Here is a 57,671-nt window from a genome sequence, read left to right as displayed (position 1 = left end):
TTCGTTGCCCTGGGAGAAGGTCTCGTAGAGCAGCACGCCGCCGGGTGCCACGCTCTCCACGATGGTAAGTAGCAGCGGGCGCCAGAGGTAGTTGGTGACCACCACGCCGTCGAAGCGCCGGCCGGGCAGGGGCCAGGGGCCGTTCTCGATGTCGGCCTGGATCGCTTCGCCCATCGGGGCTACTGATTCAATAGCTGCTTGCGCTTGATCCACGCCGGTTACAGGGTGATTTCGCTCTGAAAACCAGCGCATGTGGCGTCCCGCGCCGCAGGCCACGTCGAGCACCGTGCCGCCTTCGGGCACGAGGTGCGACCAGCGCTGGATCCAGTCGGACGCGGTCAGAAGCAGCTCCAGAGCTGATCGGCCAGCGACAGCATGAAATCCGGCTGCGCGTACATGCCGAAGACGGCCAGCAGCACCAGAAGCGCCACCGCGCCTGCCAGCCATTTCCGGTGTGTGCGGGGCATGGCGTCAGGCCGCCTGCGGGGCGGCGCGGGGGATGGCGCTCTCGCGCACGGGCAGATTCACCAGGCCCGCGAAGATGCCCAGCGCGATGGCCAGGTACCAGACGATGTCGTAGCTGCCCGTGCGGTCGTACAGGTAGCCGCCGAGCCACACGCCCAGGAAGCTGCCGATCTGGTGGCTGAAGAACACGAAGCCGCTGAGCATCGACAGGTGCTGCACGCCGAAGATCTGCGCCACCGTGGCGTTCGTGGGCGGCACGGTGGACAGCCACAGCGCGCCCATCACGGCCGAGAACACGTAGACCGACAACGGCGACAGCGGCACCAGCAGGAAGATGGTGATGACCACGGCGCGCGCGAAATAGATGAAGGCCAGGATGTGGCGCTTGGGCATGCGCTGGCCCAGCGTGCCCGCCGCATAGGTGCCGAACACGTTGAACAGGCCGATCAGCGCCAGCGCGTAGCTCGCCACCTGCACCGACAGGCCGTGGTCGCGCAGGTAGCTGGGCATGTGCACACCGATGAACACCACCTGGAAGCCGCAGACGAAGTAGCCCGCCGTGAGCAGCAGGAAGCTGCGGTAGCGCAGCGCCTCGGCGAACGCCTGGCGCACGGTCTGCGTACGTTTCACGGGCGCGCTGCCGTGGAAGCCCGGCTCGCGCAGCCCCCAGGCCAGCGGCACGATGAGCAGCACCATGGCCGAGAGCGCCAGCAGCGCCGTCTTCCAGCCCAGGTGCAGGATGAGCTGGCCTTCCAGCGGCATCATCAGGAACTGCCCGAACGAGCCTGCCGCCGCCGCCACGCCCATGGCCCACGAGCGCTTGTCGGCCGGCACCTGCCGCCCCAGCACGCCGTAGATGATGGCGTAGGTCGTGCCCGCCTGCGCCGCGCCCATCAGCACGCCGGTGGTCAGCGTGAAGAGGAGCGGCGTGGGCGACAGGGCCATGCCCGCCAGCCCCAGCGCGTAGAGCACCGCCCCGCCGATGAGCACGCGGAAGGCCCCGAACTTGTCTGCCACCATGCCGCCGAAGATGCCGAACAGGCCCCAGGCCAGGTTCTGCACGGCGATCGCCAGCGCGAAGGTCTGGCGCGTCCAGTCCATCTCCTGCGTGATGGGCTGCAGCCACAGGCCGAAACCATGGCGGATGCCCATGGAGAGGGTGACGATGGCGCCACCGCACAGCAGCACCTGCGCCAGCGGGAGTTTTCGGGTTTCGTTGTGCATCCGGCGAATGTAGCGAAAAGCCGCGGCGTCCGCTTGCGAGGGGCGGTTGAACTGGTTTTATATCCAGCCCTACAATCCGCCGCCTATGGCAGTCAAACCCGCATCCCCGAGCGACTATTCCGAAGGCTCGATCCGCGTTCTCAAAGGGCTGGAGCCGGTCAAGCAGCGGCCCGGCATGTACACCCGCACCGACAACCCGCTGCACATCCTGCAGGAGGTGATCGACAACGCCGCCGACGAGGCGCTGGCCGGCCACTGCAAGCGCATCAAGGTCACGCTGCACGCCGACGCCTCGGTCAGCGTGGAGGACGACGGCCGGGGCATCCCCTTCGGCCTGCATCCTGACGAGGGCGCACCCGTTATCGAGCTGGTGTTCACCCGCCTGCACGCGGGCGGCAAGTTCGACAAGGGCAAGGGCGGCGCCTACAGCTTCTCGGGCGGCCTGCACGGCGTGGGCGTCTCCGTCACCAACGCCCTCGCCACGCGGCTGGAGGCCACCACGCACCGCGAGGGCCAGGCCGCGCGCATCGTTTTCTCGGGCGGCGACGTGACCGAGCCGCTGGCCGCGCGCGCCCTGCAGCAGGGCGAGCGCAAACAGGGCACCACCGTGCGCGTGTGGCCCGACGCGAAATATTTCGAATCCGCCAGCCTGCCGATGGGCGAGCTGATGCACCTGCTGCGCAGCAAGGCCGTGCTGATGCCCGGCGTCACCGTGCAGCTCATCGATGAGAAGAAGAAGGACACGCAGACCTGGCAGTACAAGGGCGGCCTGCGAGACTACCTGGGCCAGACGCTCACCGTCGATCCGGTGATCCCGCTGTTCGAGGGCGAGGGCTTCGCCGACCGCCACAGCGAGAGCTTCGCCGAAGGCGAGGGCGCCGCATGGTGCGTAGCCTTCACCGAAGACGGCGCGCCCGTGCGCGAGAGCTACGTCAACCTCATCCCCACCAGCGCGGGCGGCACGCACGACGCGGGCCTGCGCGATGGCCTGTTCAACGCGGTCAAGAGCTTCATCGAGCTGCATTCGCTGCTGCCCAAGGGCGTCAAGCTCATGCCCGAGGACGTGTTCGCGCGCGCTTCCTACGTGCTCAGCGCCAAGGTGCTCGACCCGCAGTTCCAGGGCCAGATCAAGGAGCGCCTGAACTCGCGCGACGCCGTGCGCCTGGTCAGCGGCTTCGTGCGCCCCGCGCTCGAACTCTGGCTCAACCAGCACGTGGAATACGGCAAGAAGCTGGCAGAGCTCGCCATCAAGGCCGCGCAGACCCGCCAGCGCGCGGGCCAGAAGGTCGAGAAGAAGAAGGGCTCCGGCGTGGCCGTGCTGCCCGGCAAGCTCACCGACTGCGAAAGCCGCGACCTGGCCTACAACGAGGTGTTCCTGGTCGAGGGCGACTCCGCCGGCGGCAGCGCCAAGATGGGCCGCGACAAGGAGAACCAGGCCGTGCTGCCGCTGCGCGGCAAGGTGCTCAACACCTGGGAGGTGGATCGTGATCGCCTGTTCGCCAACACCGAAGTGCACGACATCTCGGTGGCCATCGGCGTCGATCCGCACGGCCCTCATGATTCGCCCGACCTGAGCGGACTGCGCTACGGCAAGGTCTGCATCCTGTCCGACGCCGACGTGGACGGCTCCCACATCCAGGTGCTGCTGCTCACGCTGTTCTTCCGCCACTTCCCCAAGCTGATCGACGCGGGCCACATCTACGTCGCCCGCCCTCCGCTGTTCCGCGTGGACGTGCCCGCGCGCGGCAAGAAGCCCGCCGCCAAGATGTACGCGCTGGACGAGGGCGAACTCGAAGCCATCCTCGACAAATGTGCCAAGGACGGCGTGCCGCGCGAGAAATGCCAGATCAGCCGCTTCAAGGGCCTGGGCGAGATGAACGCCGAGCAGCTCTGGGAAACCACGCTCAATCCCGACACACGCCGCCTGCTGCCCATCCAGCTGGGCGCGTTCGATTTCGGCGCCACCGAGAACCTCATCACCAAGCTGATGGGCAAGGGCGAGGCCGCCTCGCGCCGCGAGCTGATGGAGCTGCACGGCGACGCAGTCGAAGTCGATATCTAAGTCTTTTTGGCCTCCAGCGCTTTCCTATCAAGCGCTGGTAGCTCCTGATTCAATAGCATGAGCGATCAACCCACACTCGATCTTTCCGCGCCGCAGGACGACGGCGACCGCCTGGAACTCGCGGGCTACGCCCAGCGCGCCTATCTCGAATACGCCCTCAGCGTGGTCAAGGGCCGCGCGCTGCCCGACGTGTGCGACGGGCTCAAGCCCGTGCAGCGGCGCATCCTCTATGCGATGGATCGCATGGGGCTGGGCTTCAACGGCAACACTGCCGCCAAGCCCGTCAAGAGCGCCCGCGTGGTCGGCGATGTGCTGGGCCGCTTCCACCCGCACGGCGACCAGTCGGCCTACGACGCGCTGGTGCGGCTCGCGCAGGACTTCAACCAGCGCTACCCGCTGATCGACGGCCAGGGCAACTTCGGCTCGCGCGATGGCGACGGCGCTGCTGCCATGCGCTACACCGAGGCGCGGCTGGCCAAGATCACCGGCCTGCTGCTCGACGAGATCGACATGGGCACGGTCGACTTCATGCCCAACTACGACGGCAGCACGCAGGAGCCGCGCCAGTTGCCCGCGCGCCTGCCGTTCGCGCTGCTCAACGGCGCGAGCGGCATCGCCGTGGGCCTGGCGACGGAAATCCCGAGCCACAACCTGCGCGAGGTGGCCGATGCCTGCGTGGCGCTGGTCAAGAAGCCGCAGTTGGCCGACGAGGAACTGTTCGCGCTGATCCCCGGCCCGGACTATCCCGGCGGCGGGCAGATCATCAGCGCGGCGAGCGACATCCAGGATGCCTACCGCACCGGGCGCGGCAGCCTCAAGGTGCGTGCGCGCTGGAAGATCGAGGAACTCGCGCGCGGCCAGTGGCAGATGGTGGTGACGGAGCTGCCGCCCGGCGTCTCCACCGCCAGGGTGCTCGAAGAGATCGAGGAGATCACCAATCCCAAGATCAAGGCCGGCAAGAAGACTCTGAGCCAGGAGCAGACCCAGCTCAAGGCGGCGCTGCTTGCGCTGCTCGACGGCGTGCGCGATGAGTCGAGCAAGGACGCGCCGGTGCGCATCGTCATCGAGCCCAAGACCGGCAAGGTGCCGCAGCAGGATCTCATCACCACGCTGCTGGCCCACACCAGCCTGGAGACCTCGGTGCCCATCAACCTCACGATGGTGGGGCTGGACGGCAAGCCCGTGCAGAAGTCGCTGCGGCAGATGCTGGAGGAGTGGATCGCGTTCCGCCAGACCACCATCGCGCGGCGCTCGCAGCACCGCTTGAACAAGGTGCTGGAGCGCATCCACATCCTCGAAGGGCGGCAGATCGTGCTGCTCAACATCGACGAGGTGATCGCCATCATCCGCGCGAGCGACGAGCCCAAGGCGGCGCTGATCGCGCGTTTCAATCTCTCCGACCGGCAGGCCGAGGACATCCTCGAAATCCGCCTGCGCCAGCTCGCGCGGCTGGAGGCCATCAAGATCGAACAGGAACTCAAGGAGCTGCGCGAGGAGCAGGGCAAGCTGGAGGACATCCTGGCCAACCCCGCCTCGCTGCGCCGCCTGATGGTCAAGGAGATCGAGGCGGATGCCAAGCAGTTCCAGGATGCGCGCCGCACGCTGATCCAGGCCGAGAAGAAGGCCGTGGCCGAGGTGAAGGTGCTCGACGAGCCGGTCACCGTGGTCGTCTCCGAAAAAGGCTGGGTGCGCGCACGCCAGGGCCACGGGCACGAGGCCGGCAGCTTCGCCTTCAAGGCGGGCGACGGGCTCTACGGTACCTTCGAGTGCCGCACGATCGATACGCTCATCGTCTTCGGCAGCAACGGGCGCGTGTACTCGGTGGCCGTCGCCAGCCTGCCGGGAGGGCGCGGCGACGGGCAACCCATCACCACGCTGATCGAGCTGGAGGCGGGCACGCAGCCGGTGCACTACTTCGCCGGGCCGGGCAATGCGGCGCTGCTGCTGGCGGGCTCGGGCGGATACGGGTTCCTGTCCACCGTGGAACACATGACGGCGCGCAACCGGGGCGGCAAGGCCTTCGTCGCTTTAAGCGAGGGCGAGCGGCTGTGCCGGCCGTCGCACGCCGCGTTCACCAGTGGAAGCCAGGCCATCGTGCCCGCCACGCACGTGTGCTGCGCGTCCGCGGGCGGGCGCATCCTCACGTTCGAGATCGGCGAGCTCAAGCTCATGGAAAAGGGCGGGCGCGGCCTCATGCTGATCGACCTGGAGCCCAAGGACACCCTGGCGGGCGCGGCGGCCTATACGCGCAGCGTGCGCTTCGCGGGCGTGGGCCGTGGCGGCAAGCCGCGCGAGGAGCAGCTCGAAATCCGCAGCCTCAACAACGCGCGCGCCGTGCGCGGGCGCAAGGGCAAGGCGGCCGACCTGGGCTTCAAGCCCACCGAGGTGCTGCGCGTGGAATAGGCTATCGCTCTGCTTGTTGCGTTTGGTAGCATGCATGCAACGCTGCACCGCAGGGGCGCGGTGCGTTGCACACAAAACCCCACCCGACAAGGAGCGAGCCTGCCATGAAAAGCCTGCGTATTTCCCACAAGCTGTGGCTGTCCGTGGCGTGCGTCGTAGTGGCGCTCATCGCGATCATCACCGCGTCGGGCTACCGCTCGGCCCAAACCCAGGCCGAGGCCGACGCGCTCACCAAGGAGATGACGCTGCGCGTGCAGACGGCCACGCGCTGGGCCGGCCTCACCGAGACGAATGCGGCCCGCACCCTGGCCTTGTCGCTGAGCAATGAAAGCGCGGTGGCGCAGGCCTTCAAGGAGCAGATCCCGGCCACCTCGGCCCAGATCTCCGAGTTGCAGAAGCGCCTGGAAGGGCTGGACCTGTCGCCGGCCGACCGCGCCCAGATGCAGCGCATCGCCGAGGCGCGCAAGGCCATGATCGACCTGCGTGGGCAGGCCGCCAAGCTCAAGGAGGGCGGCAGCCAGGAGGAGGCGGTGCGCCTCGTGCAGCAGTCCTACATCCCTGCCGTGGCCACCTACCTTGGCACGCTGCGCGACTTCGTGCAGATGCAGGAGCGCGCCGCGGAGGAGCAGCTGGCCGAGATGGCCGCATCGCGCATGCTCACGGTGAAGCTGGCGGCGGGCGCTGTGGCGGTGCTGCTGCTGGGCATCGTGGCGGGGGCCTACCTGCTCATCGGCAGCATCCAGCGTCCTCTGGCCGAGGCCAACGCCATGGCGGCGCGCATCGCGGGCGGCGACCTGCGCAGCGACGGCGCCGAGGCCACGCGCGGCGACGAATTCGGCGAGCTGCTGCGCTCGCTGGCCAGCATGCGCCAGGCCCTGGCGCGCATGGTGCAGGAGGTGCGCCAGAGCACCGACAGCATCACCGTGGCCAGCGCCGAGATCGCCACCGGCAACCAGGACCTGTCGGCGCGCACCGAGCAGACTTCCAGCAACCTGCAGGAGACCGCCGCCGCCATGGAGGAGTTCACCAGCACCATCCAGCAGAGCGCGGGCAGCGCCAGCACGGCGAGCCAGCTGGCGGGCAGCGCCTCCGAGGTGGCACGCCGCGGCGGCACGGTGGTGACCGAGGTGGTTTCCACCATGGACGACATCCAGCAGAGCAGCCGCAAGATCGCCGACATCATCGGTGTGATCGACGGCATTGCCTTCCAGACCAACATCCTGGCGCTGAACGCCGCCGTGGAAGCCGCGCGCGCGGGCGAGCAAGGCCGGGGCTTCGCGGTGGTGGCTGGCGAGGTGCGCAGCCTGGCGCAGCGCAGCGCCGACGCGGCCAAGGAGATCAAGGGGCTGATCGGCACGTCGGTCGAGCGCGTGGAAAGCGGCTCGCGCTTGGTGCACGACGCGGGCGCCACCATGGCCGAGATCGTGCAGTCGGTGCAGCGCGTGGTGGACATGATCGGCGAGATCACCGCCGCGTCCGCCGAGCAGAGCGCAGGCATCTCGCAGGTGAACCAGGCCGTGGGCCAACTCGACCAGATGACGCAGCAGAACGCCGCCCTGGTGGAGCAAAGCGCCGCCGCCGCGCAAAGCCTGCGCGAGCAGGCCGATCACCTGGCGCACGTGGTGTCGGCCTTCCGCACCGACGGGTCGGCGGCCCTGCCGGCGCGCACACCAGCGCCAGCAGCACGGCCCGTGGCTGCGCCCCCGGCCAAGCCCGTTGCCGCCGCACCGCGCGTGGCAGCGGCTGGCGCGGCGCGCGCCGCAACTCCCAAGGCCCTGGCGGCGCCGGCAACCCCGGCAGGCGATGGCGACTGGGAGTCCTTCTAACACCGCGCCTTGAAACGGGCTCGCCTCCTAGGCGAGGGCCGCCGTGCAAGGGCCGCCTCGCCGCACGGGCGGCGTCCCCCTCCCGGAGCGCGCAGCGCGCAGAGAGAGGGAGCGGCGCAGCCGCTCAGGGGGTGTCACTCCAGCTCCGCGATCAGCTCGATCTCCACGCATGCGCCCAGCGGGATCTGCGCCACGCCGAAGGCGCTGCGCGCGTGCTTGCCCTTGTCGCCGAACACCTGGCCGAACAGCTCGCTGGCGCCGTTGGTCACCAGGTGCTGCTCTGTGTAGTCGCCGGTGGAATTGACCAGGCTCATCACCTTCACGATGCGCTTGACGCGGTTCAGGTTGCCGTCCGTCGCGGCGTGCAGCGTGCCCAGCAGGTCGATGGCCACGGCGCGCGCCGCGGCCTGGCCTTCCTCGGTGGTGATGTTCTTGCCGAACTGCGCGGCCCAGGGCTTGCCGTCCTTGCGCGCGATGTGGCCGCTCAGGAATACCAGCTTGCCAGACTGCACGTAGGGCACGTAGGCTGCGGCGGGCACGGCCACGGGAGGCAGGGTGATGTCGAGTTCTTTCAGCTTGTCGTAAACGCTCATGGAGATTCCCTTGAAAACGGACGGCGGGCGCTATGGGGCCCAGGCAGGCGGCCGGCGCGCGGCGGGCGGCGCCGGTGCCCGCGAGTTTCACATAGATGCGCCGGGCCTTCGTCATGGATGACCGCTGTGCGCGTCCGGCCTGGCGCCTGCCAGCGTGGCTGTGCGGCGGCCTGTTGGGCACGGCGCTGCAGTTGCAGCAGCCTGCGCTTTGGCACTGGCAGGCCTACGCGGCGGGGCTGGCCCTGGCGCTGCTGGCATCCGGCGCTCTGGCGTGCGCACCCGCGCGCGCCAGCCGGCGCGCGGCGCGCGCACGCACCGCCTGCGTCGTCCTCGCGGGCGCCCTGCTGATGGGCAGCGTTTGCGGCCTGCGCGCCGGGGCGTTCCTGGCCGGGGCGCTCGACCCTGCGTGGGAAGGGCGCGACGTGCGCGTGACGGGCGTGGTCGCCGCCATGCCGCAGCCGCGCGAGACCGGGCTGCGCCTGCGGCTGGCCGTGGAAGCCGCGCAGGACGTGCAGCAGGGTGGCGCGCCCGTGCGTCTGCCTGAGCTGATCGACCTCACGTGGTACGCCGGCAGCCTGGACGGTGATGCCCAGGCCCCGCCGCCGCCCGTGCGCGCGGGCGAGCGCTGGCGCCTGGTCGTGCGCCTGAAGGCGCCGCACGGCGCGCGCAACCCTCACGGCTTCGACTACGAACTGTGGCTGTGGGAGCAGGGCGTGCAGGCCACGGGCTATGTGCGCACGGGTGCGCGCCTGGACGCGCTGCACGGCCCGCCCGAGCGCCTGGCGGCCACCTGGCATCACCCCGTCGAGCAATGGCGCCAGCAGGTGCGCGATGCCATCGTGCGCCACCTCGCGGCGCCGGCGGACGATGCCGCGCGCCGGCGCGCGGCGGGCGTGGTCGCCGCGCTGGTCACGGGGGACCAGCGTGCCATCGAGCGTGCCGACTGGGACGTGTTCCGCGCCACCGGCGTGGCCCACCTGATGAGTATCTCCGGCTTTATGGTGCGTTCAGGGTGTTACTAGTGGTTTTTGGTAAGCGTCCGGGCAAGCTGCGGTTGACAGCCTAGACCTAGTCAGCGTGTAGCGTCTGAAGCTAATCATGAGGCGCGTAAGGTGCTATGTCTCTGAGGACTCATCCTTCTCCAAGCCATCTCCTTCGGCGACAGCTTGGTCTGCTTCTGGAAGATGCTGCAACACGTGGAGATGAACCCTCATGAACTGATGCGCGACACGGCGCGACTGCGGCATAGTCTCGAGTGGATACTCTTGCGGCGTATCAAGCTCAGGCCCGTAGCGCTGTCGCAAATTCGCTGCAATGTACTCGCCGGGCAGGAGGTGTGTCACGGAGTTGTACTGTTCTCGTCGGAAGTCTGCTGGCCTGGGAAGGCCGCTTTCCATTCCCCAGGCCTCCCCCACATAAGAGGCGAGGAGTGAGTCGATCTCTTCAGGATGCGCGTCGAATGTTGTAACGAGCTGCTCGCGCACATGTTCTTGCGAGGTTCCATGCGCCCAAGCCCAGTAGAGATGTGGGGCATCCTTTGGATGCGAGCTGTACAAGGGTGCTTCTGTATTGGCTTCTTCGATGCGCGCTGTGAGAATTTCCCTGAGTGGTGCTTCCCCTTCATCGGCAAGGACTCGCCGCTCAGGCGGTGTGTCTTCATAGTTCCGAATCCAACGAATGCATTCCATCGCAAACCCAACTGGCGTCGCCATTCGGATCGCACGCTCTGCCTCGGCTTGCCTATCCTCTGGCGATGGAATTTGACGCAGGAGACCCGCGATCAGCATACCCGCCTTGGCGCGCGTGTCAGCTATGACCATCATTCCTCGCTCACGAGGAAGCAAGTCGCCATTCGCAGCAAAGGTCGCTATGAGTGCCTTCGCTTGTTCGACCGTTATGGTGTCTTCGCGCTGGCGTAGTCGCGCAACCACCCTCGGAAGCCCCTGACGAGCCGCAAACGCTTCGAGAAGAGCCCGCCTTTCCGCAGGTGACGCCTGTGCCGCGCCCTCACATAGCGCCGCTACATGAGAGTCAGGCACATCACCGACTGGCACGCTGTAGGTGAAGTAGCGTTTGAAATACTGCGTAGAACAAACCTTTTGCTCTCTTGCCCAGATCGAGTCCCACTCACCACCGTACTCCATGCCCCCGATACGCGGGAACAGTGGTTCGAGTAGTCGGGACCTAGCGACTGCGCGCTCTTCATCCGAGAGCGTGGGCGTCGCTTGCTGGATGAGAGAGTCGATGCGGCTAACGGCATCCTGCAGTTGATTGCGCCGTGCTTCACGCTCGCCATGGAGAAAAAGAACTGAATTGTCTCGTATCGCTGCGTAGAGTTCGGGATAGATGACGCGAATCCCCTCAATCAGCATCAGTTCGGACGGGTTAACTTCGCCTCGAAGTATTGGCAATGCAAAGAGGAGAGCGTTGGACAAGAGCTTGGCCCGACGCGGAGTTTCAATGCGAGGCAAGAGCGCGTCATCGAAATGCCGTACAAACGCATCAACTTGTGGCTGGGTGAGCGTGATGCCGGCGTGATTTACAGCGTTGTCTACCCCCTCTAACGCAAGATGGCGGAGGCTGTTTTCATCAACTGGCGGCAAATGAAGTGGCACCTGGACAATCTTCTCTAGAAAGGCGCGTCCAGCGGCGGAGCCTCCAGCGCCATATCGTTCACCCAGCGCTGCCGAGACGACTGCATCGTCGAATGCTAGAACGTATGCGGTATGCCGGAAGCTGGCAGACAACTTGACCAGCTTAAAGACAGCGTGTGTTTCATCACGATCCAATCTGTCAATGTCATCGATCAGAATGATGAGGCGCTTCTGCGCCTCATCAAGCATGCCCTCAATGCGGGAGCGAAGTTCATCGAGACCTACATTTGACATCGCGTCACCCAGCCCCTTTGCTGCTTCGCCCGGGCTAACTTGAACGACACCACCAATCGAGAGTGATGCCAGAGAAAGCACGCTGCCATACTTCTGAAGCAGACTTCCCGCTTTCTCTTTCATGTTGGGAAGTGACCGTCCCATCGCATCCGCTAGGGTAGCGAAGAACCCTCGCAGGAGTAAGTCTTCAGTTTGAAAGTGCCAAGGATTGAAGCGCACGACGATGATTGCGTCATGGGTCGTCAGCTCTTCCTGCATCATCTCAAGGACGGATGTCTTGCCGTCTCCCCAAGGTCCGTACAGGCCTATAACAATGCTGGAAGGGTCGGAACGAGTGGCGAGCGTCTCCGCTATGCGCGTTGCGAACGGAGCGCGATTAAACCTATCTTCGCTTTTACTTGCGATCGGCTTGTCGGCAATATATTGATCCTTGGCATTGTCCCCGCCTGCCGGGGGCGGGTCGGCGACTGGCGGAGCGGCAAGTAGAGCTTCCACCCTTGACTGTTGCGCTGCCTTCTTCTTGAAGAATCTGAACATTTCACTCTCCTCCGCTACATTAATTATCGGAGAGTGTCGTAGATAGCCCAGTAGAGAGTTGGGGACGTTTTCCAATTCACAGAACTTTGGTGTTGCACCAATCACCCGATGCGCCACATCCTGGGAGAAATGGGCTCTCAGGTCATCGACCGGAAGCCGCAGACGCCATGTGCTGGTGATCACCACCTCGCAGTCGGGCGCCCTGCTGCGTATCCTGGTCCACTTGAACACTCGGTCTGGCTACATGACTACTTAATCCATTGATCACGAATGGCGGCGGAGCTGGTTCAGTCTTGCCGAATAGCAAAAGGGCTCTCGCTTTTTAGGCTATTCCCAGGGCAGCGAGGAAGGGTCGGCATCAGTATGAGACCGGGTGGAGGACGTTGTACTGAACGTCGCGCCCCTTGTCTGGAGGATCTCACGCCGATGCCACGAGTGGAAGCGCCAAGTGCTGGGATTGGGAGATGAGGCAGGAGAGGCGTACGCCGCAGTACACGACGCGGGGGGAAGATGTGTCTATCGCGGGAGCCTGAGATTCCAATCGATACAAGCCCAACCGCTATCATTGCCGAGCAAACAGGATCGCCGCCAAGCTGAAAGCCATCCATAGTGGAATGAGCATTCTGCTGAGGCGGATGATATGCGCCTCCCACTGAGCGGCGATGTATTTTCTGCGTCCCCGACCCGACCTGCTTACGCGACGGCCTAACTTTCCGAGTCCGCTTTGCTGCACCTAAAGCATCCAGAAATCTATGCTCAGGTCTCCCAGATCCCGTCAGGGCTCCTAGCATTCCAAACCAGCGACGCGTCCATCCTGGCGATCAAGGCTTCCGCAAGGGCTCTGCTGGTCTGTAAGAGCAGCGGCGGGCTAAAGCTCTATTTCGCGCCGGTCGTGTGCGGGGGCTTTCGACCTACTGCCTGCTCACGGCGTTCCCGGATGGCACAAACTCGCCGCTCCTTCTATGGACGCCGTTGTACGAGAACCCAGAGGCCAGAACGCTCCTTGCCGTGCTGAGCGCTCCGCGCATCGAGCTGTTTCTGCTTGACGAGAAGAACCGGCCATGGCTTTCGTACATCGCTGTAGCCCCTGACCGAGCGAAGCTTGCGAGGTTCTCGCAGAAGCTGCAGCTGGCACCTGGGGACATGGCACGGACTACGAGTCATGACGTGATCGACCAAGCGAGCGCCTGGTTCTTTCGCGGGGGTGAGCGCGAGGACAGGCGGGCCTTCACCCTGAGCTTCATTGAGGTGCTCATACGAGAGGACCTAGTGATGCTTCATGCTGGCATCCGCGAGTCCTTTTATGGCGAGGAAGCACGCCACGCTGAACTCGGCTACACCAACCCCGGTGATCGTCAGGAGCCTGATCTGGCGGAAGAACTGGCGGAGAAGTTCGGGGGAGGGAAGGTATTTCTGAACCCGCTGAAGCTGCCCAACATGGAGGAGTTGTGCGACACATTGGTCGTTGGTGACATCGCGAACTTTTACTTCCAGTTCAAGTCGAGTCCGAATACGGACGCAACAGCGAAGAGGGACATAGGTCGCCTTAGAACCACCATCGTGCACCACGTTGCCAAGGCGGTGGAGCAGACCGGCAAGTGCATCGACTATGTTGGAGACCCTGGCCCGTTCACGATTGCACTCAAGGCTGACCGCAAGTTTCGGGCGTCAGTGCGCCAGCACGGTAAAAATGCCATTTTCGTGATCGTGACCCATGAAGCTATTCGGGACGACCTTGCCAAATACGCGTCCGAGATCCTGCCGCTGGCCGAGCGCGCCACGAAGGTCATCTGTCACGTGGCCGAGACGGACCTCTACAAGTACCTGCACTTCTGCGCGACAGAGGAGGAGTTCTTCAAACTTCTCGTCGCTGACTTCAGATACATGCGCGTGCAGCGCGCGGTTTACGATCAAAGATTCTCTGCACTGCTGCGGCTCGAAGCGGAGAGGGAGAAAGCCGGGCGCATGGATACGCGGTCAGGGCCGCCGGATGTTGCTGCCGCCTACAGTGCGCCTGACGTCTGATCAGTTGCCCGACATGCAGCGATTGCGGACCTTCATGCTCTGAAAAGCCGGATGATCAATCAAAGCCAGCAATCCTACGGTCGGTCCATCGACCAACTGCCGCGAAAGCGCGCCTCCAGCGCAACTTGGCGCTGAAAGCTGGCACTACATCCGCACCCTCAAGCGTCGCGCTCGCTCCTTGAAAGCCGCTTCGCCGCCCTCCAGGATCTCGCAAACTTGGCGCCGGATAACAGGGTTCTCTAGCCCGCCGCTCTGATAGCTGATCTCCGGCAACTGTCCCGGTCGATGCGGCCCGCACTTGGCTACGATTACCTGATCAGCGTCCGTGTTGACGATGAGATTCGCGTTGTGCGTCACGATAATGATCTGACGGCGAAGGCGAGTCTTGCGGAACCGGTCCACCAGTTCATCGAAGATGGACTTTGGATCAAGGTTTTCTTCCGGCTGATCCACGATCAGTGGCCGATCGTCCTCCTGATCGATCGCCAAATACAGCAGCAGCAACACGATCCCGCGCGTACCGGGCGACAGCTGCTCGATGTCTACGCCTTCGTACTGCACGCCGTACGTGATCCTTATGTGGTCGGTGCCGTAGAGCCAAGCGGAAACGCGTCCACCCCATTCGCGAAAAGCCTCGGCATCTGAGCGCTCCACGGGCGCATGGTCTACCAGTTGCGCTTCGTGGGCGGCACGGAAATCCGCCATCGCTTCCGCTACCTCGGCGCTGGTTCCGGTCTCCCATGCCGCCAGCAGTTCGGCTTGTGCGGCCGCCAACAATGCGCCGCGCCCTTTGAAGGGGCCGGCCTTGCGTAGATCCAGCAGTTCCTCACCGCGCTGCGCCCAGGCCTCCAGATCAACGGATCGCCGGATCGAGAAGGCCAGCTTTCCCAAGGCACCATCCTCAGCCGCGAGGCGTTGCTTCAGCGGTTCATAGAGCGCAGAAAGCTCTTTCTCCTCTTCCAAGATGCCATCGAAAACAGCAGCGTAGCTTGTGCGCCGCTCTTCGATCAGTTCCTTGATCCGAGCCTCCGCCTGACTGGCCGTGGCGATCTCCCGGTCGAGTTTCGCCAGTGCAGCGTCGTCTCGTGAGATCTTCTCAGACAGGCGCTTGAACGCCCTAGTCGCCTGTTCATCGACATTGATCAATGCTCGAAGCCGAGCCGCTTCCCGCTCCAGAAGACCCAAGGTCTGCTGGCTCAAGTCCGCCCCCTCAGGCAAAAGAGAGGAGGTCGAGGGTGGTGTCGCAGGCACTGATTCCGCTTCCTTGAAGGGAATACCGACCATGGCCGCGATCTGATCATCTACCGCCTTGATGGCCGCTGTCAGGATGCCATCGACATCGCCAGAGAAGTCCATCAGAAACGCCCTCCAGGCTTCGGTCGTTAGACCAGCATCCGCATGGGCCTGCTGAAGCTGACGCAGCCGCAACGGCGCTTTGTTGGCCCGTATGTCGGCCACTTCGTCGCGCAGTGAGCTCAGGGCCTGCCGACGCCGACGCGCCTGCTCAATGAGCGAACGTACGGCCTCCGCCGCGTTGGACACGACATCGAACTGCTTGGCGCGTTCTTCGCTTCCCTTACCGATTAGGCTCTCCCGATCCTTACGGTCCTTCGACAGGCCTGCCGCCTTGTCCGCGCGCTGACGCTGCAACTGAGGCAATGCCGCCCGGCGGCCACGCTCAAGGTTCAATTGCGTAGTGGCTTCCACCAATATCTCTTCATGGCTTTGTCGCATTGAGCGGCCGTGCGCTGCGTTGAGATCGAGCAACTCCCGAAACGTCGTCGTGCCCATCCGGTCTTCGCTCGGATGGGCCATGTAAATGATCCGCTCAATCTCAGCGAGCAGTTCATCGGTCATTCCCTCGGCGGAACAAAGCCGATCCACGAACTGCTGGGACAGATACTGCACGCGCGGCGACTCAAACAATCCCACATTCTCCAGGTTGCCCAGGTCGGCTTCGGTCGATGTACCGTCCTCCCACATCAATCTGGCAGTGTTGCCACGGAGGTGCCGGTGCGCGCGCCGAACAAACGACCGCTCGTCCAAGTCCCCGGAGAGCGCGAGGCCTGCCGCAGCGATCAGGTCTGCCAACGCAGTCTTTCCCGACCCCCTGGCGCCGATGATCCCCACCAGCCCCGGGTTGAGCTGCACCGAAGGCGCTCTCATCCAGTGCGCATCTGTGAGGGCTATCGAGGCGATGACATGCGAGGGCAGCGCTCCGCGTGGCGGTGAAGCGCCGATGAATGCGCGGGCGTCGGGCTCCAGACATGCCTGCCGCACCGAATCAAAACTGACGTCCCCCTTGATCCAGCAATACCGATCCAGTTTCGGCTCTCCGACCTGCTCCGGTGCATGGGCATCACTGCCGTGCAGACAGGGTTTGCAGCCGTTCCAATCGGAAGCAAGTTTGTCGATGGACGCAGCGCCTCTCCCCAGCCAGAACTCGCGCTGCTTAGGTTGCGACGAAAAGATGATGTGCGCGAAGCGCTCTATCTCCTTGCGCAGGATTGCCTGCGAAGCGTCGCTCTGCAGCCCAGATGAGCCATCGGTGCTGCCCGCAGCCACGGCAACCAGTACGTTCTCCTGCACCCATGCACTTCGCTTCCATTCCGCTCGCAGTTGATCCGGGTTGACCTTGAAATGGTTGGCGCCAACAGCCAATGCGGCCCGCTCGTCGATCAGTGTTGCGTCGTGGGCTTGTCCCAGTCGGATCAGGTCCGAAGCGTCACAGCGGAAGGTTTCACCATAGGCTTCGAAGGTGAGCGCGCGTAAGAAACGCCGGATCTGGTCCACGTGATCTGGATCTTCCGGAGAAACCAGCAGATGGACGTTGATCGGCGAACCCTTGCTGGTGCCGATCCCGTACCGCATCTCGACGTTGGCAAAGACCAGGTCTACATCCGGCAGCCGTCCCGTCTGCTTGTGCTTTCGAACCGCAACATACGTATCGACGCTGTAGTAGTCCGTGATGCCTATGGCACGAATGCGGGGCGTGGAGCCTTCGAGCTTCGCAAGAAACTGTTCCCACACATCCTCGCCGCAGTACTGGTTGTTGAGGATCGTTCCAGGCGCGTGAAGATGGGGATCCCAGCGGTGCCATTTGGCACCCTGTGGGTCAGACTTTCCAAGCATTGCTACCCCTCCTATTGCCAGTGGTTGCTCTTGTCACGCGGCATCAACAACAGCGCATCTCTGACAAATTGAATCACAAACGGCTGGCTACTGAAGCACCCAGCTGAGCCACTTTGGGTGTCATGGCTGGGCACGAGGAAGCCTATTGCCCGGTCCGTCAAGAACTGATACACTGCAAGCACGGATTGTGGAAACACACGCTGTAGCTTGAGCGCACCACATCGCAGTATATTTACACACGATGCTTGGTAAACATCGGGCGCTGATGCATCGCCAGTGAGCTTTCGGATGTTCTGAGTTACTCCGTTGGACGACGTTGCATTAGTAAGAAACTCAAAGTATTTAACGTTAATATTCCAAGGCCCGCTAATGCGGGCCTTTTCATTTTCGAGGGTTCAATGATGCAAGTTCCTTCTCCTGTACTGCAGGCGCTCTCAGAAATCTTAGCGGCCCAATCACCGCAATTCGCGGCTCGACTGAAGCAACGCCTGACTGCCGCCTTACAGGCTAAGGATGAACCCGCTTTCGACGAGCGTAAATTCGGCTTCAAAGGTTTCCGCGATTTTCTCGAGCGCGGTACACAGGGCCTTTTTTTGGTTGAGCCGAGCACCGTTGGCTCTGATGTCATGGTCACCCCCGTGGGGGCAAAAGACCATTCGATCCCGACAGCACCTTTCGCAGTTGGCACAAGCCATTCAATTCGAAATGACGTCTGGCAGGCCTTCACCAACCCCGACCCCGCACGCTTGCGCTTTTGGGGCCGGCACTCATTTCAGGTCCGCCATTACCTGCGCGGCGAAGACTCCCCTCATTCGCGAGAAGTACTGGGTTCGCCTGAAGCCTTTATAGAAATTGCCCCTATCACTGCGGAAACCCAAGTGTCGTGGATGCAGCAGTTTACCGATCAGCACACTATCCCTGAAGAGCGCCGAAAAGTAATCGAAAGCATATTGACGAAGACTTACTCTAGCGGCATCAACGCGGCCTTCACAGGAGCGCTGGGCGAGTTAGGTAGTCAATGGCGTCAGCAGCGTATCAGGCACATCTTGTTAGCCATTCACGCCTGGGCTGATACACATGGCGTGCCTCACGAGCGGTTGAGCCTACGCACGCCATCAGAGAGAGATTCGAGCCTAGTCATGGCGGGTACGGAAAAGCCATTTCGAAACGATCATGTGGGGAGCGGCGGGATACAGGATCCGCGCGAGCGCGCAGTACGCCTACTCGACATGCTGTCCGATGAAGAGATCTCCCGTGTCGTCGTGCCGATCCTCCTAAGCACACTACTGGTTAAAGGAAAAAGCTAAGGTCTAGAGGCCTCAAGTGCCCCACATCCTTGTTATCGGTCTTCCGAAGGGGGCGAGCCAACTCGTCGATTCCTTTGCAAAAGGCGCCGGGTTGTTAGTTGATAGGGTGTACGCACTACCTGGAAAGGAAGGCACGCTCATTCTGCTCCCTAGACCCGAGCATTGCTTACCCGCGATCCGCCGATACCTTGACGCATCGGGACAGGGCGCAGCCGACTATGCGGGAAGTCATATCGTGGTGCTCCCCTATGCCAGCGTTCCCCAGGAGTGTCTCGATGAGCTCGACGTGCTTAGCACCATGGGCGCGAAGGTCGATTTTCCTGACCCAGCCATTGATGCGAGCTGGCCAAAGTTGTCACGAAGGAAACGACCAGACCATGACTTCCATGTCGCCTTGGCAAAGCGACTACAGCAACATCTAAGCTCGCTAGTGCCCGCTCAAAGCGAGGCGCCCTCCGACTTCATCCGACAACTAGCACGTGAAAGTGGTGTATTGCTAATAGCTGACGGTGCGCTTGATAGCTGCGACATGGCCGCACCGCATCGCCACGATTTTATTCGTAAGGCCGTCACCGCTCTGACGGACGCTGTCCTCAATGGCCTGCACGGTCGCTTCGACGCTCATTGCAGCGACCGGGGTCTGCAACATGCTCAAAGTGGTGGCTCAATATTCTCTGTGAGCATTCTCGACGGCGACGCTACGGTAAATGAGTGCGTGAGTCAGACGCACCTAAAACAGGGCGACAAAACAACCAGAGAGGCTGCTGCCCGCGTTTACTACACATTCGTTGACCATAAAGATGAGCGGTACGTAGCTCTGCTCTATGTGGGGCCACACCCTGACGGCAATCACGCCTGCAGAGTCCGGCTCCCAGGCGGCTCTTGAGCCGCAGTGAATCGCCCCGGTTCCGGGACGATTCAAACAGCCCTCACAGTTGTTAGCTGTCGCATCACGCACGTGCTAGGTTCAAACTTACCCGTATACAGGCTCAGGCTCACCAGAGCCCTCGCTTGTTCACTTGGGCAAGTACGACGGACAGTGCTTGCAGCCTTTGCGCCTCCGTCAGAGCATCGGTCGCAGCAAACACTGGCGGCATTGGATATCCGGCAACTTCATGGGTGCGCCTGAGCACCTGTTCCACCAAGCTGGTTCGCGGAACAAACACGTAGCGCACTTCGCAATCCAGTCCATGGGCCAGGCGCGCAAGGGTGTTCAGCGTAATGTTCCCGTTCGCCTCGGCCTGCTCCAGTTTGCGGGCCCCCTGGGCCGTCATGCCCAAACGTTCTCCCAGCGCCTTGGAACTCATGCCTAGCGCCAATCGGACCGTCTTTGTCCAACCGCACCTGGGCGTGGCAGTTGGCTGCAGCTTCGCGAAATCGCAAAACTGTCTGTCAAGTTCGGCCAAGCGAGTGAGATTCAGGCGGTTTTTCAAGATGAAAAGGTATGAGGCAACAGGCTGGTTGTCTCCTCCAGCACATTGAGGCAACCGGATTGTTTCCATTCAGAGGAGTGCGTGCTTAGAACACAGAAATGGTATTCCTGCTCCGCTATCTTCGCACGCCACGGCCTAGAACGGGACCAATTGGTCTCATATTAACTGGATGAAGAATGATGCTGCGTTTGGAAAAAGCGACTCTCGGAAAATTTGGAGCACAGGACATGATGAGCCTGATCATGTCGAGGGGATGGGAAGCGATCTTGCCGGATGCGCTGGGTGACAAGCAATTGTTGCTGGTGTCTGACCAGTTCAGAGATCTGCTGTCTGGTGCTGGCTGGAATGGGGGCGATGACCCGGCTCGTGCAGCCTTGCCCCTTGCCCTGCTACTTCTGTCCAAGGCGGGCGCAAAACGCTCGGGCGACAGTTTGGAGGTCGGCATGGAGACACTCCAGGAGGCACTGTGCCTGCTCAACACGGCTGTTGATCGGGAGATCGTCAATCGTATGTTGCAGCGCCAAGACGCCACTCCCATTGGCACCGGGCTGATACAGGGTCTTCAAATGCTGGTTCAACACGCCAGGGAGCAAGCCGATTCGGCTTGCCACGCCTAACCCGACACTATTCCCTTGAGGTCGGTTTTGATGGTCTTGAGAAGTTCGCTGACCGAGGCGGCATCCAGACCCGGGCAGTATGCGGCAGCGACCAGCGTCAATGGATGAATTTGCATCTGCTCGGCCAGCATTTCAATGGTGCGGATACTGGGTACCTGATGACCCTGTTCAATGCGACTGATGTGGCGGCGGCTGGTGGCCAGCAGCATGTCTTCCTGAACCAATCCCCGAGCAGCGCGCAGTTGCTGCAGCGCCCGACCAAAGTCGGCTTGGGGTGGAACACGCTTTCGGGAGGACATTCACCCGATTTCCGCCCAATGAGACTAAAAAGACCACGACCAACTAGTCCCATTGACAGGCAAGTGTCGTAGAAAAGGCCGCCTCTGTTGGAATTCTGTTCATGAGGCCAGCGCATGCCCATCCTGTTTCTTGATTTTGATGGGGTCCTGCACCCCGAGCATTGCCATGAGTCGAAGCACTTCTGCTACCTGCCGATTCTGGAGGACGCGTTGCGGCGGGTGCACGAATGCCAAGTCGTCATCACCAGCACATGGCGCCTGGAACAACCCTTAGAGGCCTTGCGGCAAAGGTTTTCTCGGGACATCGCTGTCAGAATCGCTGGTGCCACGCCGACATTCAGCGATCTGAAACAGGTGCCGGATACCTTGGTCAGCTACCCCAGGGAGGCAGAGTGCCATGCGTGGCGATGGGCCAATGGAGTTCCACATCTACCCTGGCTGGCTGTCGATGACCGATCTTGGCATTACCGTCCCTTCTGCCGCTCACTGCTCTTGGTAGATGGCGCCACAGGACTTACCGGCGCCAATGGGGCGCAGTTAGTAACACGTCTCCAACAACTTCTTTGAGGCCCCTTCAACCCGCTTGCTGTGGCTCACCAAAAAGGAATGGGGCGGGAATCGAGGCTGGGGCCTCGTCATTGGGTGCCACGGCAGAACGCAGGAAGTCTTCCAAGTCCTTCCCTGTGGGCATCTCCTGCGAAAAAATCACGATCTCCAGGTTGAACCGGATTGGGTGTTTAGGTCGAAGTGGATTGAGTGTTCAATAGTGCCTGGATTCCGCACCCTGCGCAGCACCTGCTCAAAGTTGGGGAGAAACGTGAAGTGCTTGGATTCGCGACAGAACTTTGGATGGAGCACTTCATCGAAATCCAGAAAAAGCGTTCGCATACCATCACCCATTGCTTCATGCGAGGAGTATGTCCAGAATACGCAGCAACGAACAGCGAAAACCATGGATGCCTTCAACGTAAGCAGTAGCAAGTTAACTGTCGTTTTTGCGGAAAACGACAGTTAACTTGCTTCGACCCAAGGCTCCGTCGTCGCAGTGGCTATCCTGACGCTCAGGTAGCCGATCAACAGTGGATGGCTGCTACAACTGGATCTCAGCCACCAATGGGCAGTGGTCCGAAACAGCGAGCAGGGGATCGGGTCGATTGGCCGTTGGCGGTAGCGAACCACCAAAGACCCCAATCCCGATCTTGCTCGTGCTGGACACGGCGGTTGCCAGGCTCTGTGACACGAGGATGTGATCCAGGCCGATTGGGTTCCGGCACCCAAGGCCCGCCTTTCCGCTGAGGAGCTTTTGCTGCTCGGCGGTGGGTATGTTCGTCTTGGAGATTTCGCAAGCAGCTTCAAGCTCCGCAGAGCCAGGGCACTGGGGCATGAGCAGCGCGGCCTTGGACGACACCGGCTGACCATCGTTGATTTCCAAGAGCAGGTTGCGGGTGCGAACCCCTGTCGCCAGTGGTGTTGTGAGATCAGTGGCCTGATCACTTCGAACCGGCTCGGCACCGGAAACCTGGTTCAGTTCGTGTGCCAGATTGCGGTTGAAGTCGCCCAGCACCACGAAGTGATCCACACCCTGGCCAAGCTTCTCGAATGCAACTTCGAGAGGCCGCACCTGTTGCTGTAGAACGGCGCAGGCTGCTACGGACTCATCGTCGAGCCGACGCGGATTCCTGTCGAGAGGGCTGACGCAGCTCGACTTGAGGTGGACCGTGAGGAAGCGCACATTCTTGCCATTCAGAGTGAGTGTGACGGTGTACGCCGGTCGTACTTGATCTTTGGGAAGTACTTCAGGCAGCGACACCTCGTGAACCTCTCGGCAGGCCTCGGCAGCGTCACCGAACTTCTTGCGCCAGGCGAACGCCAGGCGCTGAATCTTGTACTTGCCGTCGAACGAGCACACGTTGTAATCGCTGGCGGCTGCTCCGAGCGCTTCGACCACGGCCTTGGTTCCCGACACCTCCTGGAACGCGATCACGTCAGGCCGCACCTCGCGTGTGAGAAGCTGGCTGAGCTGCTGACCACGTTTGGCGTATGCACCAGGTGTGATTGCAATACCCTTGCGGTTGGCGGTCTGGTACACGCTGCATGGCGGCATGACCGACAGATCCACCCCTTCCAGGGTGGCGCGGGACTCAGTGATCTCCCAGCCGCGCTTGGCACCGGGCGTGCCCTCGGCCGCGAGGTCCCAAACCTTAGTCGCCCGGTTCTTGACATAGGACTTGTCGCATTGGGCAATCCAGGCGGGCACCTCGTCGCTCGCGACGTGCCAGCCAAGATTCCAGGTTGCAATGCGCAAGGTCTCGGCCGATGCTGGCACGGAGAGGAACGTGGACAAGATGACAAATGCTGCGCAAGTCGTAGCGTGAATGCGGTTCATGGACTCCTCCTCGAAAAAACTTTCTATTCGTCGCAGGTCTGGAGATGACGGGTACTGTTTATCGGTTGCTCACCAACGCCGTGTGACATTTCTGCAGCATGTTTCGGAGCGCTTGGCGCGTCTGCTGATCGGAAAGTCCTGCCCTGCCATCACACGCCACCAGGTGATCCTGGATAGAGGTGGGCCAGTCCTCAATGTCGTCGTCCAAGGCCAGCCATTGCCTGGGCTTTCTGCGTGTCACGTCTGCCAGGATCTGCTGGCCACGCGAAGTGCTTCGAAAGCTCGCCAGGAGCCAGGGATCCGCGCCATGGACACGCTTGTGGAAAGTGCCACCGATGAAACGGGTCCGCAGTTGCTCCGGCAGGCGCTGCAGCGTCTTGGAATAGCCGGGGCGGATGCACCAGGTACTGCTGAGCACAAGGCTGACTTGCGGGTACGGGGCGAGTTCTTCTTGCAAAAGAGGGAGCCACTCGAACAAGGCGTGACCAGTCGCCTCGTATGGACTCATGTAGATGCCACGGTGGGGATGCCAAAGCACGGCTTCGTGGTGAACTACGCCATCGAGGTCAAGATACAAAACTACGTCAGCGCTGCGAGGCGAAGAGGCTGGGATGTAAGGAGCCGAGATGCCTGCGGACGTGCTTGTCATGCGGGCATTTTCAGGTAGCCGGGATGGACAGTCGTTAAGACAGCTATCTGCGCAGAGCCGTGACATGCCCAACCTTGACAGCTCGCAGCACTTCGTTTTCGCGTGTCAGGACTTCGTTCAGGGTAGCTAGCTTCCTGCGTTGTTCCTTGACGAGCTTGAGTTCTTTTTGGAACTCACGTGCTTGCGCTTTCAAGTCCTTTATTTCCTGGCGCATTGCATCGCGCGCCTGCTTCCATGTACGGCCCTGAGCTTCCCGGATTGCTACGCCTACCGTGGTCGCGTGGTTGTTGTGAATGAGCGCCGCGGATACACCAGCTTCCTCAGCTACGTTCAAGAAAGTGATTTCTGTGACTTTCGTATGTGCACGCCCGTGTTGTATCCGATGCAGCGCGAGCATCAACTGCTTTTCCCGCGCGTTGTGGCTAAGTCGCGTTTGGGGCATTTTTTTCAGCGGGTTTGAAACCAAGATCGGTCATTACGGCCTGGCAGCGGTCAAGGTCGCGACGGATACGGGCCCTGCCACCTTCGCCGATGTCGTCACAATTGAGAACCTCCCCCAAATGATCATAAAGGCCTTGATAGACAGCGGCGTGCCTGTCGTCGATGACGGCGTTGCTGCAGTCACTGCACCTGGTGCGCTCAAGGCGGTTCCCGACACACATGCTGTCGTCTGCAGTACAGAAGGCTTGCCCATTACTACGTAACGCCGTGCTCCTCGCTATTGAGCGCACCATGTGTGCGTGGTCTCGGAACAGCGTGATTGGTTTTGTGCCGCGCCAGATAGCAAGATTGCGGCCATAACCACCACTCAACGGCGTATCGCTGGTCAACCAGTTGGACACCGTTTGTTCCTTCAGGTCGTCAAGTTCGCTATTGATTTCCATGAACAGATCTACCTCCATCAGTCCGTTCATGGCATATGCGAGGGTCATGTCCAGGGACCAGTGTTTGAAGTGTTCACGTAGATACCGGAGGTCGCCGAAGCGGCTGCGCGCCGCATAGTTGGCGAACTTGCGGCGGAAGTGATGTGTCGCTAAGTTCCAGTCCACGCCAACGTCGGACGCAAACTTCTTCAGGCGGAAGTTCCAGGTCGTCAACGCTACGGTTCGCCTGACCTTGTCTCGGGCTGTACTGAGGAAAAGCGCATTGGAGTGCAGAAGCGCCTCCGCGATCTCCGGATCCTTTGGGTTTTTAGTTCTGCGCAGTTGGATTTCCTCGGTCACCGCCTTCTGATGCGGTCGCGCCCAACGCTCCATTACCTTGACAGCCTTAACGACTGCTTCGGGGACCATCCACCGCGTGTTGCCTGCTCCCGTTTTTGTCGATTTTGAGTGTAGCCACCAGATGACGTTGCCATCGCGATCAATTTCTTTTTTGCAAGCACCCGTCTGGATGAAGGCGATTTCGTGATTGCGACATCCAGACAGGCTGGCGATCACCACGTAGCACGCAGTCCGAATCTCTATCACTTTCCCGTTGAAACTGTCCAATGCACCAGTGAATCCTGCCAGCTGAAGTCGATCCTTCTTGTACTTCCAGATCGTGGCGTCATGTTTACCTGCATGGGTGCGACCAACGCGATGGATTTCATCACTCAGGTCTAACAGTTCATCAGCGTGCTCCACAATGTTCCAGGCGTACTGAAACAATTTGCAGAAAATGCTGTCAGGGATCAGGGGCGTGTTGCCACCCCTGTTCAATTCGCGACCGGCACCCGTGAGCCCTGCCAAATGGGAGGCTGATGAGTCGGGCCACGGGTGGCACGCCATGGGATCGTCCGTGAACTGACTAAGTTCGTAGAGAACCTCTACTGCGAGAAATAATTGCATCAAGCCTGAGGGCTTGTTGAGTTTTCCTCGCGTACGCCGCTCCCGAGCCGCCTGAACATATGTCGAGCATGCGAGTGGTGTCGTGTCCGAGAGCCGATGGATGCCGAGGTGGCAAAGGTGTTGCAGGAACGGTTTGAAATTCGCCAAGGCGGTAACCTGGCGGCTTTGTACGGGTGGCTTGCGTCCGTCTAGCCCTCGTCGCGAGAAACGGTACATCACAGCCTTGGATACTGCCCGAAACTCCTTAGGAAGCATTAGAAACCGCAGCGAAGTGGACGAAACCCGCAAATTGGTGATCCGGCTCGGAGCCAACCAAGTATCGTCTCCATAACGGCTTAGGACTATCGGTTCGCCGTCCACGATGTTCATGGAGATGATTAATTCGTCTCGTTCCGATTCGCTCAGCGAGCGAACATCGGCAGGCTGGTTCACGTACTGCTGGGTGCGTGCGGCGTAGGTCATGAAGTTGCCTTGAAGAGATCCAGCGGCATAGTTGCCTTCCAGAAGGGGTGTGGCTCAACGCGAGCGCGATCACGAGCTGCATCCACATCCTTTTGCTTAAATACGCCTCGTTCCAAGCCTGCTTGTACGACATCGCGGTCAATGATGCGGGCGATGTGAGCAAACTGCTGTTTCCACTGGCGCGGCGCAACCTGATCCCTTTCGGCTAGTACACGCCAGTAGAGAGAGAATACCCGGTAGAGATCATCCCCCGTAACTACGTAGTTGCGGCAGCGCACGCAGTTCAGAAAGCTTGTACAAACGGCGTCAGCACTGGATGGTGCGTATTCTCCGGTGCGGTTGTCGCTGCAGCCGCCCGACGGGGTCTTTTCCGTCGCGCCAATGGTGTTTGTTTTGAGTTCCTCGACCAGAATCTCTCCCATGAAGCGCCAGTTCTTTTTGGCCTCATGCCCTGGGCGGAGATAACTGATGCCTGCGACGCGTGGTGTGTTGCCGGCTGCAATGGCGGTCAAGGCTATGTTGCCATCCAGCAACTCAAATACGCGGTTGACGAATGTGTTGCGCAAACGGCTTACGTTGATCCGCAGCCTGTTGCCATCGTCATCACGCAAATCATATTCTTCGGCAAGCGCGATAGCGTTGCGCCCCATTGAGTTGGGCGTCAGTGCTATAACCTCGCCGATCATCTTGCCCAAGCGTGTGCCCCGCTGGGAGCGGAATACCCAGACCCGGTTGCGCAGACCTTCCGGGGCATCCAGCCGCAAGGGCTCGGTGAGATCGATTACCCGACGCAACATCCGTTCGATGCCGTTGCCAGCCGTTGCTGCGACATCTTGGCGGGTTCCAGTGGGTAGGTCTTTTTTGAGTGCTGCCTTGTAGATCCTACGACCACGCCGCTTATGCAGAAAGAGGAACGCTCGGTCGCCCTTCGGGTGATCGACCAAGGCTTGTGGCGCCATTTCAAGTAACGGAATCGTATTTCGTCCCGTATACAAGGCCGTAATCAACAGTGCGCTGGTGAGCAACTTAGAAGTGACGACAACGTCTTTTGCGAATAGTGGTTGGATCGAGTGCTTCAGTGCGATTGCGACCGCCTTGCGTTCTCTGGGCGAGTAGGGCTGTTCACCAACCACCGCTCGGTCGTTGTTTGGAAATGGGTTACGTGGGAAAGTGGCGTCATCCCCCTTACTTTCAATTCGTATCAGGCCGCGACGGCCAAGTGCAAGCAGAACAGCCTTAGAGGAGTAGTAGTACCCCTTCTGAGTAACGGTTGAAGAGTACCGTGCTCTTAAAAAGAGCAGGAAGCCATCTATCAAATCCCGATTAATGTCTTTCAGGCCAATTTCCCGTTCGTAAGTTTGGGAGCAGAAAGCCACGTATTCTAGGAAGAGGTTAAGGCCTGTGCAGTAGGTCACCACGGTTAATACTTGAACATCGGCGTCTTGCTTTGCAAGGAGTCTAGTAACCTGTTCCTGGCACGCATACGTGATCTCATCGATACCGAGGCCGTACCACTCTGCGAAGTCGTGATAGTTCTTGTGGTTAGGGGCCAAGCTTGGGAATCTCACCCGAGTGCTTGTCGGCCTGAAGGGGCGGCCAATGGAATCTGCTGGGCACTGCCTATGCTTGGCGCCGTTAGATCTGCTTGGCCAAATACCTTCCGCTTGTTCATTCGAGATCCTCCCCCCACAGCGAGAGTTCGTCGTGGTACTGCAGAACGGCATCGTCGGCCATCTCCTGAACGATGTGCAAATACACCATCGTGGTATTGATCGACGCATGTCCCAACTGCCGTTGTAGGAATACCAGCGGATCGATCCCGAGTTGAGGATTACGTTGCAGAGCCACCAGAGTGTGCGTAGCGTACGTGTGGCGTAGCAGGTGAGGATGCAGGTGCACATCCGCCTTGTCCCCGATTTCCCTGAAGAGTCGGCTTAGCGCCTTGCCATCTTCTGCGAACGGGCGTCCCATCGAATTCAGAAAAAGCGGCTTGTGTATCGTGGTCGAGAGTCTCGCCCGCTCATCACGGTAGTGTTTTACGTAGTAGTGCAGATCCTGCATCAGGGGAACGGGCAGCCATACGGTACGGCGCTGGCGGCCTTTTGTTTTCTGCCCTTCGCCAGCTGCCGGATCAAGTTCGACCTTCACATTTCGCGTCTTTAGCCCTTGAAGATTGGCCAAAGCACTCAGGGGAAACGTTGCAATCTCGGCCCGTCTTAGCCCTGTCTGTAAAGCAAACTGGATCATCATTTGATGATGCGGATTTTTTGTCACACTTAGAACGTGGCGAACCTGCTCGCGAGACAAGAATCGAGGTAGAGCGTGGTCTGCCTTTGGCATCACGTCCGCACCGACGACCTCTGTGGTGGAGATTGCGTGTGCAAGGAAGCCGGAGTGCGACACTGTTCGCTTGGCTTCATAAGCGAACGGTAAATGTGAGATAAGTGCGTTGCGGGCGCAGTACTCGTAGAACGCGATGATGAAGCTGAGCCGTAGGCGCAGCGTTGCGCGCTTATGACTTTCTTCGTCGCGCGAGTAGTCGCGATAGGCCGCGACCGCGTCCTTATGCCCAGCCTTCACTGCGCCATCCCAGGCTAGGTTGTTTGCCTGAAGGAAGCTGAAGTAGTCATACAAGGCTTGACCAACTGCAACCCATGTGTGCTTGGATTCCACGCGACCGCGCAGCAGGTAGTGACGGAAAAATTGGTTTACCGGTTCACAGCCGGTCATGTCGTCCCAGAGCAGGATCGGAAAATCGGTGTACGGTCGGCCACCAATCACAAGGTCTTCAGTGGCTTTGAGCAGAAGCATTGATCAGAAGCCCTTTGCTTTCAGCAGTACCACAGCTCCGCGGAAGTCAGTGTTGCACAAGAGCATGACTAGATCTATAGCGCCGCCCCCACCCACCCGACCTCGTACGTCCCAGAACTTGGGGCCAGTACACAGGAGTTCGAAATCATTGGCACCAACGGTGACGAACCAGCGGGTTGACTCAAGCCTTTCCCTGGGCATGAAGTCGCAATCCTGCTTGACGTAGTCTGCGAATTTATGAAGCACCTCTAGAGCATCCAGGTGCCGCCAGCGCTCAAGCGTCGTGTTATCCACAGCCCGAACTCTCATATCCACAACACGGGATCTAGTGGTGTTCCTCCCCCAGACCCCCTCCTAGCTGCTCTTTCGTAAGTCATTGCCAAGAATAATACTTTAAAAGTAACTAAATTGACACGTTATAACGGGCCTGCACATCACCCTGTTCGCCTGGCTCGCCGCTGCCCTGGTGGGCCGGGCCTGGCGGCGCAGCAGCACGCTGTGCCTGGCCGTGCCTGCCCCTGTGGCGGCGCTGGCAGGCGGCGTGCTGCTGGCGGGTGCCTATGCGCTCTTCAGCGGCTGGGGCGTGCCCGCGCAGCGCACGGTGTGCATGCTGGCCGTGGTGGCGCTCTTGCGCCTGTCGGGGCGGCGCTGGCCGTGGCCGCACGTGTGGCTGCTGGCCTGCGCGGTGGTACTGGCGCTGGACCCGTGGGCGCTGCTGCAGCCGGGCTTCTGGCTGAGCTTCGTAGCCGTGGCGGTGCTGTTTGCTACTGATCCGATAGCTGGTAGCGCTCGTGGAATAAGCGCTGGAGCCCGATTTCTTTCCATGCTGCGCGAGCAGTGGGTGATCACGCTGGCGATCACGCCGCTCACGCTGCTGCTGTTCGGGCAGGTGTCGCTCGTGGGCTTCGCGGCCAACGTGGTGGCCATTCCGTGGACCACGCTGGTGGTCACGCCGCTCGCGCTGGCGGGCGTGCTCTGGGCGCCGCTGTGGCAGGCGGCGGCGTGGTGCGTGCAGGGCCTGTCGGCGCTGCTGCACTGGCTGGCCGCATGGCCGTGGGCGCAGGCCGCGCTGCCCATGGCGCCGCTGTGGGCGGGTGCAGCCGCCGTGGTGGGCGGCGTGATTCTGGCGCTGCGCCTGCCCTGGCGCGCGCGCCTGCTGGGCCTGCCGCTGGTGCTGCCGGCCCTGTGGTGGCAGCCGTCGCGGCCCGATGCCGGCCAGTTCGAACTGCTGGCCGTGGACGTGGGACAGGGGCAGGCGGTGCTGGTGCGCACCGCGCGACATACCCTGATCTACGACGCGGGCCCGCGCTACCACCAGGACAGCGATGCCGGTGAGCGCGTGCTCGTGCCGCTGCTGCGGGCCCTGGGCGAGCGGCTGGACATGCTGGTGCTGAGCCATGGCGACAGCGACCACACGGGCGGCGCCGCCGCGGTGCTGGCGCAGCACCCGCAGGCGCAGTTGCGCGGCTCCATCGAGGCCGGGCACCCGCTGCAGGCGCTGCATGCGGTAGAGCCCTGCGTCGCAGGGCAGCGCTGGCACTGGGACGGCGTGGGCTTCGAGGTGCTGCACCCACCCCCGGGTGCGCCGGCTACCCGGCCCAATGCCCAGAGCTGCGTGCTGCGCGTCACGGCTGCCGCGGAGGGCGGGGGCGAGGGCGCCTCCGCGCTGCTCGCGGGGGACATCGAGCGTGCGCAGGAGCAGGCCCTGGTGGCCGGCGGCGCGCCGCTGGCGGCCGACCTGCTGCTCGTCCCGCATCACGGCAGCAAGACCTCGTCGAGCGACGCTTTCCTGGATGCGGTGCATCCCCGCACCGCGCTGGTGCAGGCGGGCTACCGCAACCGCTTCGGCCATCCGGCGGCGCCTGTGCTGCAGCGCTATGCGGACCGCGGCATCCCCGTGGTGCAGACGCCCTGGTGTGGTGCGGCCTCGTGGTCGTCGGCAGGGCTGCAGCCGGTGCGCTGCGAACGCCAGGCGTCTCAGCGCTACTGGCACCACCGCCCCGCTGCGGACTGAGAGCGTGTTCAAAGCCTTTTCATGACGCCCGTTGCCCCGCCAAGGGGGCAGCTGTTAGGCGCAAAGCGCAGCCGGGCTGGTGGCCCGGAGAGCATTTGCAACGCGGCAGATGCCCCCTTGGCGGGGCAACCCTGCGGGCAAGGCAGCAGAAAGCCGCACTCGTCGTTGCGCACCTTGTCCAGGCCACCAGCATGGCCTGCGGCGCGCGCCTAGATTGCAGCTTTCTGCTGCCTTGCGGGCATCATGAAAAGGCTTTGAACACGCTCTGAGGCCGGCAGACCTGGCGCGGGGCTTGCTATCCTGTGCACAGGAGGCACGCCCATGTTGAAGTTCGATGAGATGTACACCATGCTGCCCACGGAAGGCAGCGACGTGCGTGCGCACTACCGGCGGTACGGCCAGTGGCTGTCGCGCCAGAGTACCGAGGCCATGCAGGCCCGCCGCACCCAGGCCGAGATGATCTTCCGCCGCGTCGGCATCACCTTCGCGGTGTACGGCGCCAAGGACGAGGACGGCGCCGGCACCGAGCGGCTGATCCCGTTCGACCTGATCCCGCGCATCATTCCCGGCCACGAGTGGCGCCGCATGCAGCAGGGCCTGGTGCAGCGCGTGACGGCGCTCAACCGATTCATCCACGACGTCTACCACGGGCAGTCGATCATCCGCGCGGGCATCGTGCCGGCCGACCTGATCGTGGGCAATGCCCAGTACCGCCCCGAGATGGAGGGTCTGGACGTGCCGCAGGGCGTGTACGCGCACATCGCGGGCATCGACATCGTGCGCGCGCCGGGCGAGGGCGGCGAGGGCATCTACTACGTGCTGGAGGACAACCTGCGCGTGCCCTCGGGCGTGTCGTACATGCTGGAGAACCGCAAGATGATGATGCGGCTCTTCCCCGAGCTGTTCTCCATGCACAGGGTTGCGCCCGTGGCGCACTACCCCGACCTGCTGCTGGACACGCTGCGCGCCAGCGCCCCCACGTCCAGCGCCGACCCCACGGTGGTGGTGCTCACGCCGGGCATGTACAACAGCGCCTACTTCGAGCACGCCTTCCTCGCGCAGCAGATGGGCGTGGAGCTGGTCGAGGGGCAGGACCTCGTGGTCAAGGACAACTTCGTTTACATGCGCACCACGCGCGGCCTGCAGCCGGTTCATGTCATCTACCGCCGCGTGGACGACGACTTCCTCGACCCGCAGGTGTTCCGTCCCACCTCCACGCTGGGCTGCGCGGGCCTCATGCAGGCCTATCGCGCAGGCAATGTCGCCATCTGCAACGCCGTGGGCACGGGCATCGCGGACGACAAGTCCGTCTACCCCTACGTGCCCGAGATGATCCGCTTCTACCTCGGCGAAGAGCCCATCCTGCAGAACGTGCCCACCTGGATGTGCCGCCGGCCCGACGACCTGAAATACGTGCTCGACCACCTCGGTGAACTGGTGGTCAAGGAAGTGCACGGCGCGGGCGGCTACGGCATGCTGATCGGCCCCGCGGCCACGAAAGCCGAAATCGAGGACTTCCGCGCCGCGCTGCTGGCCAACCCGGCCGGCTACATCGCGCAGCCCACGCTGAGCCTGTCGAGCTGTCCCACCTACGTGGAGTCGGGCATCGCGCCGCGCCACATCGACCTTCGGCCCTTCGTGCTCTCGGGCCAGAAGGTGCAGATGGTGGCCGGCGGCCTCACGCGCGTGGCGCTCAAGGAAGGGTCGCTGGTCGTCAACTCCTCGCAAGGGGGTGGCACCAAGGACACCTGGGTGCTGGGAGAGGACGGCGCCGCGCCCGCCGCTGCAATCGCAGTCCATGGGCGGCATGACGCAATCGCAGGGAGGAAACTGACATGCTGAGCCGCACCGCCGATCACCTGTTCTGGATGTCCCGCTACACCGAACGGGCAGAAAACACCGCCCGCATGTTGAATGTGAGCTACGAAACCTCGCTCCTGCCGCAGTCCGCCGCCATGGCCCAGGAGGGCTGGAAGGGGCTGCTGTCCATCAGCGAGCTGATTCCCGCCTACACGGCGCGCTATGGCGAGATCACGCCCGCGGGCGTGCTGGAGTTCATGGTGCGCGACGACGGCAACCCGTCGTCCATCGTCTCCTGCCTGCGTGCTGCGCGCGAGAACGCGCGTGCCGTGCGCGGCGCGCTCACCACCGAGGTCTGGGAAACGCAGAACCAGACCTGGCTGGAACTCTGCCGCCTGCTCAAGGGCGATGGTTTCGAGCGTGACCCGGGGCAGTTCTTCGAATGGGTGAAGTACCGCTCGCACCTCTCGCGCGGCGTGGTGCTGGGCACCATGCTGCAGGACGAGGCCTTCCACTTCCTGCGCCTGGGCACCTTTCTGGAGCGGGCCGACAACACGGCGCGCCTGCTGGACGTGAAGTTCCACGCGGTGCAGAGCGACTTCCACGGCACGGCGCGCGAGGCTGGCAACGGCGCGCGGCGCGCCACGCCGGAGGCCGACTTCTACCACTGGAGCGCCATCCTGCGCAGCGTCTCGGCCTTCGAGGTCTACCGCAAGGTTTACCGCGACGTGATCACGCCCGAGCGCGTGGCCGACCTGCTCATGCTGCGCCGGGACATGCCGCGCTCGCTGCATGCCAGCCTGCACGAGGTGGCCGACAACCTCGCCGTCGTCTCCAACGGCCAGTCGGCCGAGACGCAGCGCAAGGCCGGCCGGCTGCTGGCCGACCTGCGCTATGGCCGCATCGACGAGATCCTGGCCACCGGCCTGCATGCTTACCTCACCCAGTTCCTCGACCGGGTGAACGAACTGGGCGCCGGCATCAGCCGCGACTTTCTCGTGCCGTCGCCGCACTGATCAGCGCGACGCGGCGTCCTGTGCGCTGTCCAGCGCGGCCAGGGTGCCGCTCTGGCCGCAGGGCGCGCCCGTGGGGCGCGGCGCGACCACCAGGCTGTAGGTGCGCAGCACCGAGGCTTCCAGTTCGCCCGATGCGCGCGCGCACTCCAGCTCCGCGATCACTTCGGCGCGCGTGCGGCCGGCAGATGCCGTGGCCGCCTGGACCTGCTGCGCCTGCGTGGCGGCTTGTGCGTGGGGGGGCTGGGCCTGCGCGCCGGCGCCGGCTGCGAAGCCCAGCACGGCAATGGCGGCGGCGATGGCGCGGCGGGCAGAAAGACCCTGGGAGGGAAGCGTGAAGGTGTTCATGACGATGCTCCTGAAGAGGCGTTGCCGGCGGCACCATGCCGTCCGTGGCGCCACTGTGCCGGGGCACGCCGCTGCGTCACAGCCGTTTGCGACGAACCGGCCGCCGGCGTGCGCGAGCTGCTGCGCACGGGGCGCGAACGCTCGCGGCTCAGCGCCGTGCGTTACGCCGCTGTTCGCGCAGCATGAACAGGTAGAGGCCCTCGACCTTCTCGCGCGCCCAGGGTGTCTTGCGCAGGAACCGCAGGCTGGAGGCGACGCTCGGATCGTTCTGGAAGCACCGCACGGGAATGCGGCTCGCCAGCCCGTCCCAGCCGAAATGCTGCTGCAGCGCGACCACCATCGCCTCCAGCGTGATGCCGTGCAGCGGATTGCGGGGCTGAGCCGGGGGCAGCGAAGCGGGAGATGGGGAGGCATCGGTCATGGGCGGCGAGCATACGCCCATGGCTGGGCCTCAAGCCAAAATGGACTCCAGCGCTTGCTGGATAAGCGCTACCAGCTATTAAAGGGGAGCTTGCGGGCCGTCATCGCCGCTGCAGCTGCGGCTCGCCCGCGAACAGCTCCGCGGTCCAGTCCACGAACGCGCGCACCTTGGCGCTCAGGTGGCGGTTCGGTGGGTATACGACGTAGACGGGCAGCAGCGGGTGCGACCAGCCGTCGAGGACGCGCACGAGCTCGCCGCGCTCGACGTGCTGCTGCGCCTGGAAGGTGGTGATCTGCCCCACGCCCTGGCCCGCCACGAGGGCGTTCACGTAGGCGTTGCTCTCGTTGACGGCGAGTTGCGAGGGGCCGGAAATTTCGATCACTTCGCTATTCCGGTGGAATTCGAGCGGATAGCGACGCGCGGACACGGGCGAGAAATAGATCACGCTCTTGTGGCCTCCCTCCAGGTCCAGCGGATGCTGCGGCGTGCCGTGCCGCGCCAGGTAGCCGGGCGCGGCCACGGTGATGAACTCCAGGTTGCCGATGCGCCGCGCCACGAGCGACTGGTCGGCCAGCTCGCCGCCGCGGATCACGCAGTCCACGTTGTCGCCGATCAGGTCCACGGTGCGGTCGCTCACGCCCAGGTCGATCTGGATGTCGGGGTAGCGCTCCTGGAACTGCGCCAGGCGCGGCACGATGAGCAGCCGCGCCACCGAGGTGCCCACGTCCACGCGCAGCCGCCCGCGCGGGCTGGCGCGGGCCTGGCCCATGCTGGCCTCGATGTCGTCGAAGTCGGCCAGCAACCGCACGGTGCGGTCGTAGTAGGCCGCGCCATCGGCGGTGACGGTGACGCGGCGCGTGGTGCGGTTGAGCAGCTTCACGCGCAGCCGCGCTTCGAGGGCCTGCACGTGCTTGGTCACGCTGGCCTTGGGCAATTGCAACGAATCGGCTGCGCGCGTGAACGTGCCGGCTTCCACCACCCGCGCGAATATGCGCATGGCCTGTATCTGGTCCATGTGCTCTCCTTCCTCTGTCCCCATCGAAGGGGACCGAAGAATTTTCACACGCACATGGGGTGCCGATTGTTCGGCAATTGGAAACACTGCGGCGGCGTTTGGCTGGTTTATCGTGGGCGGCCGCGCGCCTACATTTCCATCACCCGGTTCTGCCGGTCCACGCCATGTCCATCATCCAACCGCCATCGCCATCCGTCTGCACCGACGCCACCATCGAGGTGGCCAAGGGGCATGAAGTCGCCGTGCGCATGTATGGCCGCAAGACGGCTGGCGAGGTGCTGCCGCTGGTGGTGCATTTCCACGGCGGCGCGTTCGTGTCGGGCGACCTCGACAACGGCTGCACCGTGGGCGGATTGCTGGAGGGCGCTGGCGCGCGCGTGGTGTCGGTGGCCTATCCGCTGTCGCCCGAGCACCCGTTCCCCCAGCCGCTGGAGACGGGCTACGCGGTGCTGAAGTGGGCGTTCAAGCACCGCACGCGGCTGGCCGGACAGGGCGCGCCCGTGTACCTGGCGGGCGAGGAGGCCGGGGGCAACCTGGCAGCCGGCGTGTGCCTGATGGCGCGCGACCAGTCGCATCCGCCGCTGGCAGGGCAGATCCTGCTGTCGCCCATGCTCGACCCTGCGTGGGCACCCCGTCGCTGCGCGCGGCCACGGGCGAATCCACGGCGTGCAAGTGGGCCGACGGCTGGCTCAAGTTCCTGCGCTGCGCGCGCGATGCCGAGCACCCGTACGCCGTGCCCGGCACCGCCCAGCGGCTGGCGGGCCTGCCGCCCACGTTGGTGCTGGTGGGCGACGCAGACCCCATGCGCGATGAGGCCCTGGCCTATGCCGCGCGGCTGGAGGCGGCCGGGCTTTCCGTCACGCGTCACATCTTCACGCAGGTGGAACAGTGGCCCGAGGCGTTGCTGCAGCCTGGGACGAACGCCTGCCCCTGCGCAGGGCAGGTGCAGGAGCAGTTCCGTCTGTTCTTCGAGGCCACCCGATGTCCGCCCTCGGCGATGTCTGAGGCCTGACACCCCGCCTTACACCAGCCGGCGCTTTTCTCCTGCTTGCTTTTCCGGCCTTCCGTGCCGGAGGGAGGAGCGTTGCCTGCATTTACCGCATTTCGTTGATTTGGAAGACACGGAGGAATCACCATGAACTCGCCACTTTTCTCATCGTCCCGCCGCCGCTGGTGGACCGCCGCCGGTGCGGCCGCCGCCATCGCCGCCGCCGGCGGCGCGGTCTTCGGGCTGCAGAGCTCGCATGCCGAAGCGCCTGCCGAAGGTGCCGCGCCCCCCGCCGTTCCCGTCTCCGTGGCAGCGGTGCTGCAGCAGGACATCGCCCTGTGGGACGAGTTCTCCGGCCGGCTCGAAGCCGTGCAGCGCGTGGACGTCCGCCCGCGCGTGCCCGGTGCCGTGCAGGCCGTGCACTTCCGCGAAGGGGCATTGGTGAAGCAGGGCGACCTGCTCTTCACCGTGGACCCGGCGCCCTACGCGGCCGAGGTGGACCGGGCCGAGGCGCAGGTCGTCGCGGCGCAGGCCCGCGTGTCGTACACGCGCAGCGAGATGGAACGCGCCGCGCGCCTGTGGGAGGAGCGCGCCATCGCCCAGCGCGAGCACGACGAGCGCGTGAACGCCCAGCGCGAGGCCGACGCCAACCTGCGCGCCGCGCAGGCCGCACTGCAGACCGCGCGCCTGAACCTGGGCTACACGCAGGTGCGCGCGCCGGTGGCGGGCCGCGTGGGCCGCATCGAGGTCACCGTGGGCAACCTCGTGGCCTCGGGCGCCGGCGCGCCGGTGCTGACCACGCTGGTCTCGGTGAGCCCGATCTACGCGAGCTTCGACACCGACGAGCAGATCGTCGCGCGGGCGCTCGAAGGCCTGCGCTCCGGCAAGAGCGCACGCACCGCGATCGAGAGCATTCCGGTGCAGATGGGCACGGGCACCACGGGCGGCACGCCGCACGCGGGGCACCTGCAGCTCATCGACAACCAGGTGGATGCGCGCAGCGGCACGGTGCGCGTGCGGGCGGTGTTCGACAACGCCGACGGCGCCCTCATGCCGGGCCAGTTCGCGCGCATCCGCATGGGCCAGGCCCGCAGCACGCAGGCCGTGCTGATCAACGAGCGCGCCGTGGGCACCGACCAGAACAAGAAGTTCGTGATGGTGGTCGGCGAGGGCGACAAGGCCGAGTACCGCGAGGTGCAGCTGGGCGCGCCCGTGGATGGGCTGCGCATCGTCACTTCCGGATTGAAGGCAGGCGAGCGCATCGTCGTCAACGGCCTGCAGCGCGTGCGCCCCGGCGCGCAGGTCGCCCCGCAGGACGTGCCCATGGCCGCCAAGGCCGAACTGGCGGGCGAGGGCGCGCAGGCGCGCGCCACGCCCAGGCAGCCCGCCGCCTGAGCGCGCCGTGGCTAGAAAGACAAGAACACCATGAACCTCTCCCGCTTCTTCATCGACCGCCCGATCTTCGCGGGCGTGCTGTCGGTGCTCATCTTCCTCTCCGGCCTGATCGCGCTGCGCGCGCTGCCGATCTCGGAGTACCCCGAGGTCGCCCCGCCCTCGGTGGTGGTGCGCGCCACCTACCCCGGCGCCAGTCCCAAGGTGATCGCCGAGACCGTGGCCACGCCGCTGGAGGAATCCATCAACGGCGTGGAGGGCATGCTCTACATGGGCAGCCAGGCCACGACCGACGGCGTGATGACGCTCACCGTCACCTTCCAGCTGGGCACCGATCCCGACAAGGCGCAGCAGCTCGTGCAGAACCGCGTCTCGCAGGCCGAGCCGCGCCTGCCCGAGGAGGTGCGGCGCCTCGGCATCACCACCGTCAAGAGCGCGCCGGACCTGACCATGGTCGTGCACATGGTCTCGCCCAACGGCCGCTACGATATCGACTACCTGCGCAACTACGCCGTGCTCAACGTGAAGGACCGCCTCGCGCGCATCCAGGGCGTGGGCCAGGTGCAGATCTTCGGCGGCGGCGACTATTCGATGCGCGCCTGGCTCGATCCGCAGAAGGTGGCGCAGCGCGGCCTCTCGGCCGGCGACGTGGTGGCCGCCATCCGCGGCCAGAACGTGCAGGCCGCCGCCGGCGTGGTGGGCCAGTCGCCCGGGCTGCCGGGCGTGGACATGCAGCTGTCGATCAACGCGCAGGGCCGCCTGACGACCGAAGATGAGTTTGGCGACATCATCGTCAAGACCGGTGCCGACGGCGCGATCACGCGCCTGCGCGACGTGGCCCGGCTGGAGCTCGGCGCGGCCGACTACTCGCTGCGCTCGCTGCTCAACAACGACCCGGCCGTGGGCATGGGCGTGTTCCAGGCGCCGGGCTCCAACGCGCTCGACATCTCCGCCAACGTACGCCAGACCATGGCGGAACTGCAGCGCAGCATGCCCGAGGGCGTGGAATACCGCATCGCCTACGACCCGACGCAGTTCGTGCGGGCGTCCATCAAGTCCGTCATCCAGACGCTGCTGGAGGCCGTGGCGCTGGTGGTGATCGTGGTGATCCTGTTCCTGCAGACCTGGCGCGCCTCCATCATCCCGCTGCTGGCCGTGCCGGTGTCGGTGGTGGGCACGTTCGCCGTGCTGCACCTGCTGGGCTTCTCGATCAACGCGTTGTCGCTCTTCGGCCTGGTGCTGGCCATCGGCATCGTGGTGGACGACGCCATCGTGGTGGTGGAGAACGTGGAGCGCAACATCGAGGCGGGCTTGAGCCCGCGCGAGGCCACCTACCGCGCCATGCGCGAGGTGTCCGGTCCCATCATCGCCATCGCGCTGGTGCTGGTGGCGGTGTTCGTGCCGCTGGCCTTCATCAGCGGGCTCACGGGGCAGTTCTATCGCCAGTTCGCGGTGACCATCGCCATCTCCACGGTGATCTCGGCCATCAACTCGCTCACCCTGTCGCCCGCCTTGAGCGCGCTGCTGCTCAAGGGCCACCACGAGCCCAAGGACGCGCTCACGCGCGGCATGGACCGTGTGTTCGGCGGCTTCTTCCGCCGCTTCAACCGCGTATTCCACCGCGGCTCCGAGGCCTACAGCGGCGGCGTGCGCCGCGTCGTCGGCCGCAAGGCGCTGATGCTGGCCGTCTACCTCGCGCTGGTGGGCGTCACCTGGGGCCTGTTCAAGGCCGTGCCGGGCGGCTTCGTGCCCGCGCAGGACAAGCAGTACCTGATCGGCTTCGCGCAACTGCCCGACGGCGCCACGCTGGACCGCACCGACGACGTGATCCGCCGCATGGGCGAGATCATGAAGCAGAACCCCAACGTGGAGGACGCCATCGCCTTCCCGGGCCTGTCGATCAACGGCTTCACCAACAGCTCCAACGCCGGCATCGTGTTCGCCACGCTCAAGCCCTTCGCCGAGCGCACGCGCGCCGACCAGAGCGGCGGCGCGGTGGCCGGGCAGCTCAACCAGGCGTTCGGCAGCATCCAGGACGCGTTCATCGCCATGTTTCCGCCGCCGCCGGTGGCCGGGCTGGGCACCACGGGCGGCTTCAAGCTGCAGATCGAGGACCGCGCATCGCTGGGCTACGAGGCCATGGACGCGGCCGTGAAGGCCTTCATGGCCAAGGCCTACCAGACGCCCGAGCTGACCGGCCTGTTCACGAGCTGGCAGGTCAACGTGCCGCAGCTCTACGCTGCCATCGACCGCACCAAGGCGCGCCAGCTCGGCGTGCCGGTGACGGACATCTTCGAGACGCTGCAGATCTACCTGGGCAGCCTGTACGCCAACGACTTCAACCGGTTCGGCCGCACCTACAGCGTGCGCGTGCAGGCCGATGCGGCCTACCGCGCGCGGGCCGAGGACGTGGCCCAGCTCAAGGTGCGCTCCGCCACGGGCGAGATGGTGCCGCTGTCGGCGCTGATGAAGATCGAACCCAGCTTCGGCCCCGAGCGCGCCATGCGCTACAACGGTTTCCTGGCCGCCGACGTGAACGGTGGGCCCGCGCCCGGCTGGTCGTCGGGCCAGGCGCAGGCGGCCGTGGAGCGCATCGCCGCCGAGACGCTGCCGCAGGGCATCTCCTTCGAATGGACGGAGCTGACCTACCAGGAAATCCTGGCTGGCAATTCCGCCGTGCTGGTGTTCCCCATCGCCATCCTGCTGGTGTTCCTGGTGCTGGCCGCGCAGTACGAAAGCCTCACGCTGCCGATCGCCATCATCCTGATCGTGCCCATGGGCCTGCTGGCCGCCATGACCGGCGTGTGGCTCTCGGGCGGCGACAACAACGTGTTCACGCAGATCGGGCTCATCGTGCTCGTGGGGCTGTCGGCCAAGAACGCCATCCTGATCGTGGAGTTCGCGCGCGAACTGGAATTCGCCGGCCGCTCGCCGGTGCAGGCTGCCATCGAGGCCAGCCGCCTGCGGCTGCGCCCGATCCTCATGACCTCGCTGGCGTTCGTGATGGGTGTGCTGCCGCTGGTGCTGTCCACCGGCGCGGGCGCCGAGATGCGCAGCGCCATGGGCGTGGCGGTGTTCGCCGGAATGATCGGCGTGACGGCCTTTGGCCTGTTCCTCACGCCTGTGTTCTACGTGGCGCTGCGCCGCATGGCCGGCAACCGGCCGCTGCAGCAGCACGGCAGCCACACGGCGCCGCTGACGGAAGAAGCCGGCCCCGGCGCCGGGGCCCACCCCGTGCTGGCCGCGCCGCGCGGGCAGCACGAATGAGCAGGAGTTTTGCCATGACGACGACGATGTTTTCCCCTCCCTCCCTGGCGCGGCTGGCGCCGCTCGCCGCCGCCCTGGTGCTGGCCGGCTGCATGGGCACCCCGCTGGCGCCGCCGCCCGAGCATGCCGGCGTGGCCGTGCCGGCCGCGTTCAGTGCGGTGGACGGCGCCGCGGCGTGGACCACCGCGCCGCCCGCCGAGGCCCAGCCGCGCGGCGCCTGGTGGCTGGGCTTCCAGGACCCGGTGCTCAGCGGCCTGGTCGAGCGCGCCGGCAGCGGCAACACCACCGTGCAGGAGGCCGCGGCGCGGCTCGCCGAGGCGCGGGCGCTGCTGCGTTCGGCCGACGCCAACCGGGCGCCGCAGGTGGGCGCCTCCGCCGGCGTGTCGCGCCAGGCGGGCGCTTCCACCACGGGCAGTGCCGAGCCCGCCACGCTGGCCACGGCAGGGCTCAACGTGTCGTACGAGCTGGACCTGTTCGGCCGGCTCTCGCAGGCCAGCGACGCGGCGCGGCTCGATGCGCAGGCGCGCGACGCGCTCCTGCAGAGCACGCTGCTCATGGTGCAGGCCGACGTGGCGCAGACCTACCTGCAGCTGCGCGCCGTGCAGGCCGAACGCGCGCTGGTCGATGAAAGCCTGGCCGCCTACCAGGGCACCCTGCGCCTCACGCAGCGCCGCTACCAGGCGGGCGACGTGGCCGAGCTGGACCTGGCCCGCGTGCAGACCGAGGTGGCGGCCACCGAGTCCGAGGCGCTCGCGCTGGAGCGCCAGCAGGCGCTGCTGAACCATGCGCTCGCCGTGCTCGTGGGCGAAGTGGCCAGCGGCTTCGCGGTGCCGCCGGCGGCGGGCGACGCCGCGCTGCCCGTGATTCCCCCGGGCGTACCGGGCACGGTGCTCGCGCGCCGGCCCGACGTGTCCGCCGCCCAGGCCTCGGTGCTGGCCGCCCAGGCGCGCGTGGGCGTGGCGCAGGCCGCGTGGTTCCCGGCCATCACGCTGACCGGCAATGGCGGCTATGCGTCGCCCGAGCTCGGCGACCTGTTCAAGTGGTCGGCCCGTTCGTGGGGCATCGGCGCGCTGCTGTCGCTGCCGATTTTCGACGGCGGCCAGCGCGCCGCGCAGGAAGAGGGCGCGCGCGCCCGGTTCGAAGGGGCGCTGGCCGCGCACCGCGGGCAGGTGCTCACGGCCTTCCGCGAGGTGGAGGACCAGCTCAGCGCGCTGCGCCTGCTGGCTGGCCAGGCCGAGGCGCAAGGCCGCGCCGTGCAGTCGGCCGCCCGCGCCACGCAGCTGTCGGACTCGCGCTACCGCAACGGCCTGGTGAGCCAGCTCGAACTGCTGGACGCGCGCCGCAGCGAGCTGCGCAACCGCCGCCAGGCGCTGCAGGTGCGCACCGCGCAGTACACCGCCACGGTGGGGCTGATCCGTGCGCTGGGCGGGGGCTGGGACAGCGCCGGCTGAGGCAGGCAGGGATTTGCGGGCGTGGGTCTGCATGGACGGGTGATGCGTTCTATAGTGCCCGCTGCCGCCGATGCGGGGCCTGCCGGCCCTGCTCGCGCTTCTTCTCTTCCTTTTCTGAGTACACAGGAGCCACCGCATGACCTATCCCGACACGCGCCTTTTCATCGCCGGTGAATGGCAGGACGCCGCCGACGGCCGCACGCTGCCCGTCGTCAACCCGTCCACCGGCCAGGAAATCGGCCGCGTGGCGCATGCGGGCACCGCCGACCTGGACCGCGCGCTGGCCGCGGCCCAGAAGGGCTTCGAGACCTGGCGCGACCTGCCCGCCATCGAGCGCGCGAAGACCATGCGCCGCGCCGCCGCGCTGATGCGCGAGCGCGCCGACGCCATCGCCGCCATTCTCACGCAGGAGCAGGGCAAGCCCCTGGCCGAGGCGCGCATCGAGGCCATGGCCGCCGCCGACATCATCGAATGGTTCGCCGACGAAGGCATGCGCGTCTACGGCCGCATCGTGCCCTCGCGCAGCCTGGCCGTGCGCCAGCTCGTGGTGAAGGACCCGGTGGGCGTGGTGGCCGCGTTCACGCCGTGGAACTTCCCCATCAACCAAGTCGTGCGCAAGCTGGGTGCGGCGCTGGCGGCGGGCTGCGCGGTGCTGGTCAAGGCGCCCGAGGAAACGCCCGCCAGCCCGGCCGAGCTGATCCGTGCGTTCGCTGACGCGGGCGTGCCCGCCGGCGTGGTGGGTCTGGTCTACGGCAACCCGGCAGAGATCTCCAATTACCTAATCCCGCACCCCATCGTGCGCAAGGTCACTTTCACCGGCTCCACCCCCGTGGGCAAGATGCTGGCGGGCCTGGCCGGCCAGCACATGAAGCGCGTGACCATGGAACTGGGCGGCCACGCCCCGGTGATCGTCTGCGAGGACGCCGACATCGAGCTGGCCGTCAAGGCCTCCGGCGGCGCCAAGTTCCGCAATGCGGGCCAGGTCTGCATCGCGCCCACGCGCTTCCTGGTGCACGAAAGCGTGCGCGCAGACTTCGTGGCCGCGCTCACGCGCCATGCGCAGGGCCTGAAGGTGGGCGACGGCCTGGCCGAGGGCACGCAGATGGGCCCGCTGGCCAACCCGCGCCGCGTGGCCGCCATGGCCGACCTGCTGGGCGATGCGCTGCAGCAGGGCGCCACCATGTGCACCGGCGGCGAGCGCATCGGCAGCGCGGGCAACTTCTTCGCGCCCACGGTGCTCGACAACGTGCCCACCAGCGCCCGCATCTTCAACGAAGAGCCCTTCGGCCCCGTGGCCTCGGTGCGCGGCTTCACGCAGCTGGAGGACGCCATCGCCGAGTCCAACCGCCTGCCCTACGGCCTGGCCGGCTACGCCTACACGCGCTCGCTCAAGAACGCGCACCTGCTCTCGCAGCGCGTGGAGGTGGGCATGCTGTGGATCAACCAGCCCGCCAGCCCGTCCGCGGAGCTGCCGTTCGGCGGCATCAAGGATTCGGGCTACGGCTCCGAGGGCGGGCCGGAGGCGCTGGAGGCCTGCCTGAACACGCGCGCGATCTCGATCACTAATCTCTGACAACCCCCTGAGCGGCTGCGCCGCTTCCCCTTCTCTCTACGCGCTGCGCGCTACGGGAAGGAGGACGACACCGGCGCGGCGGGGCGGCCCTTGCGCGGTGTCTGCTGGCTTGGGGCGCGCCGAGTCCACCTGCTGCGGTTCAGCCGCGCTCCACGGGCCGGCTCGGGTCGCTGCACCACTCGCTCCAGCTTCCCGCGAAGAGCTGCGTGGGGCCCAGGCCTGCGATTTCCATGGCCAGCAGGTTGGGGATGGCGCTCACGCCGCTGCCGCACTGGTGCACCACGGTGGCGGGCGGCCGCGCGCCCAGCAGGGCCTGGAACTCGGAACGCAACTGCTCGGCGCTCTTGAAGCGCCCGTCCGGCCCGATGTTCAGGCCGAAGGGGCGGTTGAGCGCGCCCGGAATGTGGCCGGCCACCGGGTCCAGCGGCTCGGTTTCGCCCAGGTAGCGCGGCGTGGCGCGGGCGTCGACGATGGTCTGCCCTTCCTGGCCTAGGTGCGCGAGCACGTCCTGCGCGCCCACCAGGCGGCGCAGCGGCGCGCCCAGCGCGAAGTTGGACTGGAAGCGCGCGGGCTCCTCGCCGCTGGCCAGCGCGCCGCCCGCGGCCTTCCAGGCCTGCAGGCCGCCGTCGAGCACGGCCACCGCGTCGTGGCCCGCCCACTTGAGCATCCACCACAGGCGCCCGCAGTAGTTGGCGCCGTTGCGGTCGTAGACCACGGCCTGCATGTCGTTGGCGAAGCCGATGCCCGAGAGCCAGGTGGCGAAGCGCTCGCGGTTGGGCAGCGGGTGGCGCCCGCCCGAGGCCGGCTCGTCGGCCGCCGAGGCGGTGATGGTGCCGCCCCGGCCTGGGGCGCCGTGCTTGGCGCTCAGGTCCTTGTCCAGGTCGGCATGCAGCGCGCCGGGGATGTGGGCCTCGCGGTACTGCGCCGCGCCCAGCGAGGGCTGGGCCAGGTCGAAGCTGCAGTCGAACACCATCAGCGGCTGGCCGCTGCGCATGAGGGCCTGCAGTTCGGAGACGGAGATCAGCGTGGTGAAGGGCATGGCGGCACACGGAAGGGAGCGTCGAAGCCCCCATTGTGTCAGTGCTCTTCGGCCGGCGTGTTGGGTGCGGCGCGGGCGCGCAGGATGGTGGCGGTGATGCCGCTGGCGATGATGAGCGCCATGCCGGCCCAGCCGATCAGCGGCATCTGGTCGCCGAACAGCGCCACGCCGTAGATGCTGGCGAAGACGATGCCAGAGTACTGCAGGTTGGCCACCACCAGCGTGCCGCGCGGCGTGAGCGCGCGCGAGTAGGCGCGGGTCATGCACAGCTGCCCCAGCGCGGCCAGCAGCCCCAGCGGCAGCAGCCACAGCGCGGGCCAGCCGGGCCAGGGCGACATGCCGGTGACCGCCATGGCGGCGCCGCCGGCCACGGCCGAGCCGGCGGCGAAGTAATACACGGTGCGCGTCTCGGGCTCGCCCAGGCGCGACAGCGCCACCACCTGCATGTAGGCCAGCGCGGCGGTGAGGCCCGAGCACAGGCCGATGAGTGCGGCGAAGCCCTGGCTTTCGCTGATGCTGGGGCGCAGCATCATCACCACGCCGCCGAAGCCCGCGAGCACGGCGAGCACCAGCGGCACCTGCAGCGGCGGGCGCGGCTCGCGGCTGGAAGGCCACCACGTCATCAGCGCGCCGCCGACGAGGAAGGCCGCGATCCACACACTGCTCATGTAGTTGAGCGTCATGGCAGTGGCCAGGGGCAGGTGGGCGATGGCGTAGAACCAGGCGCCGATGGAGACCACGCCGATCAGGCTGCGCCAGGCGTGCATGCCGGGGTAGCGCGTGGCCAAGCCCACGCCTTGCGAGCGTGCCAGCCACCACAGCACCGCCATGCCGACGGCGCCGCGGTAGAACACCAGCTCGGCCGAATTGAAGTGCGCCGAGGCGAACTTGACGCACACCCCCATGCTGGCGAACAGGAACGCCGCCAATACCATCCAGAGCGCTTGCATGGGAAACCTATACGAAAAAAGCCGCCAGCGCTTGCTGGGTAAGCGCTGGCAGCTATGGTTGTGGTAGCAGAAGGGAATGCCGTGGATCAGGCCCTGGGCACGGCGTCGCCCAGGCGGGCGCGGTACCACTCGTGGAAGTGCTGCATGCCGTCTTCCATGGGGCTCTGGTAGGGGCCGACCTCGTTGTCGCCGCGCTGCCACAGGGCCTTGCGGCCCGCGTCCATGCGCTCGGCGATCTCGTCGTCCTCGATGCAGGTCTCCATGTAGGCGGCGCGCTGGGCCTCGACGAACTCGCGCTCGAAGGCGACGATTTCCTCGGGGTAGTAGAACTCCACCATGTTCAGCGTCTTGTCCACGCCGACGGGATGCAGCGTGGAGACGGTGAGCACGTGCGGGTACCACTCCACCATGATGTGCGGGTAGTAGGTGAGCCAGATCGCGCCGCGCTCGGGCATCTTGCCCTCGCGGTACTTGAGCAGCACCTCGTGCCACTTCCTGTAGATGTCGGAGCCCGGCTTGCCGAAGGTGGAGGCCACGCCCACGGTCTGCACCGAGTATTCCTTCTGGAACTCCCAGCGCAGGTCGTCGCAGGTCACGAAGTTGCCCAGGCCGGGGTGGAATGGGCCGACGTGGTAGTCCTCCAGATAGACCTCGATGAAGGTCTTCCAGTTGTAGTTGCACTCGTGCAGCTCCACGTGGTCGAGCGTGTAGCCGTCGAACGACAGCTCGCGCTCCAGCCCCATGCCGGCCAGATCAAAGGCGATGTCGCGCCCGTTGTCCTCGAACAGCAGGCCGTTCCACTCGCGCAGCCGGTAGTTGTTGAGGTTCAGGCAGGGATCGTGCGCGAAGTGCGGCGCGCCCAGCAGCTCGCCCCTGGGCGAATACGTCCAGCGATGCAGCGGGCAGACGATGTTGCCGGCAGCAAAGCCCTTGCCCTGGCCCTGCAGCGTGCCGCGGCCCTTGAGCATCACCGCCTGGCGGTGGCGGCAGATGTTGGAGATGAGTTCGACCTGGCCCTGCGCGTTGCGCACCAGCGCGCGGCCCTCGCCCTCCTGGGGCAGGGCGTAGTAGTCCCCGGGTTCGGGGACGCTCAAGGTGTGCCCCACGTAACGGGGCCCTTGCTGGAAGATGGTTTCCATCTCGCGCCGCAGCAGCGCTTCGTCGAAATAGCTGGAAACTGGAAGTTGGCTTGCGGCCTGCTGCAGTTGAAGACTTAAATCAGACATGGGTGACCTGACCTAAAGACTCCCCACAGGGAGGGTGCGGTTGCGCACGGAGCTGAAAAAACGAAACCGGCCCAGGAAGACTCCGTAGCCGGTTCGCGGTGAAAGGAATGGGATTATAGGCGGTGGGGTTATTTCCGCGCCTGCGGTATGTGTATTGCCTGCCCGCGCGGCGGGGCCGTGCGGGGGCTGCGCCTAAAATCGGCGGTTTCCACTCGCGCGCCCGGCGCTTCCCCACCCCATGCCCAAGGCCCCTGCCGCCCCTTCGCCATTGCCCGATCCCGCCAGCTACGAAGCCGCGCTGGAGGAGCTGGAGCAGCTCGTGGGCCGCATCGAATCGGGCCAGTTGCCGCTGGACGAGATGCTCGCCGGCTACCAGCGCGGCGCGGTGCTGCTGGAGTTCTGCCGCAAGCGCCTGGAGGCGGTGCAGGACCAGATCAAGGTGCTGGACGAGGGGGCGCTGCAGCCTTGGACGCAAGAGTGATGTTCGATCTCACCCCCTGGATGGAGCGCCAGCTGGCGCAGGTGGAAGACGCCTTGTCGCGCTGGGTGTGCGCCGAAGCGCCCGCGGGCCTGGGCGAAGCCATGCGCTACGCGGTGCTCGACGGCGGCAAGCGCCTGCGCCCGCTGCTGGTGCTGGCGGCCTGCGAGGCCGTGCAGGGGCAGGGCGAGGCCGCGCTGCGCGCTGCCTGCGCCGTGGAGCTGATCCACGCCTATTCGCTGGTGCACGACGATATGCCCTGCATGGACAACGACGTGATGCGCCGCGGCAAGCCCACGGTGCACGTGCGCTTCGGCGAGGCCCAGGCGCTGCTCGCGGGCGACGCCCTGCAGGCCCTGGCCTTCGCGCTGCTCACGCCCGAGGACGGTGTGCCCCCCGCGATGCAGGCACGGCTGTGCCGCCTGCTGGCGCTGGCGGCCGGCGCCGACGGCATGGCCGGCGGCCAGGCCATCGACCTGGCCAGCGTGGGCAGGCAGCTCGACGAGGCGCAGCTGCGCCAGATGCACCGCCTCAAGACCGGCGCGCTGCTGCAGGCCAGCGTGGTGATGGGTGCGGCCTGCGGCCAGCCCGATGCGCGGGCGCAGCAGGCACTGGCGCAGTACGGCGCGGCCGTGGGCCTGGCGTTCCAGGTGGTGGACGACATCCTCGACGTGACGCAGGACTCCGCCACGCTGGGCAAGACGGCGGGCAAGGACGCGGCGAGCGACAAGCCCACCTACGTGTCGCTCATGGGCCTGGAGCCCGCGAGGGCCCATGCCCGGGCGCTGCTGGCCGACGCGCACGCGGCGCTGGACGGCAGCGGCCTGCAAGATACGCGCGCCCTCGCGGCGCTGGCCGACATGGTGGTGCACCGTTCGCACTGAAGATAGAAGGACGGCTCTGGAAGCAAAATTGGCCTCCAGCGCTTATGTAGCAAGCGCAAACAGCTACGGAAAACATAGCATATGTCCACGACGAACTACCCGCTGCTCGAAAGCGTGAACGACCCGGCCGATCTGCGCCGGCTCCCGCGCGCCGACCTCAAGAGCCTGGCCATCGAGCTGCGCGCCTACGTGCTGGAGAGCGTGTCCAAGACCGGCGGGCACCTGTCGTCCAACCTCGGCACGGTGGAGCTGACCATCGCCCTGCACGCGGTGTTCGACACGCCGCGCGACCGCGTGGTGTGGGACGTGGGCCACCAGACCTATCCGCACAAGATCCTGACCGGCCGGCGCGAGCGCATGTCCACACTGCGCCAGCTCGGCGGCCTGTCGGGCTTTCCGCAGCGTGCCGAGAGCGAATACGACACCTTCGGCACCGCGCACTCGTCCACCAGCATCTCGGCCGCGCTGGGCATGGCGCTGGCGGCCAAGCAGAAGGGCGAGGACCGCCACGCCATCGCGGTGATCGGCGACGGCGCGATGACCGCCGGCATGGCCTTCGAGGCGCTCAACAACGCGGGCGTGGCCGACGCCAACCTGCTCGTCATCCTGAACGACAACGACATGAGCATCAGCCCGCCCGTGGGCGCGCTCAACCGCTACCTCGCCCAGCTCATGAGCGGCCAGTTCTACGCCAAGGCGCGCGACGTGGGCAAGAGCGTGCTGCGGCCCGTGCCGCCGCTGCTCGAACTCGCCAAGCGCCTGGAGCAGCAGGCCAAAGGCATGGTGGTGCCCGCCACGCTGTTCGAGAAATTCGGCTTCAACTACATCGGGCCGATCGACGGGCACGACCTCGACTCGCTCATCCCCACGCTGGAGAACATCAAGGGCCTCAAGGGCCCGCAGTTCCTGCACGTGGTCACCAAGAAGGGCCAGGGCTACAAGCTCGCCGAGGCCGATCCCGTGGCCTACCACGGCCCCGGCAAGTTCGACCCGCGCGTGGGCCTGGTCAAGCCCGCCACGCCGCCCAAGCAGACCTTCACCCAGGTCTTCGGCCAGTGGCTGTGCGACATGGCCGCGAAGGACGAGCGCCTGGTCGGCATCACGCCCGCGATGCGCGAGGGCTCGGGCATGGTGGAGTTCGAGCAGCGCTTCCCAGGCCGCTACTACGACGTGGGCATCGCCGAGCAGCACGCCGTGACCTTTGCCGCCGGCATGGCCTGCGAGGGCGTCAAGCCCGTGGTGGCCATCTACTCCACCTTCCTGCAGCGCGCCTACGACCAGCTCATCCACGACGTGGCGCTGCAGAACCTGCCCGTGGTCTTCGCGCTCGACCGCGCGGGCCTCGTCGGCGCGGACGGCGCCACGCACGCGGGCGCCTACGACATCGCCTTCGTGCGCTGCATCCCGAACATGAGCATGGCCTGCCCGGCCGACGAGCGCGAATGCCGCCAGTTGCTCACCACCGCCTTCGAGCAGGACCACCCCGTGGCCGTGCGCTACCCGCGCGGGGCCGGCGTGGGCGTGCAGCCGCTGGCCAGCCTGGAGGGCCTGCCCTTCGGCAAGGGCGAGGTGCGCCGCAAGGGGGCGCGCATCGCCATCCTGGCCTTCGGCACGCTGCTCTATCCCGCCTTGGAGGCGGGCGAGGCGCTGGGCGCCACGGTGGTCAACATGCGCTGGGCCAAGCCGCTGGACAACGAACTGCTGTTCTCCGTCGCCGCCGGCCACGACGCGCTGGTGACGGTGGAGGAGGGCTGCACCATGGGCGGCGCGGGCAGCGCAGTGGCCGAGGCCCTGAACGCCGCGGGCGTGCAGTGCCCGGTGCTGCAGCTGGGTCTGCCCGATGCGTTCATCGAGCATGGCGACCCGGCCAAGCTGCTGGCGCTGCAGGGGCTGGATGCGCAGGGCATCGAGCGCTCCATCCGTGCGCGCTTCGGCGCACAGCAGCCGGCGCGCGCGGCCGCATGAAACGTTTTTTTCGGTGGAAACCCGCACGGGAGGCAAGCGGGCGAGTTTCTACAATTTGAATCCACTCAAAAAGTGGGTGTCGGCGGCCGCACATGGCGCGTGCCGCCGTTTTGTTTGCTACTCATCACTTCGGAGAATCAATCCATGGATCGTCGTTCAATCATCAAGCAGGCCGGTCTGGCAGGCGTGCTCGCCGCAGGCGTCGCCCCCGCCGTGCACGCGCAAGCGGCCGTGCGCTGGCGCCTCGCCTCCAGCTTTCCCAAGTCCCTGGACACGATCTTCGGCAGCGCGGAAAAACTCTCCGAGGCCGTCAAGGCCATGTCGGGCGGCAAGTTCGAGATCTCGGTGCACCCCGCCGGCGAGCTGATGCCCGCCTTCGGCGTGGTGGACGCCCTGCAGGCCGACACCATCGACATGGCGCAGACTGCCGCCTACTACTTCACCGGCAAGGACCCGATCTTCGCCTTCAGCTGCGCCGTGCCCTTCGGCCTGACCACGCTGCAGATGAACGCCTGGAAGGACCACGGCAACGGCCGCAAGCTGCTGGACGCGTTCTTCGAGAAGTACAACTTCAAGACCGCCAGCGCCGGCAACACCACCACCCAGATGGGCGGCTGGTACCGCAAGGAAATCAAGACCGTGGCCGACCTCAAGGGCCTGAAGATGCGCCTGGGCGGCGGCGTGTTCGGCGAGGCCATGGCCAAGCTGGGCGTGGTGGCGCAGAACATGCCTGCCGGCGACGTGTACCAGGCGCTCGAGAAGGGCACGCTGGACGCCGTGGAGTTCGTCGGCCCCTACGACGACGAGAAGCTGGGCTTCAACAAGGTGGCGCCCTTCTACTACTACCCCGGCTGGTGGGAAGGCTCGGCCGACCTGGAGTTCTTCATCAACATCAAGAAGTACAACGCCCTGTCGCCCGAGAACAAGGCCATCCTGGACGCCGCTACGCGCGTGGCAGCGGCCGACATGACCTCCAAGTACATGGTGGTCAATCCCCAGTCGATCAAGCGCCTGGTGGCCAACAAGACGCAGCTCAAGGCCTTCCCCAAGGCGCTGGTGGATGCGGGCTTCAAGGCGTCGATGGAGGTGTTCAAGGAGCACGAGGACAAGTCGCCCGACTTCAAGAAGATCCACCAGGACATGCGCGCCTTCCAGCGCGACCAGATCCTGTGGAATCGCTTCTCGGAGTTCCCGTTCAACCAGTACATGAACTCGGTCAAGATCTGACCGCCGCGCGCGTTCTCCGCGCCCACGAAGCCGCAGCAGCCGCTGCGGCTTTTTTCATGGCTGGACTGCTATTGAAAATGGAGCTGCCTGCGCTTGCTGGACGAGCGCTACAGCCCGATTCGGCATAAAAAAGCCCCGGCAGGGCCGGGGCTCGCGGGGAGGCCGCAGTGGGAGGCTACTTGCTTTGCTGTAGCAGGTCCTTGGCCGGGTCGTCCGAGCCATAGCCGCCCTCCGCCGCGTCCGAGGCGGCGGGCTCGGCGCCCTCGGCCTCGGCCGGCTCGTTGGCTTCGCCGAAGGGGTTGTTGTCCGGGTCGCCGTAGCTTTCCTCGTTCTGCAGCGCATCCATCATCTGGCTGTTCACGGTCTCCATGTTCACCTCCACCTTCTTGTCGAGCGAGCCGGTGACGATGCCGGGGAACGCGATGAGCACGCCCACCATGACGAGCTGGATGATGACGAAGGGAACCGCGCCCTTGTAGATCTGCATGGTGGTCACGGGCTGGATCACCTTGTGCGTGACGCGGTCCACGTAGGGCTTGTCGGGCGCGACGGAGCGCAGGAAGAACAGCGCGAAGCCGAACGGCGGGTGCATGAACGAGGTCTGCATGTTCATGGCCAGCAGCACGCCGAACCAGATCAGGTCGATGCCCATTTTCTCGGCCACGGGGCCCAGCAGCGGCACCACGATGAAGGACAGCTCGAAGTAGTCCAGGAAGAACGCCAGGAAGAAGATCATGACGTTCACCACGATCAGGAAGCCCACCTGGCCGCCGGGCAGGCTGGTCAGCAGGTGCTCCACCCACTTCGGGCCGTCGGCGGCCTGGAACACCAGGCTGAAGGTGGTGGCGCCGATCATGATGAACATCACGAAGCTGGCCAGGCGCGTGGTGGAGGCCAGGGCCTGCTGCAGCAGCTTCATGTCCAGGCGCTTGCGCGCGAAGCCGATCACCAGCGCGGCCATGGCGCCCATGGCGCCGCCCTCGGTGGGCGTGGCGATGCCCAGGAAGATGGTGCCCAGCACCAGGAAGATCAGCAGCAGCGGCGGGATCAGCACGAAGGTCACGCGCTCGGCCAGGCGCGAGAGCAGGCCCAGCTTGAACACGCGGTTGATGCTGGCGAGCACGAAGGCGATGAAGGTGCCGCCGCACATGGCGGTGACGATCTTCTCGTCGGTGGGCACGTCCAGCACTTCCGTGCCCGTCCACCAGGTGTGGACGTCGGCCATGTGCGTAGCCAGGAAGATGGCGACGGCGGTGGACAGGCCCATCACCACGGCCAGCGAGGTGTAGCCGGAGCTGCCGTTGTCCTCGCGGTAGATGCGCGCCTCGGGCGGCAGTGCCGGCACGGCCTTGGGCTTGAAGATGGCCAGGATCACCACCCACACCACGTACAGGCCCATGAGCATGAAGCCGGGGATGAAGGCACCCTTGTACATCTCGCCCACGCTCTTGCCGAGCTGGTCGGCCATGAGGATCAGCACCAGCGAGGGCGGAATGATCTGCGCCAGCGTGCCCGAGGCTGCGATCACGCCGGCCGACAGCGGCCGGTCGTAGCCGTAGCGCAGCATGATGGGCAGCGAGATCAGGCCCATCGAGATCACGGAGGCGGCCACCACCCCCGTGGTGGCGGCCAGCAGCGCGCCCACGAAGATCGCGGCCAGCGCCAGGCCGCCGCGCACCGGGCCGAACACCTGCCCGACGGTGTCGAGCAGGTCCTCGGCCATGCCGCTGCGCTCCAGCACCAGGCCCATGAGCGTGAAGAAGGGCACGGCCAGCAGCGTGTCGTTGGCCATGATGCCGATCAGGCGCTGGGGCAGCCAGGCCATCACGGAGGAGGGGAAGACGCCCAGCTCGATGCCCGCGAAGCCGAACAGCAGGCCGCAGGCGCCCAGGCTGAACGCGACGGGAAAGCCCAGCAGCAGGAAGACGATGAGCCCCGCGAACATGATCGGGGCGTAGTTAGTGGTAAGGAATTCCATGGTCGATTGGTCCTGCAGCTCGTTAGCGTTGTGCGGCGGCCAGGGCCTCGGCCTGCTTCTTCTCGGCCTCGGCGCGCAGGGCCTCGGCCAGTTCTTCCTCGGCGCTCTTGTCGGTCAGCTTGCCCATGGGGTCGGGGCCATCGCCGGTGAGGAAGGCGATGCGCTTGATGAGCTCGGACCAGCCCTGCAGCATCAGCAGCGTGATGCCGACGGGGATCGCCACCCACACCGGCCAGCGGATCAGGCCGCCGGGGTTGCCCGACACTTCGCCCGACTGGTACATCTGGACCACTACTGGCGTGCTCAGCCACAGGATGGTGATGCACAGCGGCGTGAGGAAAAGGGCGAAGCCCACGATATCGATCCACACCTGCGTCTTCTTGGACAGGCGGCTGTTGATCACGTCGATGCGCACGTGCTCGCGGTTGAGCAGCGTCCAGCCGGCCGCGATCAGGAACGACCAGGCGAACAGGTACCACTGCACTTCGAGGAAGCCGTTGGAGCTGTAGTTGAACGCCTTGCGGACGATGGCGTTGGCTGCGCTGATGAAGGTGGCGGCAAAGATCAGCCAGATGGAATATTTGCCGACGAAGGCGTTGAGCCTGTCGATCGCTCGTGAGAGCGCGAGTAGAGCCTGCATGGTGTCTCCAAGAAAACGGCCGGGTGCGCGTATCCGGCCGCATGCAGGGGTGGTGCAAGGGCCGGACAAACTTTTACAAGGGCGCCATTCTAAGGATTCCGCGCGCCCCGGGCGCCGGTCGGGTATGCGTGCTTCAAGGGCAAAGGCATGGTTTCATGCCGGTGTAGCGCTATGGCTTGCATAGCAATCGGGGAATACGCCTACTCCACCAGCGCCACGCCCTTCACCTGCGCGAACACCTCCTGCCCCTCGGCCAGCGCCAGCGCCCCGCACGAGCGCTGGGTGATGCGCGCCAGCAGCGCCGTGCCGCCCGCGTCGAGCTGCACCAGCGCCTGGCCCGGGCCGTCGGGCGCCACGTGGGTGATGCGCGCGGGCAGCAGGTTCAGGATGCTGCTGTCGGGCGCGCGCGTGCGTGCCAGGCTCACGTCGCGTGCCGGTACGCGCAGGCGCACCGGCTCGCCCGGCGCGTAAACGCGTGGGCTCACCACCTGCAGCTGGCCGCCGCCGAAGGCCACGGTGAGCAGGTGGTCGTGCGCGTCGTGCGCCAGCACGCGGCCCTGGACCAGCGCGGCGGCCCCCTCGCCGTGCGCCAGGGGCAGGTCGGGCCGGGCCATGAGCGCGGCGGTGGGGCCCTGGGCGATGGCGCGGCCCTGGTCCAGGAGCACGAGGTGCGCGGCCAGGCGCGCCACCTCGTCGAGGGAGTGGCTGACGTAGAGCACGGGAATGTCCAGCGTGCGGTGCAGGCGCTCCAGGTAGGGCATGACCTCGGCCTTGCGCGCGGCGTCCAGCGCGGCCAGGGGCTCGTCCATGAGCAGCACGCGCGGGCTGGTGGCCAGTGCGCGGGCGATGGCCACGCGCTGGCGTTCGCCGCCCGACAGCGTGTGCGGCATGCGCGCGAGCAGCGCGCCCAGGCCCAGCAGGTCCACCGCCTGCTCCAGCGACACGCGCCGCTGCTGCGGCGGCAGGCGGCGCAGGCCGTATTCCATGTTGCGCTGCACGTTCATGTGGGCGAACAGGCTGGCTTCCTGGAACACGTAGCCCAGCGCGCGCTGGTGGGTGGGCCGCCAGTGGCGGGCATCGTCGTCCTGCCAGGTCTCGCCGTTGACCTGCACGCTGCCCTGGGCGCGCTCCAGCCCCGCCACGGCGCGCAGGCAGGTGGTCTTGCCGCAGCCCGAGGGGCCGAAGAGCGCCGTGACGCCGTGGCCCGGCAGGCGCAGGTCCACCTCCAGCAGGAAGTCCGGCCGGGCCAGGCGCAGGCGGGCGTGGATGCCGCTCATCGCGCTCCTTTCGGCTGCAGCCAGTGCAGCAGCATCAGCACCACGAACGAGAACGCCACCATGCCGCCCGCGAGCCAGTGCGCCTGGGCGTATTCCATGGCCTCCACGTGGTCGTAGATCTGCACCGACACCACGCGCGTCACGCCGGGGATGTTGCCGCCCAGCATGAGCACTACGCCGAACTCGCCCACCGTGTGCGCGAAGCTCAGGATGGCGGCGGTGACGAAGCCCGGCCGCGCCAGCGGCAGGGCGACGGTGAAGAACCGGTCCAGCGGCCCCGCGCCCAGCGTGGCAGCCACCTCCAGCGGGCGGCGGCCCGTGGCCTCGAAGGCGCGCTGCAGCGGCTGCACCGCGAAGGGCAGCGAATACACCAGCGAGCCGATGACCAGGCCGGGAAAGGTGAACGGCAGGCGCGACAGCCCCAGCGCGTCGGTGAGGTGGCCGATGAACCCGTGCGGCCCCATGGCCACCAGCAGGTAGAAGCCGATCACCGTGGGCGGCAGCACCAGCGGCAGTGCCACCACCGCGCCCACCGGCCCGCGCCAGCGCGAGCGCGTGTGCGCCAGCCACCAGGCCAGCGGCGTGCACAGCGCCAGCAGCAGCACGGTGGTGATGCCGGCCAGCTCCAGCGTCAGCCGGATGGCGGCCCAGTCTTCGGGGCTGATGAGGGAAGGGCTCAATGCTATTGGAAAAAGAGCTGGCTGCGATTCATGCAAAGGGTTTCGGCATGAAAACATGCTGAAACCCTTGCAGATCAAGCGCAAGGCGCTATCAGAAAGAGTAACCGTAGGACTTGATGATGGCACGCGCCTTGTCGCCGCGCAGGTACTGCATGAGCGCCGCGGCGGCCTCGTTGCCCTGGCCGGGCTTGAGCACGATGGCGTCCTGGCGGATCGGCTCGTGCATGCCCGCGGGCACCACCCAGGCCGAGCCCTCGCGCAGCTTGCCGTCCTCCATCACCTGCGACAGCGCCACGAAGCCCAGCGGCGCGTTGCCCGAGGCGGCGAACTGGTAGGTCTGGCCGATGTTCTCGCCGGTCACCACGCGCGGCTGCACCTGGGCGGTGAGGCCCAGCTTGTCCAGCGTCTGCATGGCGGCCAGGCCGTAGGGCGCGAGCTTGGGGTTGGCGATGGCGATGTGCTTCCAGTCGCTCTTGGCCAGCACCTTGCCCTCGGCGTCCACGTAGCCGGGCTGCTTGCTCCACAGCACCAGCTGGCCGATGGCGTAGGTGAAGCGCGTGGCGCCGTCGCCCAGGCCTTCCTTGCCGATCTTCTCGGGCGTGGTGTCGTCGGCCGCCAGCAGCACGCCGAAGGGCGCGCCGTTGGCGATCTGGGCGTAGAACTTGCCGGTGGCGCCGAACGACAGCACGGCCTTGTGGCCCGTGTCCTGCTCGAACAGCGCGGCGATCTTCTGCATGGGCGCGGTGAAGTTGGCAGCCACGGCCACCTGCACCTCGGCGGCATGGGCGCCGTGCGCCACTACCAGGGCCAGGCCCAGGACGGAGAGGGAGTGCTTGCACAGGGAAACGGGAGACACGGCGGAAGACCTCGCTATTCCATATATGAATAGCGTTGAGTATATCCACCGGGGCCGCCGGCGCAGGCATGATGGGCGCCATGCAGTCTTCCTCCTTCCTGGACGCGCTGGGCCACGGCCTGGCGGACAAGCGCATCGACATCCTGCGCCAGATCGCGCAGGGCGGCTCCATCTCGCAGGCCGCGCGGGCCGTGGGCGTGAGCTACAAGGCCGCCTGGCAGGCGCTGGACACGCTCACCAA

General features: G+C 65.3%; 44 protein-coding genes and 5 pseudogenes (2 of these 49 running past the window's edge). 23 read left to right on the top strand and 26 right to left on the bottom strand.

From position 1 onward, the window contains the following. The 3 genes in view from AAG689_RS15920 to AAG689_RS15910 are tightly spaced (at most 4 nt apart) and all read right to left on the bottom strand, a layout consistent with a single transcriptional unit that may run on beyond the window. Positions 1 to 342, bottom strand: the 5' portion of a protein-coding gene (locus tag AAG689_RS15920) for a class I SAM-dependent methyltransferase (protein WP_406626351.1). It extends 183 nt beyond the left edge of the window; 342 of the gene's 525 nt are visible here — the first part of the coding sequence; the start codon lies at positions 340 to 342; the stop codon falls past the left edge of the window. Then, positions 339 to 467 (bottom strand): hypothetical protein, encoded by a 129-nt coding sequence (locus tag AAG689_RS15915; protein WP_406622844.1) that lies wholly within the window; start codon positions 465 to 467, stop codon positions 339 to 341. The genes AAG689_RS15920 and AAG689_RS15915 overlap by 4 nt, the downstream gene beginning before the upstream one ends. A 4-nt stretch (positions 468 to 471) precedes the next feature. After that, complete coding sequence (locus tag AAG689_RS15910) at positions 472 to 1,689, bottom strand: MFS transporter (RefSeq protein WP_406622843.1); 1,218 nt, start codon at positions 1,687 to 1,689, stop codon at positions 472 to 474. Positions 1,690 to 1,774: 85 nt separating this feature from the next. Here AAG689_RS15910 and AAG689_RS15905 point away from each other — a divergent pair, with 85 nt between their 5' ends. The 3 genes from AAG689_RS15905 to AAG689_RS15895 all read left to right on the top strand — a co-directional run bounded on the left by AAG689_RS15905 (position 1,775) and on the right by AAG689_RS15895 (position 7,980). Beyond that, complete coding sequence (locus AAG689_RS15905) at positions 1,775 to 3,751, top strand: DNA topoisomerase IV subunit B (protein WP_406622842.1); 1,977 nt, start codon at positions 1,775 to 1,777, stop codon at positions 3,749 to 3,751. Positions 3,752 to 3,808: 57 nt separating this feature from the next. Continuing rightward, entirely contained in the window at positions 3,809 to 6,154 is a 2,346-nt protein-coding gene (gene parC / locus AAG689_RS15900) for a DNA topoisomerase IV subunit A (RefSeq protein ID WP_406622841.1), read from the top strand. Positions 6,155 to 6,258: 104 nt separating this feature from the next. Further along, positions 6,259 to 7,980 (top strand): methyl-accepting chemotaxis protein, encoded by a 1,722-nt coding sequence (locus AAG689_RS15895; protein ID WP_406622840.1) that lies wholly within the window; start codon positions 6,259 to 6,261, stop codon positions 7,978 to 7,980. Positions 7,981 to 8,114: 134 nt separating this feature from the next. Here AAG689_RS15895 and AAG689_RS15890 read toward each other — a convergent pair whose 3' ends face one another. Beyond that, positions 8,115 to 8,573, bottom strand: coding sequence for a RidA family protein (locus tag AAG689_RS15890; protein WP_020226972.1), 459 nt, complete (start codon positions 8,571 to 8,573; stop codon positions 8,115 to 8,117). A gap of 113 nt (positions 8,574 to 8,686) precedes the next feature. Here AAG689_RS15890 and AAG689_RS15885 point away from each other — a divergent pair. Then, positions 8,687 to 9,577: pseudogene (locus AAG689_RS15885) on the top strand (ComEC/Rec2 family competence protein); the annotation flags it as partial. Positions 9,578 to 9,688: 111 nt separating this feature from the next. On the opposite strand, the gene AAG689_RS15880 reads toward AAG689_RS15885, so the two are convergent. Both AAG689_RS15880 and AAG689_RS15875 read right to left on the bottom strand, forming a co-directional pair. Next, positions 9,689 to 11,998, bottom strand: coding sequence for a P-loop NTPase fold protein (locus tag AAG689_RS15880; protein ID WP_406626350.1), 2,310 nt, complete (start codon positions 11,996 to 11,998; stop codon positions 9,689 to 9,691). A 78-nt stretch (positions 11,999 to 12,076) separates the two neighbouring features. Then, positions 12,077 to 12,229, bottom strand: a pseudogene (locus AAG689_RS15875) (HAD domain-containing protein); the annotation flags it as partial. 173 nt (positions 12,230 to 12,402) lie between these two features. Between AAG689_RS15875 and AAG689_RS15870 the strand changes: the two are divergent. Both AAG689_RS15870 and AAG689_RS15865 read left to right on the top strand, forming a co-directional pair. Next, on the top strand, positions 12,403 to 12,531 hold the full coding sequence (locus tag AAG689_RS15870) for a DUF4113 domain-containing protein (protein ID WP_406622839.1): 129 nt from the start codon (positions 12,403 to 12,405) through the stop codon (positions 12,529 to 12,531). A 634-nt stretch (positions 12,532 to 13,165) separates the two neighbouring features. Then, entirely contained in the window at positions 13,166 to 14,023 is an 858-nt protein-coding gene (locus AAG689_RS15865; protein ID WP_406622838.1) for a hypothetical protein, read from the top strand. Positions 14,024 to 14,167: 144 nt separating this feature from the next. Here the strand turns inward: AAG689_RS15865 and AAG689_RS15860 are convergent, their stop codons facing one another. Next, a complete protein-coding gene (locus AAG689_RS15860) occupies positions 14,168 to 17,155 on the bottom strand; it encodes a TrlF family AAA-like ATPase (RefSeq protein WP_406622837.1) in 2,988 nt (995 codons plus the stop codon). Positions 17,156 to 17,556: 401 nt separating this feature from the next. Between AAG689_RS15860 and AAG689_RS15855 the strand changes: the two genes are divergently transcribed. Next, complete coding sequence (locus AAG689_RS15855) at positions 17,557 to 18,462, top strand: hypothetical protein (protein WP_406622836.1); 906 nt, start codon at positions 17,557 to 17,559, stop codon at positions 18,460 to 18,462. A gap of 16 nt (positions 18,463 to 18,478) precedes the next feature. Then, a complete protein-coding gene (locus AAG689_RS15850; protein WP_406622835.1) occupies positions 18,479 to 19,348 on the top strand; it encodes a hypothetical protein in 870 nt (289 codons plus the stop codon). A 109-nt stretch (positions 19,349 to 19,457) separates the two neighbouring features. Here the strand turns inward: AAG689_RS15850 and AAG689_RS15845 are convergent, their stop codons facing one another. Beyond that, positions 19,458 to 19,964 carry a helix-turn-helix domain-containing protein gene (locus AAG689_RS15845; RefSeq protein WP_406622834.1) on the bottom strand — a complete coding sequence of 169 codons (507 nt, stop codon included), beginning with the start codon at positions 19,962 to 19,964 and terminating at the stop codon, positions 19,458 to 19,460. 158 nt (positions 19,965 to 20,122) lie between these two features. Here AAG689_RS15845 and AAG689_RS15840 point away from each other — a divergent pair, with 158 nt between their 5' ends. Beyond that, on the top strand, positions 20,123 to 20,512 hold the full coding sequence (locus tag AAG689_RS15840) for a hypothetical protein (RefSeq protein WP_406622833.1): 390 nt from the start codon (positions 20,123 to 20,125) through the stop codon (positions 20,510 to 20,512). On the opposite strand, the gene AAG689_RS15835 is transcribed toward AAG689_RS15840, so the two are convergent. Further along, positions 20,509 to 20,811, bottom strand: coding sequence for a helix-turn-helix domain-containing protein (locus tag AAG689_RS15835; protein WP_406622832.1), 303 nt, complete (start codon positions 20,809 to 20,811; stop codon positions 20,509 to 20,511). The genes AAG689_RS15840 and AAG689_RS15835 overlap by 4 nt on opposite strands. 114 nt (positions 20,812 to 20,925) lie before the next feature. Here AAG689_RS15835 and AAG689_RS15830 point away from each other — a divergent pair, with 114 nt between their 5' ends. Next, positions 20,926 to 21,378 (top strand): HAD domain-containing protein, encoded by a 453-nt coding sequence (locus AAG689_RS15830; RefSeq protein WP_406622831.1) that lies wholly within the window; start codon positions 20,926 to 20,928, stop codon positions 21,376 to 21,378. A gap of 523 nt (positions 21,379 to 21,901) precedes the next feature. On the opposite strand, the gene AAG689_RS15825 is transcribed toward AAG689_RS15830, so the two are convergent. From AAG689_RS15825 to AAG689_RS15800, 6 genes are all read right to left on the bottom strand, one after another. Continuing rightward, positions 21,902 to 23,197: an endonuclease/exonuclease/phosphatase family protein gene (locus AAG689_RS15825; protein ID WP_406622830.1), complete on the bottom strand. Its 1,296-nt coding sequence runs from the start codon at positions 23,195 to 23,197 to the stop codon at positions 21,902 to 21,904. Positions 23,198 to 23,255: 58 nt separating this feature from the next. Next, positions 23,256 to 23,846 carry an HAD domain-containing protein gene (locus AAG689_RS15820; RefSeq protein ID WP_406622829.1) on the bottom strand — a complete coding sequence of 197 codons (591 nt, stop codon included), beginning with the start codon at positions 23,844 to 23,846 and terminating at the stop codon, positions 23,256 to 23,258. 43 nt (positions 23,847 to 23,889) lie between these two features. Next, positions 23,890 to 24,246 carry a TetR family transcriptional regulator gene (locus tag AAG689_RS15815; protein WP_406622828.1) on the bottom strand — a complete coding sequence of 119 codons (357 nt, stop codon included), beginning with the start codon at positions 24,244 to 24,246 and terminating at the stop codon, positions 23,890 to 23,892. A gap of 22 nt (positions 24,247 to 24,268) precedes the next feature. Then, positions 24,269 to 26,137, bottom strand: coding sequence for a hypothetical protein (locus AAG689_RS15810; RefSeq protein ID WP_406622827.1), 1,869 nt, complete (start codon positions 26,135 to 26,137; stop codon positions 24,269 to 24,271). Continuing rightward, positions 26,134 to 27,690, bottom strand: a complete 1,557-nt coding sequence (locus AAG689_RS15805; protein ID WP_406622826.1) for a hypothetical protein — start codon at positions 27,688 to 27,690, stop codon at positions 26,134 to 26,136. The genes AAG689_RS15810 and AAG689_RS15805 overlap by 4 nt, the downstream gene beginning before the upstream one ends. 115 nt (positions 27,691 to 27,805) lie before the next feature. After that, on the bottom strand, positions 27,806 to 28,948 hold the full coding sequence (locus AAG689_RS15800; protein ID WP_406622825.1) for a tyrosine-type recombinase/integrase: 1,143 nt from the start codon (positions 28,946 to 28,948) through the stop codon (positions 27,806 to 27,808). A gap of 418 nt (positions 28,949 to 29,366) precedes the next feature. Here AAG689_RS15800 and AAG689_RS15795 point away from each other — a divergent pair. From AAG689_RS15795 to AAG689_RS15785, 3 genes and pseudogenes are all read left to right on the top strand, one after another. Beyond that, positions 29,367 to 30,962: pseudogene (locus AAG689_RS15795) on the top strand (DNA internalization-related competence protein ComEC/Rec2); the annotation flags it as partial. A 321-nt stretch (positions 30,963 to 31,283) separates the two neighbouring features. Further along, a pseudogene (locus tag AAG689_RS15790) lies at positions 31,284 to 32,796 on the top strand (circularly permuted type 2 ATP-grasp protein). Between the two features lies 1 nt (position 32,797). Next, positions 32,798 to 33,778: an alpha-E domain-containing protein gene (locus AAG689_RS15785; RefSeq protein ID WP_406622824.1), complete on the top strand. Its 981-nt coding sequence runs from the start codon at positions 32,798 to 32,800 to the stop codon at positions 33,776 to 33,778. Here the strand turns inward: AAG689_RS15785 and AAG689_RS15780 are convergent, their stop codons facing one another. The 3 genes from AAG689_RS15780 to AAG689_RS15770 all read right to left on the bottom strand — a co-directional run bounded on the left by AAG689_RS15780 (position 33,779) and on the right by AAG689_RS15770 (position 35,559). After that, positions 33,779 to 34,123: a hypothetical protein gene (locus AAG689_RS15780; RefSeq protein ID WP_406622823.1), complete on the bottom strand. Its 345-nt coding sequence runs from the start codon at positions 34,121 to 34,123 to the stop codon at positions 33,779 to 33,781. It lies immediately after the preceding gene. Positions 34,124 to 34,271: 148 nt separating this feature from the next. After that, positions 34,272 to 34,544: a VF530 family DNA-binding protein gene (locus AAG689_RS15775; RefSeq protein WP_406622822.1), complete on the bottom strand. Its 273-nt coding sequence runs from the start codon at positions 34,542 to 34,544 to the stop codon at positions 34,272 to 34,274. Between the two features lie 100 nt (positions 34,545 to 34,644). Then, positions 34,645 to 35,559 carry a LysR family transcriptional regulator gene (locus tag AAG689_RS15770; RefSeq protein ID WP_406622821.1) on the bottom strand — a complete coding sequence of 305 codons (915 nt, stop codon included), beginning with the start codon at positions 35,557 to 35,559 and terminating at the stop codon, positions 34,645 to 34,647. A gap of 164 nt (positions 35,560 to 35,723) precedes the next feature. Here AAG689_RS15770 and AAG689_RS15765 point away from each other — a divergent pair. From AAG689_RS15765 to AAG689_RS15745, 5 genes and pseudogenes are all read left to right on the top strand, one after another. After that, positions 35,724 to 36,571, top strand: a pseudogene (locus tag AAG689_RS15765) (alpha/beta hydrolase). A gap of 123 nt (positions 36,572 to 36,694) precedes the next feature. Next, on the top strand, positions 36,695 to 37,942 hold the full coding sequence (locus AAG689_RS15760; RefSeq protein WP_406622820.1) for an efflux RND transporter periplasmic adaptor subunit: 1,248 nt from the start codon (positions 36,695 to 36,697) through the stop codon (positions 37,940 to 37,942). A gap of 30 nt (positions 37,943 to 37,972) precedes the next feature. Further along, entirely contained in the window at positions 37,973 to 41,206 is a 3,234-nt protein-coding gene (locus AAG689_RS15755) for an efflux RND transporter permease subunit (protein WP_406622819.1), read from the top strand. 14 nt (positions 41,207 to 41,220) lie between these two features. Then, on the top strand, positions 41,221 to 42,657 hold the full coding sequence (locus AAG689_RS15750) for an efflux transporter outer membrane subunit (protein ID WP_406622818.1): 1,437 nt from the start codon (positions 41,221 to 41,223) through the stop codon (positions 42,655 to 42,657). 136 nt (positions 42,658 to 42,793) lie between these two features. After that, complete coding sequence (locus AAG689_RS15745; protein WP_406622817.1) at positions 42,794 to 44,230, top strand: NAD-dependent succinate-semialdehyde dehydrogenase; 1,437 nt, start codon at positions 42,794 to 42,796, stop codon at positions 44,228 to 44,230. Positions 44,231 to 44,369: 139 nt separating this feature from the next. Here the strand turns inward: AAG689_RS15745 and AAG689_RS15740 are convergent, their stop codons facing one another. The 3 genes from AAG689_RS15740 to AAG689_RS15730 form a co-directional block, all read right to left on the bottom strand. After that, positions 44,370 to 45,269 (bottom strand): sulfurtransferase, encoded by a 900-nt coding sequence (locus tag AAG689_RS15740; RefSeq protein WP_406622816.1) that lies wholly within the window; start codon positions 45,267 to 45,269, stop codon positions 44,370 to 44,372. Positions 45,270 to 45,307: 38 nt separating this feature from the next. Then, a complete protein-coding gene (locus AAG689_RS15735; RefSeq protein ID WP_020226985.1) occupies positions 45,308 to 46,219 on the bottom strand; it encodes a DMT family transporter in 912 nt (303 codons plus the stop codon). A gap of 86 nt (positions 46,220 to 46,305) precedes the next feature. Next, positions 46,306 to 47,445, bottom strand: a complete 1,140-nt coding sequence (locus AAG689_RS15730; RefSeq protein ID WP_406622815.1) for an aromatic ring-hydroxylating dioxygenase subunit alpha — start codon at positions 47,443 to 47,445, stop codon at positions 46,306 to 46,308. Between the two features lie 238 nt (positions 47,446 to 47,683). Between AAG689_RS15730 and xseB the strand changes: the two genes are divergently transcribed. The 4 genes from xseB to AAG689_RS15710 all read left to right on the top strand — a co-directional run bounded on the left by xseB (position 47,684) and on the right by AAG689_RS15710 (position 51,999). Beyond that, complete coding sequence (gene xseB / locus AAG689_RS15725) at positions 47,684 to 47,926, top strand: exodeoxyribonuclease VII small subunit (RefSeq protein ID WP_406622814.1); 243 nt, start codon at positions 47,684 to 47,686, stop codon at positions 47,924 to 47,926. Next, positions 47,926 to 48,807: a polyprenyl synthetase family protein gene (locus AAG689_RS15720; protein WP_406622813.1), complete on the top strand. Its 882-nt coding sequence runs from the start codon at positions 47,926 to 47,928 to the stop codon at positions 48,805 to 48,807. Before xseB ends, AAG689_RS15720 begins: the two co-directional genes overlap by 1 nt. An 81-nt stretch (positions 48,808 to 48,888) precedes the next feature. After that, on the top strand, positions 48,889 to 50,772 hold the full coding sequence (gene dxs, locus AAG689_RS15715; RefSeq protein ID WP_406622812.1) for a 1-deoxy-D-xylulose-5-phosphate synthase: 1,884 nt from the start codon (positions 48,889 to 48,891) through the stop codon (positions 50,770 to 50,772). A 144-nt stretch (positions 50,773 to 50,916) separates the two neighbouring features. Continuing rightward, positions 50,917 to 51,999, top strand: coding sequence for a TRAP transporter substrate-binding protein (locus AAG689_RS15710; RefSeq protein ID WP_406622811.1), 1,083 nt, complete (start codon positions 50,917 to 50,919; stop codon positions 51,997 to 51,999). A gap of 175 nt (positions 52,000 to 52,174) precedes the next feature. On the opposite strand, the gene AAG689_RS15705 is transcribed toward AAG689_RS15710, so the two are convergent. From AAG689_RS15705 to modA, 5 genes are all read right to left on the bottom strand, one after another. Further along, positions 52,175 to 53,977: a TRAP transporter large permease subunit gene (locus AAG689_RS15705; RefSeq protein WP_406622810.1), complete on the bottom strand. Its 1,803-nt coding sequence runs from the start codon at positions 53,975 to 53,977 to the stop codon at positions 52,175 to 52,177. 22 nt (positions 53,978 to 53,999) lie between these two features. Beyond that, complete coding sequence (locus AAG689_RS15700; RefSeq protein WP_406622809.1) at positions 54,000 to 54,617, bottom strand: TRAP transporter small permease subunit; 618 nt, start codon at positions 54,615 to 54,617, stop codon at positions 54,000 to 54,002. A gap of 200 nt (positions 54,618 to 54,817) precedes the next feature. Beyond that, complete coding sequence (gene modC / locus AAG689_RS15695; RefSeq protein ID WP_406622808.1) at positions 54,818 to 55,894, bottom strand: molybdenum ABC transporter ATP-binding protein; 1,077 nt, start codon at positions 55,892 to 55,894, stop codon at positions 54,818 to 54,820. Continuing rightward, positions 55,891 to 56,574: a molybdate ABC transporter permease subunit gene (gene modB / locus AAG689_RS15690; RefSeq protein ID WP_406622807.1), complete on the bottom strand. Its 684-nt coding sequence runs from the start codon at positions 56,572 to 56,574 to the stop codon at positions 55,891 to 55,893. Before modB ends, modC begins: the two co-directional genes overlap by 4 nt. Positions 56,575 to 56,665: 91 nt before the next feature. After that, complete coding sequence (modA, locus tag AAG689_RS15685; protein WP_406626349.1) at positions 56,666 to 57,415, bottom strand: molybdate ABC transporter substrate-binding protein; 750 nt, start codon at positions 57,413 to 57,415, stop codon at positions 56,666 to 56,668. An 83-nt stretch (positions 57,416 to 57,498) separates the two neighbouring features. Between modA and AAG689_RS15680 the strand changes: the two genes are divergently transcribed. Further along, on the top strand, positions 57,499 to 57,671 hold the 5' portion of the coding sequence (locus tag AAG689_RS15680; RefSeq protein WP_406626348.1) for a TOBE domain-containing protein. It continues 607 nt past the right edge of the window; 173 of the gene's 780 nt are visible here — the first part of the coding sequence; the start codon lies at positions 57,499 to 57,501; its stop codon lies beyond the right edge, outside the window.

Origin of the sequence: Acidovorax sp. SDU_ACID1 (assembly GCF_045291395.1) — a bacterium.
Lineage (GTDB): Bacteria > Pseudomonadota > Gammaproteobacteria > Burkholderiales > Burkholderiaceae_C > MR-S7.
Note: the sequence above shows the minus strand (reverse complement) of the source record. Positions and strands in the feature narration are given on the sequence as shown.

Excerpts from the sequence above, each read along its gene's own strand:
- AAG689_RS15915 (WP_406622844.1), bottom strand. The coding sequence starts at position 467 with ATGCCCCGCACACACCGGAAATGGCTGGCAGGCGCGGTGGCGCTTCTG.
- AAG689_RS15910 (WP_406622843.1), bottom strand. The coding sequence starts at position 1,689 with ATGCACAACGAAACCCGAAAACTCCCGCTGGCGCAGGTGCTGCTGTGC.
- AAG689_RS15905 (WP_406622842.1), top strand. The coding sequence starts at position 1,775 with ATGGCAGTCAAACCCGCATCCCCGAGCGACTATTCCGAAGGCTCGATC.
- parC (WP_406622841.1), top strand. The coding sequence starts at position 3,809 with ATGAGCGATCAACCCACACTCGATCTTTCCGCGCCGCAGGACGACGGC.
- AAG689_RS15895 (WP_406622840.1), top strand. The coding sequence starts at position 6,259 with ATGAAAAGCCTGCGTATTTCCCACAAGCTGTGGCTGTCCGTGGCGTGC.
- AAG689_RS15890 (WP_020226972.1), bottom strand. The coding sequence starts at position 8,573 with ATGAGCGTTTACGACAAGCTGAAAGAACTCGACATCACCCTGCCTCCC.
- AAG689_RS15880 (WP_406626350.1), bottom strand. The coding sequence starts at position 11,998 with ATGTTCAGATTCTTCAAGAAGAAGGCAGCGCAACAGTCAAGGGTGGAA.
- AAG689_RS15860 (WP_406622837.1), bottom strand. The coding sequence starts at position 17,155 with ATGCTTGGAAAGTCTGACCCACAGGGTGCCAAATGGCACCGCTGGGAT.
- AAG689_RS15855 (WP_406622836.1), top strand. The coding sequence starts at position 17,557 with ATGCAAGTTCCTTCTCCTGTACTGCAGGCGCTCTCAGAAATCTTAGCG.
- AAG689_RS15845 (WP_406622834.1), bottom strand. The coding sequence starts at position 19,964 with ATGGAAACAATCCGGTTGCCTCAATGTGCTGGAGGAGACAACCAGCCT.
- AAG689_RS15840 (WP_406622833.1), top strand. The coding sequence starts at position 20,123 with ATGATGAGCCTGATCATGTCGAGGGGATGGGAAGCGATCTTGCCGGAT.
- AAG689_RS15835 (WP_406622832.1), bottom strand. The coding sequence starts at position 20,811 with ATGTCCTCCCGAAAGCGTGTTCCACCCCAAGCCGACTTTGGTCGGGCG.
- AAG689_RS15830 (WP_406622831.1), top strand. The coding sequence starts at position 20,926 with ATGCCCATCCTGTTTCTTGATTTTGATGGGGTCCTGCACCCCGAGCAT.
- AAG689_RS15825 (WP_406622830.1), bottom strand. The coding sequence starts at position 23,197 with ATGAACCGCATTCACGCTACGACTTGCGCAGCATTTGTCATCTTGTCC.
- AAG689_RS15820 (WP_406622829.1), bottom strand. The coding sequence starts at position 23,846 with ATGACAAGCACGTCCGCAGGCATCTCGGCTCCTTACATCCCAGCCTCT.
- AAG689_RS15810 (WP_406622827.1), bottom strand. The coding sequence starts at position 26,137 with ATGACCTACGCCGCACGCACCCAGCAGTACGTGAACCAGCCTGCCGAT.
- AAG689_RS15800 (WP_406622825.1), bottom strand. The coding sequence starts at position 28,948 with ATGCTTCTGCTCAAAGCCACTGAAGACCTTGTGATTGGTGGCCGACCG.
- AAG689_RS15785 (WP_406622824.1), top strand. The coding sequence starts at position 32,798 with ATGCTGAGCCGCACCGCCGATCACCTGTTCTGGATGTCCCGCTACACC.
- AAG689_RS15780 (WP_406622823.1), bottom strand. The coding sequence starts at position 34,123 with ATGAACACCTTCACGCTTCCCTCCCAGGGTCTTTCTGCCCGCCGCGCC.
- AAG689_RS15775 (WP_406622822.1), bottom strand. The coding sequence starts at position 34,544 with ATGACCGATGCCTCCCCATCTCCCGCTTCGCTGCCCCCGGCTCAGCCC.
- AAG689_RS15770 (WP_406622821.1), bottom strand. The coding sequence starts at position 35,559 with ATGGACCAGATACAGGCCATGCGCATATTCGCGCGGGTGGTGGAAGCC.
- AAG689_RS15760 (WP_406622820.1), top strand. The coding sequence starts at position 36,695 with ATGAACTCGCCACTTTTCTCATCGTCCCGCCGCCGCTGGTGGACCGCC.
- AAG689_RS15755 (WP_406622819.1), top strand. The coding sequence starts at position 37,973 with ATGAACCTCTCCCGCTTCTTCATCGACCGCCCGATCTTCGCGGGCGTG.
- AAG689_RS15750 (WP_406622818.1), top strand. The coding sequence starts at position 41,221 with ATGACGACGACGATGTTTTCCCCTCCCTCCCTGGCGCGGCTGGCGCCG.
- AAG689_RS15745 (WP_406622817.1), top strand. The coding sequence starts at position 42,794 with ATGACCTATCCCGACACGCGCCTTTTCATCGCCGGTGAATGGCAGGAC.
- AAG689_RS15740 (WP_406622816.1), bottom strand. The coding sequence starts at position 45,269 with ATGCCCTTCACCACGCTGATCTCCGTCTCCGAACTGCAGGCCCTCATG.
- AAG689_RS15735 (WP_020226985.1), bottom strand. The coding sequence starts at position 46,219 with ATGCAAGCGCTCTGGATGGTATTGGCGGCGTTCCTGTTCGCCAGCATG.
- AAG689_RS15730 (WP_406622815.1), bottom strand. The coding sequence starts at position 47,445 with ATGTCTGATTTAAGTCTTCAACTGCAGCAGGCCGCAAGCCAACTTCCA.
- xseB (WP_406622814.1), top strand. The coding sequence starts at position 47,684 with ATGCCCAAGGCCCCTGCCGCCCCTTCGCCATTGCCCGATCCCGCCAGC.
- AAG689_RS15720 (WP_406622813.1), top strand. The coding sequence starts at position 47,926 with ATGTTCGATCTCACCCCCTGGATGGAGCGCCAGCTGGCGCAGGTGGAA.
- dxs (WP_406622812.1), top strand. The coding sequence starts at position 48,889 with ATGTCCACGACGAACTACCCGCTGCTCGAAAGCGTGAACGACCCGGCC.
- AAG689_RS15710 (WP_406622811.1), top strand. The coding sequence starts at position 50,917 with ATGGATCGTCGTTCAATCATCAAGCAGGCCGGTCTGGCAGGCGTGCTC.
- AAG689_RS15705 (WP_406622810.1), bottom strand. The coding sequence starts at position 53,977 with ATGGAATTCCTTACCACTAACTACGCCCCGATCATGTTCGCGGGGCTC.
- AAG689_RS15700 (WP_406622809.1), bottom strand. The coding sequence starts at position 54,617 with ATGCAGGCTCTACTCGCGCTCTCACGAGCGATCGACAGGCTCAACGCC.
- modC (WP_406622808.1), bottom strand. The coding sequence starts at position 55,894 with ATGAGCGGCATCCACGCCCGCCTGCGCCTGGCCCGGCCGGACTTCCTG.